Origin of the sequence: Algibacter sp. 2305UL17-15 (assembly GCF_040720935.1) — a bacterium.
Taxonomy (GTDB): Bacteria; Bacteroidota; Bacteroidia; order Flavobacteriales; family Flavobacteriaceae; genus Jejuia.
This window is the reverse complement of sequence record NZ_JBFDAE010000021.1, coordinates 1-57,671: the sequence shown is the minus strand read 5'-3', so window position 1 is coordinate 57,671 and position 57,671 is coordinate 1. Positions and strand designations below refer to the sequence as shown.

General features: G+C 34.9%; 46 protein-coding genes and 1 pseudogene (1 of these 47 running past the window's edge). 21 read left to right on the top strand and 26 right to left on the bottom strand.

What is annotated here, in order from left to right; all coding sequences use genetic code 11:
• The 3 genes in view from ABXQ82_RS17355 to ABXQ82_RS17345 are tightly spaced (at most 45 nt apart) and all read right to left on the bottom strand, a layout consistent with a single transcriptional unit that may run on beyond the window.
• Window positions 1-653, bottom strand: partial view of a glycosidase gene (locus ABXQ82_RS17355; RefSeq protein WP_367062802.1) — the 5' portion only. It extends 535 nt beyond the left edge of the window; the window shows 653 of its 1,188 coding nt (coding positions 1-653); its start codon is at window positions 651-653; its stop codon lies beyond the left edge, outside the window.
• Between the two features lie 3 nt (window positions 654-656).
• Window positions 657-2,489, bottom strand: coding sequence for a sodium:solute symporter family protein (locus ABXQ82_RS17350; RefSeq protein ID WP_367062800.1), 1,833 nt, complete (start codon window positions 2,487-2,489; stop codon window positions 657-659).
• Between the two features lie 45 nt (window positions 2,490-2,534).
• Window positions 2,535-3,665 (bottom strand): glycosyl hydrolase, encoded by a 1,131-nt coding sequence (locus ABXQ82_RS17345; protein WP_367062798.1) that lies wholly within the window; start codon window positions 3,663-3,665, stop codon window positions 2,535-2,537.
• A 147-nt stretch (window positions 3,666-3,812) separates the two neighbouring features.
• Here ABXQ82_RS17345 and ABXQ82_RS17340 point away from each other — a divergent pair, with 147 nt between their 5' ends.
• From ABXQ82_RS17340 to ABXQ82_RS17315, 6 genes are all read left to right on the top strand, one after another.
• Window positions 3,813-4,691 carry an AraC family transcriptional regulator gene (locus ABXQ82_RS17340; RefSeq protein WP_367062796.1) on the top strand — a complete coding sequence of 293 codons (879 nt, stop codon included), beginning with the start codon at window positions 3,813-3,815 and terminating at the stop codon, window positions 4,689-4,691.
• Window positions 4,692-4,996: 305 nt separating this feature from the next.
• Window positions 4,997-8,101 carry a TonB-dependent receptor gene (locus ABXQ82_RS17335; protein WP_367062794.1) on the top strand — a complete coding sequence of 1,035 codons (3,105 nt, stop codon included), beginning with the start codon at window positions 4,997-4,999 and terminating at the stop codon, window positions 8,099-8,101.
• Window positions 8,102-8,128: 27 nt separating this feature from the next.
• The gene (locus ABXQ82_RS17330; protein ID WP_367062792.1) at window positions 8,129-9,700 is read left to right on the top strand and encodes a RagB/SusD family nutrient uptake outer membrane protein; all 1,572 of its coding nucleotides are present in this window, start codon (window positions 8,129-8,131) and stop codon (window positions 9,698-9,700) included.
• A gap of 8 nt (window positions 9,701-9,708) precedes the next feature.
• Window positions 9,709-10,794, top strand: a complete 1,086-nt coding sequence (locus ABXQ82_RS17325; RefSeq protein WP_367062790.1) for a hypothetical protein — start codon at window positions 9,709-9,711, stop codon at window positions 10,792-10,794.
• Window positions 10,795-10,844: 50 nt separating this feature from the next.
• Window positions 10,845-13,130, top strand: coding sequence for a fasciclin domain-containing protein (locus tag ABXQ82_RS17320; RefSeq protein ID WP_367062788.1), 2,286 nt, complete (start codon window positions 10,845-10,847; stop codon window positions 13,128-13,130).
• Window positions 13,131-13,298: 168 nt separating this feature from the next.
• Window positions 13,299-15,425, top strand: a complete 2,127-nt coding sequence (locus ABXQ82_RS17315) for a glycoside hydrolase family 9 protein (RefSeq protein ID WP_367062786.1) — start codon at window positions 13,299-13,301, stop codon at window positions 15,423-15,425.
• A gap of 118 nt (window positions 15,426-15,543) precedes the next feature.
• Here ABXQ82_RS17315 and ABXQ82_RS17310 read toward each other — a convergent pair whose 3' ends face one another.
• From ABXQ82_RS17310 to ABXQ82_RS17285, 6 genes are all read right to left on the bottom strand, one after another.
• On the bottom strand, window positions 15,544-16,707 hold the full coding sequence (locus ABXQ82_RS17310) for a DUF6786 family protein (RefSeq protein ID WP_367062784.1): 1,164 nt from the start codon (window positions 16,705-16,707) through the stop codon (window positions 15,544-15,546).
• 132 nt (window positions 16,708-16,839) lie between these two features.
• A complete protein-coding gene (locus tag ABXQ82_RS17305; protein WP_367062782.1) occupies window positions 16,840-17,676 on the bottom strand; it encodes a DUF2807 domain-containing protein in 837 nt (278 codons plus the stop codon).
• An 819-nt stretch (window positions 17,677-18,495) separates the two neighbouring features.
• The gene (locus tag ABXQ82_RS17300; RefSeq protein WP_367062780.1) at window positions 18,496-19,224 is read right to left on the bottom strand and encodes a head GIN domain-containing protein; all 729 of its coding nucleotides are present in this window, start codon (window positions 19,222-19,224) and stop codon (window positions 18,496-18,498) included.
• Window positions 19,225-19,353: 129 nt separating this feature from the next.
• Window positions 19,354-21,147: a PspC domain-containing protein gene (locus ABXQ82_RS17295; RefSeq protein WP_367062778.1), complete on the bottom strand. Its 1,794-nt coding sequence runs from the start codon at window positions 21,145-21,147 to the stop codon at window positions 19,354-19,356.
• Window positions 21,144-21,485 (bottom strand): PadR family transcriptional regulator, encoded by a 342-nt coding sequence (locus ABXQ82_RS17290; RefSeq protein ID WP_367062776.1) that lies wholly within the window; start codon window positions 21,483-21,485, stop codon window positions 21,144-21,146. Before ABXQ82_RS17290 ends, ABXQ82_RS17295 begins: the two co-directional genes overlap by 4 nt.
• A gap of 270 nt (window positions 21,486-21,755) precedes the next feature.
• Window positions 21,756-22,202, bottom strand: coding sequence for a DUF4870 domain-containing protein (locus tag ABXQ82_RS17285; protein ID WP_367062774.1), 447 nt, complete (start codon window positions 22,200-22,202; stop codon window positions 21,756-21,758).
• A gap of 143 nt (window positions 22,203-22,345) precedes the next feature.
• Here ABXQ82_RS17285 and ABXQ82_RS17280 point away from each other — a divergent pair, with 143 nt between their 5' ends.
• From ABXQ82_RS17280 to ABXQ82_RS17260, 5 genes are all read left to right on the top strand, one after another.
• Window positions 22,346-22,801 carry a DUF4442 domain-containing protein gene (locus ABXQ82_RS17280; RefSeq protein ID WP_367062772.1) on the top strand — a complete coding sequence of 152 codons (456 nt, stop codon included), beginning with the start codon at window positions 22,346-22,348 and terminating at the stop codon, window positions 22,799-22,801.
• Window positions 22,802-23,214: 413 nt separating this feature from the next.
• Window positions 23,215-24,015: a TIGR00266 family protein gene (locus ABXQ82_RS17275; RefSeq protein WP_367062770.1), complete on the top strand. Its 801-nt coding sequence runs from the start codon at window positions 23,215-23,217 to the stop codon at window positions 24,013-24,015.
• A gap of 100 nt (window positions 24,016-24,115) precedes the next feature.
• The gene (locus tag ABXQ82_RS17270) at window positions 24,116-25,696 is read left to right on the top strand and encodes a hypothetical protein (protein ID WP_367062768.1); all 1,581 of its coding nucleotides are present in this window, start codon (window positions 24,116-24,118) and stop codon (window positions 25,694-25,696) included.
• A 186-nt stretch (window positions 25,697-25,882) separates the two neighbouring features.
• Window positions 25,883-28,540, top strand: a complete 2,658-nt coding sequence (locus tag ABXQ82_RS17265) for a T9SS type A sorting domain-containing protein (RefSeq protein WP_367062766.1) — start codon at window positions 25,883-25,885, stop codon at window positions 28,538-28,540.
• A 220-nt stretch (window positions 28,541-28,760) separates the two neighbouring features.
• Window positions 28,761-28,958 (top strand): hypothetical protein, encoded by a 198-nt coding sequence (locus ABXQ82_RS17260; RefSeq protein WP_367062764.1) that lies wholly within the window; start codon window positions 28,761-28,763, stop codon window positions 28,956-28,958.
• Window positions 28,959-28,989: 31 nt separating this feature from the next.
• Here ABXQ82_RS17260 and ABXQ82_RS17255 read toward each other — a convergent pair whose 3' ends face one another.
• The 6 genes from ABXQ82_RS17255 to ABXQ82_RS17230 form a co-directional block, all read right to left on the bottom strand.
• Window positions 28,990-29,928, bottom strand: coding sequence for a LysR substrate-binding domain-containing protein (locus tag ABXQ82_RS17255; RefSeq protein WP_367062762.1), 939 nt, complete (start codon window positions 29,926-29,928; stop codon window positions 28,990-28,992).
• A 280-nt stretch (window positions 29,929-30,208) separates the two neighbouring features.
• Window positions 30,209-31,540, bottom strand: a complete 1,332-nt coding sequence (locus ABXQ82_RS17250; RefSeq protein ID WP_367062760.1) for a DUF58 domain-containing protein — start codon at window positions 31,538-31,540, stop codon at window positions 30,209-30,211.
• A 167-nt stretch (window positions 31,541-31,707) separates the two neighbouring features.
• Window positions 31,708-32,784 (bottom strand): MoxR family ATPase, encoded by a 1,077-nt coding sequence (locus ABXQ82_RS17245; protein WP_367062758.1) that lies wholly within the window; start codon window positions 32,782-32,784, stop codon window positions 31,708-31,710.
• Window positions 32,785-32,786: 2 nt separating this feature from the next.
• Complete coding sequence (locus ABXQ82_RS17240) at window positions 32,787-33,989, bottom strand: DUF4350 domain-containing protein (RefSeq protein WP_367062756.1); 1,203 nt, start codon at window positions 33,987-33,989, stop codon at window positions 32,787-32,789.
• Window positions 33,990-34,679, bottom strand: a complete 690-nt coding sequence (locus ABXQ82_RS17235; protein WP_367062754.1) for a hypothetical protein — start codon at window positions 34,677-34,679, stop codon at window positions 33,990-33,992.
• Window positions 34,680-34,715: 36 nt separating this feature from the next.
• On the bottom strand, window positions 34,716-35,699 hold the full coding sequence (locus ABXQ82_RS17230; protein ID WP_367062752.1) for a stage II sporulation protein M: 984 nt from the start codon (window positions 35,697-35,699) through the stop codon (window positions 34,716-34,718).
• Window positions 35,700-35,723: 24 nt separating this feature from the next.
• Here ABXQ82_RS17230 and ABXQ82_RS17225 point away from each other — a divergent pair, with 24 nt between their 5' ends.
• The gene (locus tag ABXQ82_RS17225; protein ID WP_367062750.1) at window positions 35,724-36,443 is read left to right on the top strand and encodes an RDD family protein; all 720 of its coding nucleotides are present in this window, start codon (window positions 35,724-35,726) and stop codon (window positions 36,441-36,443) included.
• Between the two features lie 111 nt (window positions 36,444-36,554).
• Window positions 36,555-37,166, top strand: coding sequence for a trimeric intracellular cation channel family protein (locus ABXQ82_RS17220; RefSeq protein ID WP_367062824.1), 612 nt, complete (start codon window positions 36,555-36,557; stop codon window positions 37,164-37,166).
• A gap of 186 nt (window positions 37,167-37,352) precedes the next feature.
• Here ABXQ82_RS17220 and ABXQ82_RS17215 read toward each other — a convergent pair whose 3' ends face one another.
• Window positions 37,353-38,063 carry a peptidylprolyl isomerase gene (locus tag ABXQ82_RS17215; RefSeq protein WP_367062747.1) on the bottom strand — a complete coding sequence of 237 codons (711 nt, stop codon included), beginning with the start codon at window positions 38,061-38,063 and terminating at the stop codon, window positions 37,353-37,355.
• 5 nt (window positions 38,064-38,068) lie between these two features.
• On the opposite strand from ABXQ82_RS17215, the gene ABXQ82_RS17210 reads away from it, so the two are divergent.
• The 3 genes from ABXQ82_RS17210 (at window position 38,069) to ABXQ82_RS17200 (ending at window position 40,666) form a co-directional block, all read left to right on the top strand.
• Window positions 38,069-38,710, top strand: a complete 642-nt coding sequence (locus tag ABXQ82_RS17210) for a CoA pyrophosphatase (RefSeq protein ID WP_367062744.1) — start codon at window positions 38,069-38,071, stop codon at window positions 38,708-38,710.
• Window positions 38,711-38,757: 47 nt separating this feature from the next.
• Window positions 38,758-39,564 (top strand): lysophospholipid acyltransferase family protein, encoded by an 807-nt coding sequence (locus ABXQ82_RS17205; RefSeq protein ID WP_367062741.1) that lies wholly within the window; start codon window positions 38,758-38,760, stop codon window positions 39,562-39,564.
• Window positions 39,565-39,805: 241 nt separating this feature from the next.
• Complete coding sequence (locus ABXQ82_RS17200; RefSeq protein WP_367062738.1) at window positions 39,806-40,666, top strand: mechanosensitive ion channel domain-containing protein; 861 nt, start codon at window positions 39,806-39,808, stop codon at window positions 40,664-40,666.
• Between the two features lie 38 nt (window positions 40,667-40,704).
• On the opposite strand, the gene ABXQ82_RS17195 is transcribed toward ABXQ82_RS17200, so the two are convergent.
• Window positions 40,705-41,853: a fibrinogen-like YCDxxxxGGGW domain-containing protein gene (locus ABXQ82_RS17195; RefSeq protein WP_367062735.1), complete on the bottom strand. Its 1,149-nt coding sequence runs from the start codon at window positions 41,851-41,853 to the stop codon at window positions 40,705-40,707.
• 406 nt (window positions 41,854-42,259) lie between these two features.
• Here ABXQ82_RS17195 and ABXQ82_RS17190 point away from each other — a divergent pair, with 406 nt between their 5' ends.
• Window positions 42,260-44,437 carry an amino acid permease gene (locus ABXQ82_RS17190; RefSeq protein ID WP_367062732.1) on the top strand — a complete coding sequence of 726 codons (2,178 nt, stop codon included), beginning with the start codon at window positions 42,260-42,262 and terminating at the stop codon, window positions 44,435-44,437.
• A 377-nt stretch (window positions 44,438-44,814) separates the two neighbouring features.
• Here the strand turns inward: ABXQ82_RS17190 and ABXQ82_RS17185 are convergent, their stop codons facing one another.
• Complete coding sequence (locus ABXQ82_RS17185; RefSeq protein WP_367062729.1) at window positions 44,815-45,054, bottom strand: hypothetical protein; 240 nt, start codon at window positions 45,052-45,054, stop codon at window positions 44,815-44,817.
• A 99-nt stretch (window positions 45,055-45,153) separates the two neighbouring features.
• On the opposite strand from ABXQ82_RS17185, the gene ABXQ82_RS17180 reads away from it, so the two are divergent.
• Window positions 45,154-47,457, top strand: a complete 2,304-nt coding sequence (locus tag ABXQ82_RS17180; RefSeq protein ID WP_367062726.1) for a DNA topoisomerase 3 — start codon at window positions 45,154-45,156, stop codon at window positions 47,455-47,457.
• Window positions 47,444-48,034, top strand: coding sequence for a pseudouridine synthase (locus ABXQ82_RS17175; RefSeq protein WP_367062723.1), 591 nt, complete (start codon window positions 47,444-47,446; stop codon window positions 48,032-48,034). Before ABXQ82_RS17180 ends, ABXQ82_RS17175 begins: the two co-directional genes overlap by 14 nt.
• Window positions 48,035-48,115: 81 nt before the next feature.
• On the opposite strand, the gene ABXQ82_RS17170 is transcribed toward ABXQ82_RS17175, so the two are convergent.
• The 3 genes from ABXQ82_RS17170 to ABXQ82_RS17160 form a co-directional block, all read right to left on the bottom strand.
• Window positions 48,116-48,757: a hypothetical protein gene (locus ABXQ82_RS17170; protein WP_367062720.1), complete on the bottom strand. Its 642-nt coding sequence runs from the start codon at window positions 48,755-48,757 to the stop codon at window positions 48,116-48,118.
• A gap of 4 nt (window positions 48,758-48,761) precedes the next feature.
• Window positions 48,762-49,256, bottom strand: a complete 495-nt coding sequence (locus ABXQ82_RS17165; RefSeq protein WP_367062717.1) for a sigma-70 family RNA polymerase sigma factor — start codon at window positions 49,254-49,256, stop codon at window positions 48,762-48,764.
• Window positions 49,257-49,587: 331 nt separating this feature from the next.
• Window positions 49,588-50,286: a DUF998 domain-containing protein gene (locus tag ABXQ82_RS17160; RefSeq protein ID WP_367062714.1), complete on the bottom strand. Its 699-nt coding sequence runs from the start codon at window positions 50,284-50,286 to the stop codon at window positions 49,588-49,590.
• 172 nt (window positions 50,287-50,458) lie between these two features.
• Here ABXQ82_RS17160 and ABXQ82_RS17155 point away from each other — a divergent pair, with 172 nt between their 5' ends.
• Window positions 50,459-52,612: a TonB-dependent receptor gene (locus ABXQ82_RS17155; protein WP_367062711.1), complete on the top strand. Its 2,154-nt coding sequence runs from the start codon at window positions 50,459-50,461 to the stop codon at window positions 52,610-52,612.
• Window positions 52,613-52,710: 98 nt separating this feature from the next.
• On the opposite strand, the gene ABXQ82_RS17150 is transcribed toward ABXQ82_RS17155, so the two are convergent.
• The 4 genes from ABXQ82_RS17150 to ABXQ82_RS17135 all read right to left on the bottom strand — a co-directional run bounded on the left by ABXQ82_RS17150 (window position 52,711) and on the right by ABXQ82_RS17135 (window position 55,096).
• A complete protein-coding gene (locus tag ABXQ82_RS17150) occupies window positions 52,711-53,148 on the bottom strand; it encodes a DUF5675 family protein (protein ID WP_367062708.1) in 438 nt (145 codons plus the stop codon).
• A 523-nt stretch (window positions 53,149-53,671) separates the two neighbouring features.
• Window positions 53,672-54,136, bottom strand: coding sequence for a PEGA domain-containing protein (locus ABXQ82_RS17145; RefSeq protein WP_367062705.1), 465 nt, complete (start codon window positions 54,134-54,136; stop codon window positions 53,672-53,674).
• Window positions 54,137-54,154: 18 nt separating this feature from the next.
• Window positions 54,155-54,547 (bottom strand): hypothetical protein, encoded by a 393-nt coding sequence (locus tag ABXQ82_RS17140; protein ID WP_367062702.1) that lies wholly within the window; start codon window positions 54,545-54,547, stop codon window positions 54,155-54,157.
• Window positions 54,548-54,952: 405 nt separating this feature from the next.
• On the bottom strand, window positions 54,953-55,096 hold the full coding sequence (locus ABXQ82_RS17135; RefSeq protein ID WP_367062699.1) for a hypothetical protein: 144 nt from the start codon (window positions 55,094-55,096) through the stop codon (window positions 54,953-54,955).
• Window positions 55,097-55,505: 409 nt separating this feature from the next.
• Here ABXQ82_RS17135 and ABXQ82_RS17130 point away from each other — a divergent pair.
• Window positions 55,506-55,628, top strand: a pseudogene (locus tag ABXQ82_RS17130) (IS110 family transposase); the annotation flags it as partial.
• 48 nt (window positions 55,629-55,676) lie between these two features.
• Here ABXQ82_RS17130 and ABXQ82_RS17125 read toward each other — a convergent pair.
• The gene (locus ABXQ82_RS17125; protein WP_367062696.1) at window positions 55,677-57,455 is read right to left on the bottom strand and encodes a T9SS type A sorting domain-containing protein; all 1,779 of its coding nucleotides are present in this window, start codon (window positions 57,453-57,455) and stop codon (window positions 55,677-55,679) included.
• Between the last annotated feature and the right edge of the window lie 216 nt (window positions 57,456-57,671).

The window sequence follows — 57,671 nt, the reverse complement described above, 5'->3', positions numbered from 1 at the left end:
TGTTGCGGACGCGTATAAATTGCATACTTTCCATTGACAAATTCAGGATGGATAACTACATTACGTTGTTGGCTAGAATCTGAAATTAAATTGGGTAAACGTTCCCAGTTCAATAAATCCTTGGTTCTCACTATTCCAGCATTAGCTAAAGCCGTACTTGTATCGGAAGCTGGAACATCAGGGTCTTTGCGTTCTGAGCAAAATATGCCATAAATCCAACCGTCTTCATGTTGGGTTAAGCGCATATCGTAAACATTGGTTTCATCTTCATTTGGAGGTAAGGGAATCACACATGGTTTGTCCCAAAATTTGAAGTTGTCAATACCATTATCACTTTCCGCTATGGCGAAAAATGATTTTCTATCGTTGCCTTCAACTCTAACACATAATACATATTTATCTTGCCATTTAATAGCTCCCGAATTTAAGGTCGCATTAAATCCAATGCGTTCCAATCCATTTGGATTTGTGTCTGGATTTAAATCGTATCTCCAATGTAGTGGAACATGTTCTGGGGTAATTATGGGGTTTTCATGTCTCAAATAAATCCCATTGGAATTAGCGTGGGGCGTATTGGTTCTCGCTATTAACTCTTTATGTTCTCTTATGGTTTTATCTAAATGATATGGCTTTAATTTTGCTTCTTTGCTCATTTTTTAATCTATTTGTTCGTTCAACTTATTCCACCAAAATCTTTTTAAAAGATACAGGCAAACTAAAACTACAGCTAATGATATAAGTGCGGGTATATCTTGTCTGAAAACAATATACATGGGTAGTATTACCAATGCTGTTTGGGCAATAATACCAACTGTTACATTAAACATATCTATACCAAAATCCGAGTTTTTCTTTAAATGGGGTTCTTCTAACAGCAATTTATCGTGAATAGGTTTCCAAAAGCCCCAAGGTCTTACATTTTTATAGAATGATTTCAACACGTCTTCTTCGGTGGGAGGGCCAGAATACGTTCCTACAATAGAGCCTATTAATGAGACAATCAATAAAATAGGAAATAAATACAATCCTAGTACATCTGGAAATATTTCTGGTATAATGGCTGCTGCTGCCATACCAGATACCATGCCCCAAAAGAAGCCTTCACCATTAAATCGCCACCAATGCCATTTTAAAATATTTGCCGACACGTAACTGCCGTAAAGTACAGAAACTATCCATTGTAACACCGAATTGACATCTTTGGCAAAAAGCCCTAGAATGATGCTCACTACCACAACAAGAAGACCCGTTGCGTAATTCATGTTTTTTATTTGTTTAGCCGAAGCACTCGGGTTTTTGTACTTTAAATAGATATCGTTTACCAAATAGGCTTGTGCCGCATTTAAGGTGCCGGCAAAAGTGGACATAAAAGCTGCAATTAACCCTGCCAATAGTAAACCTAAAAGACCCACAGGTGCAAATTGTTTGATGGCTGTTGGTAATATCAATTCAAAATCTATGTTTCCCGCTGCATTCATTAAATCTAACTTCTCGTAATAAATTAAAGCCAAAGCCGCAAACCCAGCAATCATTAGATAACGTATGGGCATTAAGACAACTGATACAAAACCGCTCATTTTAGAGGCTTCAACCGAAGATTTAGTCGATAATATTTTTTGCATATCGTAAGTAGGAGCAGGTCCTGCAACACTTACCAATAGCCCTTTAAAAACCATCATCATAAAAAATATGGTAAATAAACCAAAACCGTCTTCTTTGATTTTATTATTGACTTCTGGAATGATTTCAGTCCAATCTAAATTTAATTCCCATCCAAAAAACGGACTTTTCCATCCGTCAGGAACCTCTAACACATTTTCTCCAATGGCGGTAAACCCTAAATAGCCAATTACTAATGCGGCAATCGTCATAATAGCAAACTGAACCACATCGGCCCAAACAATACCGGACATACCTCCAAGCAAGGAATAAAAGACAGTAAACAGCGTGAAGACAATCCCATAAAAATGAGGTATAAATTCTGGGGTTATATGAAAGGGAATATAATTACTTACGATTTCCCAAGGGATAAAAATTTCTACAAATTTCCCTAAGCCAATAAAACCATAGGCTAGATAGCCTAAGCACAATACTAACGCAAAAACAACCACAACAACATGTGATAATTTTGCACCTTTTTTAAAGCCAAAGCGCGTACCAATCCATTCAGCACCTGTTGTAGCATTGGAGCGCCTGAGCCATTTGGAGAGATAGACCATCAAAAATATTTGGTTGAATATAGGCCAAAGCCAAGGAATCCAAGCACTTTTAATACCATAAACAAACATAAGGGTAACCAACCAGATGGTACCCGAAATATCAAACATACCAGAGGCGTTAGAAAGTCCCAACATATACCAAGGAATGGAGTTGCCTCCCAATAAATAATCGTCCTTACTTCTTTGCGCTTTTTTTTTGGCCAACAAACCAATAACTACAACAGTTACAAGGTATAAGGCAATGATTACTATATCTATGGTGTTTAACATCTAAGGTATTTAAGGTTGGTTATAAATCGTGTCTATAAATTAAAATTAGTAATCTAAATTTTTGATGTCCTTTAAAAACAGGGTTTTAGGGAAACCAGCAAATTCTTTGAAATCCTGTGCGTTTTCGTGTTTTTTATGTGGAATATAATAATGACCCAAATTGGCATTTCTCCAAAATAAGACCCAGGAGATACCAGAATCTTTTATGTTGGGATATAATATGTCTGTGAACCAGTTTTTCGTTGGAATTTTTTCCAGACCTGTTTCGGTAAAAGCATATAGTTTGTTTTTGCTATTGGCTATCTTTTTTACTAAAGTTAAATCGTTAACAACCGATTTTATATAGTCATCCGCGTCTTCAAAATCATAGATGTCAACTCCTAAAATATCCACATAATTATCGCCTGGGTAATATTTCATATAATCATCATCAGGTCCCAATTTGTTAGGGGAGTACACGTATAACAGATTGTGTAATTTATGTTTATCTCTTAGCAAACGCACCGTTTCACGCCATAATCTAATATAATCAATTGAATTACAATTAGGTTCTCCCCACCAGAACCAAAATCCGTTCATTTCATGAAAAGGCCTGAAAATTATAGGAATGGGTTTGCCCTTATATTCTAAAGATTTCATATAATCTGCTGCACGCTCAACCCATAATTCATACTTTTCCCTAATACTAGGGTTTGTAAAAATAGCATTTACTGAAGATGTCATATCCCAAGAATCGCCTCCTGTAGTAAGGTTGTCAATATGCCAACTTAGGGTAATAATACCACCTTTTTTATAGGCATCTATAATCTGGTCCCGCATATCTGTAAAAGGAATGCTGTCTATATTGAGTGTGGCCTGGAGTTCAATCTTGCTAATATCATAACCATAAACGGCAGGATAATCGCCAACAACCTCAAACACATCACTTTCAATGGTGTTCAAAGCATCTGATTTGTTCCAACCTATACCGTAAGAAGTAGGGTCTTGATGGCCTATTGCAAAACCTTTTTTTGTAATATAAGTGAGTTTTTTATGAAGAATTCTTGTGTTCTTGTCTAACTTAGAGTCCACTAGAAGTGGTTTTGTGTATTCGCGGTTGTATATTGATTTACATGAAAAAACCATCATAAAGATACATGCAATACTGCTCTTAAATATGGTTTTTTTGAATTTCATACTGATTTTTTGATGTTTTTGTATTATAGAAAGTATAAAATATTGTAGATTTATTGAATCTAAATTTTACAGTTACAAACCTAATTTCATATTTCGCATTTTACTAGTATTATTTTATCAAATAAACAAACTATTAACCCATAAAGCATGAATTTACTAAAAAATATACATAGAGAGATTACTCCATTGTCTCCAGAAGATAGTTTTTTGGTGTTTGATAGGGTGAAGAAGGAATTTGATTTTCCGGTGCATTTTCATCCTGAATATGAGTTGAATTTTATTGGCAATGGAAAGGGTGTCAGAAGGATTGTTGGTGATAGCATTGAAGATATTGAAGAGTTGGAACTGGTTTTGGTGGGTCCAAATCTTCACCACGGCTGGCAGACACATAACTGTAAAAGCAAAAACATACATGAAATTACACTTCAGTTTCATGAAGATTTATTTAATGAGGGGCTTTTGAACAAGAAGATCATGAAGTCTATTAAGGATATGTTCCATAGGTCAGCGCATGGTGTTTTGTTTTCAAAAAAAACGGCATTGGAGGCTCATGACCGTATCAAGCAGCTTTCTAAGCTTGATGGTATGGATTATTTTTTGGAGTTTATTTCCATGTTACACGATTTGGCAAATTCAAGAAACCAGAGATTGCTGTCGACTTATACCACGAACAGGGATAGCTTTGACAATAGTGATAAAATAAAGGTGATTTATGAATTTGTTCAAGAGCATTATGACCAAAAAATAATGTTGGCGGACGCTTCTGAACTGATAAATATGAGTCCCGTGTCCTTTAATAGGTTTATGAAAAAAAGAACAGGGAAGACCTTTGTGGATTATGTCAATGATGTGCGCATAGGTTTTGCTGCCATCAAGCTTATTGAGAACGACGCTAGTATTTCCGAGGTGGCTTTCAATTGCGGTTTCAATAATATTGCTAATTTCAACCGGGTCTTTAAAAAGCTCAAAAACACCACGCCAAGTCAGTATAAAAAAGAATTCTCGGGTATTAAAAGGATTTTGTAGGAGTCATTGTTAATATGTAATATCTTCAATTGTATTAATCTTTCGTGGTGATTAAAGAAAATAACCGATCAGGTGGATCGAATTTATCTGATCGACATCTTCTCGTCTGCTAATTTGTGGTCGGTGTCAAATAATTTCTGCTATTTTATATAATTTTATTGGTATTTGACAAAATAATATTAACGACATGTTAGCATTTGTTCTAATTTTGAATTTCATAATAAACATCTCTTTCGTTTATCATTTTTATAATATATCATGGGGTTTATTATGAATTAAATAATTACCAACTAACACTAAATAATATGCAAAAATTTATGATGGGAACTACGATTTGCAAACCAAAACGATTTGGCTTTATAGCCTTATTCCTTCTGGTAAGTCAAATTTGTTTTGCTCAAATTACTGTAAGTGGGATTGTAAAAGATTCTAACAATTTACCTCTACCCGGTGTTAACGTTCTTGTAAAAGGAACAGCTAATGGGGCGGTAACCGATTTTGATGGGGTTTACAGTATTTCTGTAGCAAACTCAGGAACATTGGTCTTTAGCTACGTAGGTTTTTTAAACCAAGAAGTTAAGGTTAATGGAAGAAGTACAATTGATATCACAATGGAAGATGATATTGCAACTTTAAGTGAAGTTGTTGTTATAGGTTATGGGTCTCAATTAAAAGAGGATATTTCTGGAGCAGTCGCAACAGTTGCGGTTTCCGATTTAAAAACCATTCCCCAGGTAAGTGTAGATCAAATGATGCAAGGGCGTGCCTCTGGTGTTAGTGTTACCACAAACTCTGGTCAGCCTGGAGCAGCGGTATCGGTAAGAATCCGTGGAGTAAACACACTTTCTGGTTCTAGTGAGCCATTGTATATTATTGATGGCGTGCCTGTACCTGGCGAATCTGAAGAAGGAGGGACTAGTCCCCTAAACTCGATCAACCAAAACGATATAGAAAGCATAAACATTTTAAAAGATGCTTCGGCAACTGCAATTTATGGTTCAAGAGGATCTAATGGTGTTGTAATTATTACTACCAAAAGGGGAAAGCAAGGCAAAGGAACTGTAACTTTCAATTCTTTTATAGCAATTCAACAACCTACAAATAAAATAGACGTTTTGTCATTACCAGATTATGCAAGACTCCAAAATTCTATAAACGAGATATACGGTATTGACCCTATCGTGGAATTTACACATCCAAATTTATTAGGTCAAGGCACTAACTGGCAACAAGAGATATTTGATAATGCGCCTATGGAAAGTTACCAAGTTTCATTTCAAGGTGGTAACGATGGTATTAATTATTTTGTATCTGCGGGTCATTTAGAGCAAGAAGGTACCGTTATTGGTTCTGGATTTAACCGTTCTACGGTAAGAGCAAATATTAATGCAAAATTGAGCGATAAAATTAAAGTAGGCATAAATGTTACTGCAAGTAGAACAAACGAAAAAGTAACTTTAAATGGAAGAAGTGATGGAATTATTGGTTTATCACTTTTAAACAGTCCGTCGATTTCAGTATTTAATCCTGACGGAAGTTTTGCAGGACCAAGTTTAAGCGATGATTTTAGAACCGAAAATCCAATTGCAAAAGCATTAAGCTTAAAAAACAATTTAAGAAGAAACAGAATACTAGGAAATATTTTTGCTGAATTTAAAATCGCAAAAAACCTAACGCATAGAACAGAGTTTGGTGGCGATTTTGGAACAAGTATCAATAGCCAGTTTACACCACGTTATCAGTACGGAGAAATTGAAGTAGAAAACAACACCCTAAGCGTTGCCAATAATTATAATGATTTTTGGGTCATTAAAAACTTTTTAACCTACAATAATCGATTTGGTGATAAGCATGATCTTACCGTAATGATTGGTGCAGAATCGCAAGAATCCAGTTATGGTGGTATAACTTCTACAGATGGTAATTTTGTAGGTAACGATTTTCCGGTTTTGGGAACAGGTGATGCTGATGATAACAATACTCAGTTTAAAGGAAGTAACGCTTTGGAATCTTACTTCGGAAGAGTTATCTATTCATTCGATAATAAATATAGTGTTACTGCATCCATGAGAGCTGATGGTTCTTCAAAATTTGCAGCAGGTAACAAATGGGGGTACTTCCCTTCAATATCTGGGGCATGGAAACTTTCTAAGGAATCTTTCATGGACGGATTTGACGGTATTCAAAACATAAAACTTTATGGTGGTTATGGGGAAGTTGGTAATCAAAACATACCAAATTTCGCATACGGTTCTAGGTTGAACCCTGCTAATACAGGATTGGGTACAGGTTTTCTAGTGACCAATTTTGCTAATCCAGATTTAATTTGGGAATCTTCAACACAAACCAATATCGGATTGGATTTTTCTCTTTTTAATAATAACTTAACGGCTTCGATTGAAGTTTATAACAAAGTTTCAAAAGATTTCCTATACCAATTTGCTTCAACAAACCTTATTACAGGAGGTATGGCTCCTGGTGCTATAGAAGCACCTTGGGTTAACTTGGGAGAAATGGTAAACAAGGGAATTGATGTGACCTTAAACTATGGAACAGATGCTAGTAAGAATTTTTCGTGGAATACCTCATTAACTGTATCTCACTATAAAAATGAAGTAACCGATTTAGGAAATGTGCCAAGAATTAACGGTGCTATGAACATAAATTATGACGGACAACAAAACATAACGATTACAAGAGCAGGTGATCCGTTAGGGTTGTTTTACGGACTTGAAGTTGAAGGCATTTTTAGATCAGTTGACGACTTTAAAGATGCTCCAGTTCAATTCGGAAGGCCTTTTGAAGATGCGCTTTTTAACTCAACTTGGTTAGGCGATATCAAGTTTAAAGACCAGAATGATGATGGCGTTATTGATGGCAATGATGCAACCGTTATTGGAAATCCGCATCCAGATTTCACATTTGGTTTCCAAAACTCATTCAAATATAAAAGTTTTGATGCTTCAGTTTTCCTTCAAGGCTCTTATGGTAATGATGTTTTTAATGGCATAGGTAGATTGTTGACCGCAGGAAATAGAACGTTTACGAATCAAGCACCTTCTGTTTTGGATTTTTGGTCTGTTGAAAATCCTGATGGAACTGCTCCAAGATTAGCGAGAAATGATACGCGTAATATTGAAATTTCAGATAGATATATTGAGGATGGTTCTTATTTAAGAATCCAAAACGTAACTCTAGGTTATACACTTAATTCTAAAGTATCAGAAAAAGTAGGTATAAGTACCCTTAGAGTTTATGGAAGTATTCAAAACCTTTTCACATTTACAAACTATTCAGGATACGATCCAGAGATAGGATCATTTAATCAAAATACGCTTTTAACAGGTATCGATGCAGGACGTTATCCATCACCAAGAACCTTTACCATGGGTTTTAACGTTGAATTTTAATCGTAGCTAACTTAAAGAAAAAACACAATGAAAAACTATTCACTAAAAACAAAATTTACGTTAATCCTAGTACTGATATTAGGGTTTACGTCGTGCAGCGAAGATTTTTTAGATCGTCCGCCAGAAGATTCATTTAATGTGGCCGATTTTTTCCAAACTCAAGATCAGGTAGAAACTTCTACAAATGCATTATACTCCATACCTTGGTTTGACTTTAATGCGAATACCATATGGACAATTGGCGAATTAAGTTCTGGAAATGCCAGAACTTGGGATCCTAGAAATGCAGATTTTACAAATTTCTCTGTCAATGGTAACAATGCACAAATAGGACGAATTTGGGAATCACTTTATGCGGTGGTAGGTCAATCAAACTATATTATTAATACGTTGCCAACAGCTGTTAATCCAGATATTCCTCAGGCAATTGTAAACAATGCTGTGGGAGAAGCCAGATTTTCAAGAGCAACAGCCTATTTTTATTTGGTTAGGATTTTTGGGTCAGTTCCAATTATCGAGAACAATACCGATTTTGTATTGGAACCTGTTGTGGCTAGACATCTTGTGGCTGACATCTATAAATTCATAAAATTAGACCTAGAGTTTGCTGTTGAAAACTGTTACAGCAAAATTAGAGGCGGTAATTACGATGCAAATGCAAGGATATCTAGTGGTACGGCAAAAGCAATGCTTTCTAAAATACATCTTTACGAAGAAAATTTCCCAATGGCATATCAATTGGCAGATGAAGTTATAAATTCTGGAGAATTTAAATTATATGGTGGCGATGGAGCAGATGGCGATCCTTCTGGTAGTTATTATGATTTGTTTTTGCCTGAAAATGATAATAATCCTGAATCTATTTTTGCTTTACAATGGACAAATTCTAGTCGATATGCCGAAGGAAACGGGATTCAATCCTTGTTTGCGCCCTCAGGATTCACAGGTGGAGCAGATGGGTATTCAGCAATAGGGATTTCACCTGATTTATTGGATGCTTACGAAGATGGAGATCTTCGCTTTTATGCAACCATAATGGAAAGAGGTGCTGAATATCCAGATCTTAATGGAGGCTATATTGTACCAGATGGTATTGACTTTCAAGGTACGCGACACGGACTAAAAAAATATGTAGTAGGTTCAGATGATGCTACTGCTAGGGATGATGGAAGCGGGACAACAACAACCTCAAACAATACTTATATTTTAAGATATGGAGAGTTATTGTTAATCCATGCAGAGGCAGCACTTAAAGGTGGTGGTCCTGTGTCGAGAGGCGCAGAATCTCTTAACAAAATAAGACGTAGAGCTGGATTGGACGAAATTGCTGCACCAACGGCAGAAGATGTATTTAAGGAACGACGCATTGAATTGGCATTTGAATTCGAATTTTGGTACGACATCGTAAGACAAGGGCCTAGTTTTGCCATAGATTATTTGAGCAACACAGACAGAGGAACTTTTAATAGTGATACCGGAGAATTACAATCAGAATTCTATCAAGCATCTCTAGAAGATTTAACGTTTCCTTATCCAACAGTAGAGACACAAAACAATCCAGCTTTATTAGAAGCTCCGGTACCTTATAATTTTAATTAAAAAAGACTATGAAAAAACAACTTAATTTAATGAGCAACTATCGCTATTTATGCGGTGTGTTTATAATGGTATTATTTTCATTTTCATCATGTGAAAGTGAATTTAATGAGCCAAGAGACAACTTTAACAGCGTTCCTCCAGTTATTAAGAGTGTAAGTGAGGCTAAGGAAGATAAAGCTGTAACTCAAGGCGTTTTAGATAATGTATATATTATTAGAGGTGAAAATTTAGCCTCTTTAGTAGCCGTTTATTTTAACGGGTTTAAGGCACCTTTTAATCCTGCGCTTTTGCAAGATAATGTGGCATTTGTACAAATACCTGAAGATGCCCCTGTATTAGGACAAAACAATAAGATGACTGTTGAAAATCTTTTTGGTAGTGTTGACTATGATTTTTCGCTTTTAACGATAACCGATTTTACTGAAGGTACAGCTAACGGAAAAAAAGTAGTGAACTTAATGGGTGGCGATTTCTCCGAAACATCATCAGTTACTTTTGTGAGTGGTTCAGAAGAAAATGGAAACCTGGTAGAACTTCCTGCAACTTTTACGATAATATCTGAAAGTGAAGTGCAAGCTGAAGTTCCTGCAGGAATAGAACAGGCTTTTATTTTTCTCGCTACATCTAGAGGTGCTATTGCCAAATCAGAATCTTACGGATTTAACTACTCCATTTATATTGATGCCTTAAATGCCGATTGGGTAACTTCAGAATGGGGAGGTACGCATGAGTTAGCTTCAAATGAAGTGGCTTTAGGAGATTTTTCAATAAAAAGTTTAAGAGAAGGATGGTCTGGTTTAACATTTTTGCCTGAAAATGCAACTATAGAAGTTAAAGATTATAAATCTATAACAGTTTCAATTTATGGCACAGGAGCACCTGGCGATAGTGTGAATTTAGCATTAAACGATTTTAATGCACAAGTAACTTTAACTCTTGTGCCTGGGGAATGGACAAAATTTGTGATTCCGTTTACCGATTTTTATCCTAACGGAGGACTGCCAGAAACTATTACTAGAATGGATTTTCAAGAATCTTCTGGAACTGGTATGGCGCAATATATATTCTATGTAGATGATTTTGGGTTTCTGTAAACCTAGAACATTAACTATTAAGATTTAACGAATATTAAAAACATCTATTAATGAAATCATCTAAAATTTTATGCAACCTATTGTTGATAGCTACATTCGCTTTTACATCATGTAACAATGATGATAATGTACTAGACAAACAATTAAGTTTGAATCCGAAAAATATATCTGAAATAGTTTCAGAGACCGCAGAATTATCAACATTGGCAACTGCCCTAGAAACTGCTAGCTTAACAGAAACCTTAAAAAGCACAACCACATATACTGTTTTTGCGCCTAATAATACGGCTTTTAGTAGTGTGGATATATCTTCCTTATCAGCTGAGGAATTATCAAATGTGTTATTAAACCATGTGTTAAGTACAACAACACCCGATTTTGCTTCTACCTTGTCTTCAGGATATTTAAGAACACTTGCTAAAGGTCCTGACGGGATTAATTTAAGTGTTTATACCGAAGCCTCGGAAGATATAACCATTAACGGTATGGGCATGTTAATTGATAGTGCTTCAGATATGGGTGCTACAAATGGTATTGTACATGTTGTAGATAATGTATTACTGCCTCCAACTTTAGTCGATCATGTTTTGGCAAATCCAGAGTATTCAAGTTTAGCAGCGGCTCTAACAAAAGCAGATTTAGTTGATACACTAAACGGTACCGATCTTTTTACTGTTCTTGCGCCAAATAATGCAGCATTCGAAAAATTTATGATGGATGTAGAAGCCGCTTTTGGGTGGACAACTTTAGATGATATTCCGGTGGATACCTTAACTGAAGTATTGCAATATCATGTTGTTTCCGGTGCTAATTTAGTTTCGGCAGATGCACTTGGCACTACACAAACTACAGTTCAAGGTGAAGGTTTTTCAATAGGCGATGATGGGTCTATTGATGATACCAGTTACACCGATGCCGCAATAAATTTAACGGATATACAGGCTATAAATGGTGTTATCCATGGTGTAGATAAGGTGTTGTTGCCTAATACGGTTTTCCAGTCTATTTTGGATAAAACATTAAATATTGTAGAAAGAAGTAATGATAAAGAGTTTACAACATTTACTGCTGCCATTGAAAAAGCAGGGTTGACCTCTCAAGTATCCACAGATCAATTAACGGCATTTGCGCCTAGTAATGGTGCATTTACCACATTCTTTTTAACCATCAACAACTTTGATAGTTTAGATGATTTTGATACGCCTGAGGAAATAGAATTATTACAGCGATTAGTAGAATATCATTTGTCTTCAGGTACTTTATTAGCTAGTGGTTTAACGCCTGGAATGAGCATTGAAACATTACAAGGCGATAGTTTTACATTTGATGATGGCGCAATGAGCTTTGTGCCTTCCCATGAAAACGCGCCTGCAGCGGCCATAGTTAATTCTAATATCGGTGCGCTTAATGGTGTCATTCACGAAATAGATAATGTATTGGTGTCTGATGATGATGCTGTAGCTTTAGGATATCCGTTACCTCCATCTGGAGCAGCGGTATATGGTTATGAAATTTATGACGATGCTTTAAATACAGACTTTTGGATTGGCGGTTGGACAACTCCAGACTTTGCAAATACAGAGCAAGTTAAATCTGGCGTATATTCCATACGTGTAGATTACGCTGGTGATGATGGCTTCCAAATTGGAGGTTCAGGGGCGGATTTAACACAGTTTTCTACAGTAAATGCTGCTTTCTATTCTGAAAACGGTACATCTGTAACATTCATTTTAAATGAGCAATGGGGTAGCGGACAAACCGTTAATATCCCAGCAGGAGAATGGACAAACGTTACCATTCCGATAGCAAATATTGCAAATGGTACAACAGTTTTAGACCAATTCGTAATTAGAGACGCAAGCTTAACGGCCAATACACTTTATATGGACGAAATTGGACTTGATGTGACTTATGAGTCGCCAATACCAACGTTTGCTTACGAAGTATATACCGAAAACAACCTAAATGCTGGCTGGATAGGCGGTTGGACAGCACCCGTTTTTGATAGTACATCCAACCCTAGTACGGGTCTGTTCTCTATTGAAAATGTAATGGCAGCAGATTCAGGCTTCCAATTGGGAGGTACAAATATTGATTTATCAGGGTATGCCGTAGTTAAGTTCTCTATTTATTGTGATGATGCCACAACGTTTAAATTGGTACTTAACGAGCAATGGGATGGCTATATTATCAATCCAACGGCAGGAGAATGGAACCATTATACAGTGCCATTGGCAGATGTACTTTATGGTACAACTACTTTTACACAACTTGTAATACAGGAGATTGGCGGAAACAATGTGGTTGCCTTTTTTGACGATATTGGCTTTGATTAGTCTAAGACACTATTTTTATTGAGTTAGTTTATTAAATAGTTAGTTTTATTCCCTGTACAATTTTTGTACAGGGAATTTTTTTTATAAAAACAGGAAGTTCATCGAAAAGCCCTTAAATAACTGTTAATCATTAATTTAATTTCATACTTTTAGTTAAACCCAAAAAAAATGAAGACCTACTTTCCATACATTATAATTTTATTTTCTTTAAAAACTCTGGCCCAAACAGTTTCAAAATATATTGTTGTAGATCAATTTGGATACCGAACAGCATCCGAAAAAATAGCTGTAATTCGAGATCCTTTAACAGGTTTTGATGCTTCAGAATCATTTTTTCCGAGTAACACTTATGCGCTTGTTGACGCGACTAGTAATACACAAGTATTTACTGCTAACCTAACTTCGTTTAAATCCGGAACGGAAGATACGTCTTCAGGAGACAGAACTTGGTGGTTTGATTTTTCATCTTATGAAGTCTCTGGAACGTATTATGTTTTAGACATCAATCAAAATTTAAAATCGTTTGATTTCGTCATCAATGATAATGTTTACGAAGACGTTTTAAAACATGCCGTCCGCACCTTTTTTTACCAAAGGGCAGGGTTTGCTAAAGATGCCCAATATGCTGGCGCAAAATGGGCAGATGGTGCGAGTCATTTAGACGCATTACAGGACACACAATGCAGAAAATTTGATACGCCAAATGATGCGTCTTCGGAAAGAGATCTAAGTGGCGGTTGGTATGATGCAGGTGATTACAATAAATATACACCTTGGACATGTGCATACATTATAGATATGATAAGCGCTTATAACCAAAACCCCAATGCGTGGGGCGATGATTATAATTTACCCTATTCTGGAAACGGAACTCCTGATATTATAGATGAAATCAAGTGGGGATTAGACCATTTATTAAAACTTCAAGAACCTGATGGTTCATTAATAAGTGTGGTAAGTTTGTCTGGTGCGTCTCCACCATCATCAGCAACTGGTCAAAGTTTATATGGAGGTGTAAATACAACTTCAACTTTAGCAGCAGCAACTGCTTATGCTTATGGTTCAAAATTGTTTGCTGAACTTGGAAACACTTCATACGGTAATACGCTTCAACAAAGTGCTTTAGATGCATGGACTTGGGCAGAGGCTAATCCTAACGTAATTTGGGAAAATAATAGTGTTGCATATAATTCTGTCGGTATTGGAGCAGGGCAACAGGAAACAGATGCTTATGGTCGTTTTGCCCATAAAATGCGAGCCGCTATTCATTTATTTGGTCTTACTGGAGATGCTGTTTATAAAATAGTTATAGACAATAATTATCAAGATATCCACTTGATGCTCTGGAATTTTGCCTATCCGTTTGAACAAGAAAATCAAGAAGCGTTATTGTATTATGCTTCGCTTCCCAATGCGACTTCATCTGTAGCGTCAGATATTAAAAGTACTTATGCTACAGCGATGAATTCCACCAATAATTTTACTGCGTTTAATAATGAAGAAGATCCATATATGGCACATTTAGATGCTTATGTTTGGGGAAGTAACGGCACAAAAAACAGAAAAGGATTGATGTTTACAGATTATGTGAACTATACTATTAATCCAGCGAATAATGCTGATGCCTTAAGAGCTGCTGAACGATATATTCATTATATACACGGGGTTAATCCATTAAATCTATGTTACTTATCAAACATGTATGATTATGGTGCCGAGAATTCTGTTGATGAGTTTTACCACGCTTGGTTTGCTGATGGTACCGATTGGGATAATGTGCTAAACGACCTTTATGGACCTGCTCCAGGGTACTTGGTTGGTGGGCCAAACCCAAATTATAATTGGGATGTATGCTGCCCTTCAGGATGTAGTGGATTTGTGTGTGATATAACTCAAAGGGATAGAATAATGAATCAGCCAAAACAAAAATCCTACGACCAATTTAATACAAGTTGGCCAATGAATTCATGGGAGGTCACAGAAAACAGTTGTGGTTATCAAATGGCATATATTAAATTATTATCTCAATTCGTTGACGTAACGGGTTCTTTATCTGTTGCTGAATTTAACAGAAATTCAATTGAATACTATCCTAATCCATTCAAAAATGAAATCAATTTTAAAGCAGATGCACCTTTTAATTTTGAAGTTTACACTATAACTGGTCAAATTTTAACTTCTGGAAGTTCGGAGGGAGAACTTGTTCTTGGAAAAAGCCTCACTAATCCAGGTATTTATTTTGTTGAAATAACTTCAAAAGAAAAACATCAAACGATAAAAATTGTCAAGCAATAGAATTATTTTAATTCAGCTTTAAGAACAACCATCGAGCGTCCTACGCTGAACATTTTAAAGTATTCAGAATCAATTATATATTTGCTTTCATTATTGTGAAATCCAAGTATTTCTTAATTCAGAATTTCGGAATGTTACTCAAATCTACACCCAATACTTTTTTGCTGATCCTATTTAAATCATCGAACGAGCCTTCAAAATGATAGGTGGTATGTTTGTGGTATAGTGTTTCATCTGTATCCAGTTCTTTAGCACTGGAAGACGATTCAAATTCATAAAAAGGCCAATTTCTGTCTAAAGCTTCATTCACTTCGCCATTAAAAATATTGGTAACATCACCATCATATGGAGACCTGTTTTCGGGTAAGGAATTGACATAGAGCGCATCATTTTCGAAAGTAAATTTTATAATATTTAACTGGTTGTTTTTTTGTGAATAGCTTCCCATCATATTTTTGGATAACTGAGATTTCACACCAATTTTATTTAATCCCATAGCATCAGCTTTGTAAAATGCAATAGTGTCTTTAATCAATAATCTATCAGAAGTAACAGGAGTGAAGTAACCTGTAAGCGCGTCGGTATTTTTTCTTAAAGGAATAATAACGCGATTATCTGGACTTGTTAACATACAGCCCAAATCCCAAATACAGAGAAGACCATTTTCTTTTTTCCAAGGTTCTCCTAAATTTTTTATAGTTGTTTCAGCAGAAAACCCAACATAGGCCATGTTGTCATGCAATGTAATCCCCAAATCACTTTCTATTTGCGGTTGTGTTAAAAGCGAAAGTTTTCGTTTTGCATTGATATTAAAAATAGTTCCGTAAGTATTTCTAATGTTCATATCAGAACCATAAACGATTGAAAGCGAATCTTGTTCAATAAGTTCAAATTTTCTCGAATTTAATTCAGGAGAAATTTTCATGTTCTCAACATCTCTTTCTACGCCTTTGTCAAAGAAAATTGAATATTCGCCAAACTCTGGTCCAAACCACATTCTGCTCTCGCCTCCTAGTTTAGACATCGTTGTTTCATAAGTGTTATCATCAAATAGTTTCCAATTTATATAACCATAAGATTTACCATCTAAACCATTTGCGGTACTTGTAAAAACTTTGCCTTGATAAGCTCCCGAAACGGCAATAGCTGAATTTTTATATTGCAAAATCTGTAAATCTTCGATTACTGAGAGTCTTTTGACAACTGACTGAAAATTTTCTGATTGCATATCTTTTTCAGTAGATTCTTTACAATTTACAAGTAGAATAAGGATTAGGGTCAAGACTGTGTAGAACTTTAGTTTCATTGAAGAGGAATAGGTAGTTAACTCAATAAATATACAATTTCAATTTACGAAAATTAAACAAAAACAACTTTCACAGTTTATATTATGGCCCTTTTTGATTTATTAGAATTACTTGACCTTCTTCTGTAGCTTGGTAGTATCCGTCATTGAATTAATCGTTATTTGCGGATTTTCATATAAATAAACAGCACTAGTTCCAGTAGCATCGATAGTAATGGTTTTCACAACCTCCAAATAGGCATCACTAGAAATATTACAGGTAACCTCACAGTTATTTATGGTAAAGTTTTTGCCCTCAAATTGAGCATTGTTGTCTAGTTCTAATGTTGCCGTATCACAATTACCTTCAATTTCAGCATTGCTTCTTTCGTCTAATGCACCTTCAAATTTAGGAGCATTAATCAAAGCTTCAAGCTTACTGCTGCCTCGCATGCTAACCGTACAGGTATCGGCAGTAATATTGAGTTTTACTTTAGATTTATCAGCACCTTCAAAATTAAAATAATCTGCTTTTATGGTCAGGGCTGCTTTTGACGATCCGCTGGTTTTTAATGTGGCGTAATATAAATCCAAAGGTGTTAGTCCTTTTATTTCAGCATCATCTGTCGTCTGAATGTGCTGTAAAAAATCATTATAATTCACTTTAATATTCAACCTTTTCTTTGAAGTGATTTTTTTAAGTTTATTGAAATATAATACACTATCCCTTACCATAAAGTCTATCACTTCATGTAAATTCTCATCCGTTTCAATTTCTACGGAAGGTATTTTGTTGTATATAATATCTATTTCAAAATCTTCATCTAAAGCAATAGTGTGAAACGCATCGATTTCAGTATTTACAATTGAAACTAATCTATTTCCCTTAATCTTTTCAGGGTTTTGGGCATTGCTATATTTGGTTATAAATAGACCAAAAAGCAAAATTATAAGTAACTTTTTCATTTTAATATGGATTAATTTATAACGAGGCTGGCTATAATTTTGACACACTTAGTGGGTTATAAGTCACTTAAACACGTCAAATATTTTCAAACAAATATAAACAAAAACCATCCCAAACTTTTAAGTTTTGAGATGGTGGTAATGTGAGTTTGAATAGTAAGCAGTCACGGTCACAATAGTACGCAGTCGCAGTCACAGTTTTCAGTCACAGTCGCAGTCGCAGTCGCAGTCACAGTCACAGTCACAGTCTCAGTCGTAGTTTTAGTCGAATTTTTAATACTATAATTTTAATCCGTGCAAATCTGTGAAATCCGTGTATTAAAAAAAAGATAGACTTTTCATTTCTTTGGTATCTTAAGAAGCCTATATTCTCTGCGTACCTCTGTGGAAACTCTGCGAGACTCTGTGAAATGTTTTGCTTTAATTATTTTTACTCTTTCTTTGAAATTTTAGTTTTGATTCTAAGTCGCTGTTTTTAGTTGTGTCAATTTTAATCCGTGCAAATCTGTGAAATCCGTGTCTTAAAAAACAATGGACTTTTCATTTCTTTGGTATCTTAAGAAGCCTATATTCTCTGCGTACCTCTGTGGAAACTCTGCGAAACTCTGTGAAATGTTTTGCTTTAATTATTTTTACTCTTTCTTTGAAATTTTAGTTTTGATTCTAAGTCGCTGTTTTTAGTTGTGTCAATTTTAATCCGTGCAAATCTGTGAAATCCGTGTCTTAAACAATGGACTTTTCATTTCTTTGGTATCTTAAGAAGCCTATATTCTCTGCGTACCTCTGTGGAAACTCTGCGAAACTCTGTGAAATTTTGGCTTAATGACTCCTTATACTCCCACCAGAGCTTTTATCCTCATCTACTTTTTCTGGATTGCCGTAGTACTTGATACCGCCACCACTAGTTGCTTTAGCTATTAATTCCTTAGAGGTATTTACCGTTATATTAGCACCACTTGTTGCTTTTACTTCGGAAGATTCCGCAATTAAATCCCCAGCTTTGATGTTACTACCGCTGGTTGCTTTAGCAGATAAATATTGCGCTTTTCCAGATACTTTTAGGCTGCTACCGCTTGTGGATTCACATTTTAAATCAATGGCATCAATAGCTACTTTCATATTACTTCCGCTAGTTGATTTTAAATCTAACTTTTCTGCGGAAATTGTATTTGTTGAACGTACGCTACTACCACTTGTTGATGTAATTCCAGTAATGGATTTAAAGCTAACGTTTATTTTTTTGGAAGCAGCTCTCCCAATGTTTTCTTTAGTATGGATTTTTAAAGTTCCGTCTATAACTTCTACTATAATAAGTTCTTGAAGGTTTTCGTCGGCTTCTACAGTAATACGTTCGTTATTGCTTTGTGTTAAGTAAACGCTCAGTCCTTCAGTTGCTTTAATATTTGAAAAAGGTGCGTTAACGGTTCTTGTTTCTTCCACTACATTTCTGTTGCCTTTAACGCCAGAATTCCAATTCATATCGAAATTACAGGAAAAAAGCATTAAACTTAAAATGGATGCGATAATGATTTTGATTAGTGTTGTCATGATTGTTCGTTTTTTGATTGATACTGAAACAAGTTCAGCACTTATGATTAATAGTTGTTCAAATGTATTTTAAAACCCTGTTGATTAATAACTTGTACTTCTGAATTGTCGTTTTTTAATGATGAATCGTTAACTATCTGATTTTATGTTGATGCCATTGGAATTAATATCAACTTTTACATCCTCGGCTTCTACCTTTACACCGTCCCTGTTTATTTTTACGCTGTTTTCATCATCTTTAATTTCAATTCCTTCTTCGTTTATTTTAACACCATCGGTATCAACGTTTACTTCAAATTCATCTTCCTCACAATCCAGACACTCCAAACCATCTTCGGTAACTTTAAAATAACGATTGGTCTTTCCAGAGGAGGTATTAGTGCCGCTAAAAGTTCTATAATGTAAATAGTGTTTCGTGTTTTTATTGAAATTTATTACTGTGTTTTCAGGGAGGTAGAGGATAACATCAACATCCTGATCGCTAAACTTGTTTTCGGGATCTGTGGTCAAATAAGCATCTAAAAGCAAGGTGCTGTTTTTAAGCTCAAATTCATAATTAATGTTTTTTGCACGTTCAATAGCCGTTTCATAATTTCTGCCATCTGCACTTTTTTCAATGGAAATTCTTGCAATAGAATCTGACGTGGATTTTACAATAATATCTATATCTGGAGAGTATATAATCTTATGACCATTTTCATCATGGGCAATTTTAAAATCGTGTTTTCTGTTGTGGAAATTAGAACTAAAATTATCGTTGCTCACCATTTTGATATACAAGGTGTCTGTTGCAACAATAGGCAATTCAGTTTTTACAATATAGCTTTCATCAAAAGCATGCTCACTAGCTTGTCTAATGCCAATAACCACTAAAGCAATAATAGAAATAAGCCATAAACCTAATAAAGAGAACTTTGCAATATTTCCAATAGATTTTAAATTGTTGATCAAAATTTTCAGTCCTAAATAGAATAGGAAAAAGAAGGGAATCCCAACAGCGAAAAATGTTAAAATTGATACGAGCCAAATAGGTGTGCCGCTTGAGTTAAAAACATCAAACATGTCTGCTCCGGGAATATGTATGATGTCTATTGCGCCTAATGATAATAGGCTTATAGCCAATGCTATTAAAGTTACAGCACCAATAAAAATCAGTAAAACACCAATGAATTTGGCGAACACCTTAAAGAAGAACATGATAATATCCCCAAGCGTATCAAAAAAACTTCTAGAAGTAGATTTTATAGAATTCGCCCCCTTTTTTACATCTACTTTTTTTGCGGCATTCGAAACAGAATCTGTAACGTTTTTTGCAACATCACCAACAGTTTCGGTTACAGAATCAAAACCATCCTTGATTTTTTTTTCGATGTTACTAATGTTCACGGGCTCTCCCGTCATCATTATTTTTTCGGCAGTAGTTGTGGCTTCAGGGACTAAAATCCAAAGTAAAATATAAAGTAAAATGCCAGTACCAGCACCTGCGACCAGCAGTATCCAAGCCAATCGAATCCAAATCACATCAACCCCAAAGTAATGTGATAATCCAGACGAAACCCCTCCAATATAGGAGTTATCCGTATCTCTATACAATTTTTTGGAAGTCGAAGATTTTCGCGAGTAAGAAGTAGGCTGAGGTTCGTCCTCAAAAATCTCCTCATCTACCAAGTAATCCTCGGGCTGCCCCATTATGGTAATTACTTCGTCCACTTCTTTAATTCTAATGACTTGCTTATCGTTTTGTACGCGCTCGTTAAAAAGTTCGGCAATTCGTGCTTCAATATCAGCGATAATTTCAGAGCGACCTTGAGAGTCTGTAAATGAACGTTTTATAGCCTCAAGATAGCGTTGCAATTTTAAGTACGCATCTTCATCTATATGAAAAAATATACCTGCTAAATTTATGTTGACTGTTTTATTCATTTTTTTGTTGTTTTTTGGCTTGTTACTAAGGTTACTGCGTTGTGTAATTCGCTCCAAGTAGTGTCTAATTCCTTTAAGAACAGTTTCCCCGTTTCGGTTAAACCGTAGTATTTTCTTGGAGGCCCAGAGGTTGATTCTTCCCATCTGTAATTTAAAAGTCCAGCATTTTTAAGTCGTGTTAATAGCGGGTAAATCGTCCCTTCAACCACGAGCAACTTCGCGTCTTTTAGCGTACTCAAAATTTCTGCAACATACGCATCATCGTCCTTTAAGACCGAGAGTATGCAGAATTCCAATACGCCTTTACGCATTTGTGCTTTTGTGTTTTCTATTTTCATTTGTTGATTTAAATTTTTTTAGAAGTCAAATGTAATTCGCATTAAACTCTAAATTAAACATTGTTTTTTTTGAGTTGCTCATTTCATAGTGTCATTCGTTTAATGTTGTGAAACTGTTCGTTTTCATGTGATGATTATTGATGAAATTTTTATTCTAAATTATTATTTGGGCGCCTGCCCGTTATTTAATATACTTTCATAATCTTTTTTCTTTTTTAAGCTATCAGTTTCCCCTCTAAAAAGAGGGGAGTCAGGGGTGTGTTATAAACGCTATTTTAAAAAATTAATGGTAAACGGATATTTATACAATTGACCATCCCTCGCCTTTAAACTCGCCACAACAATTAGCGCCAACTCTATAATAAAAGCAATAACAGCTAGAACTCCCAAACTACCACCAATGTAAAGTAGAGGAGAAGGCTTGTCGAGCGAGATATGAAAATCATGCAATCCATTAAAATCTATAAAATCAAAACTCCCTATTAGTTTGAAAATAAAAAAGGGAACAGCCAACGTGCCTAAAATAACAGCATAAAGCAACATGCTTATCTGGAAATTTAAAGCTTGTTTCCCGTGTTGGTCCACAAATTCCGATTTATCCTTATTGGCAGTCCATAATATCAACGGCCCGATAAAATTACCCAAGGGAATAAAAAACCGACTAAAGGTTGATAAATGAATAAAAGTTGCGATGTTTTTTTGATGGTTATCTAACATGATATTAAAACATATAATAGTTTCTTATGCAAATATATGTCTAAAAGAAGGTACTTTGTTACGCATAGTACTAAAAATTAACATAATTTTAACATTTATGACTATGAAATTATTTCATAACTTAGTGAAAAATATAATAGTTTATGTTGATGACTCCCAGTAAAATAAATGCATTTAATATGTTTAAAATACCCTCGGCTTATTTATGTGGGGTAAGGGCAAAATATATAGATCATGAAAAATGCATAGTAACAGTAAAACATAGATGGATCAATCAAAACCCTTTTAAATCGATGTATTGGGTGGTTCAGGGAATGGCAGCGGAATTATCTACAGGGGCTTTGGTTATGGCAAAAATCCAAGAAAGTAACCTGCGTATTTCTATGCTTGTAGCGTCAAATAATAGTACGTTTATTAAAAAAGCTACGGGTAAAATAACGTTTGTGTGCAAAGATGGAAGTCTTATAGATGAAGCTATAAAAAAAGCTATTGAAACTGGAGAAGGTCAAACGTTCTGGATGCAATCCACAGGTACGAATGAAGAAGGTATAGAAGTTTCAACTTTTAATTTTGAATGGAGTGTGAAGGTAAAAGGTTAGAAGACCGAAGACAGAAGACCGAAGGAGTGTATGGGATTAAAAAAATGTACTATCTAGTCGCAGTTGGCAGTATGCAGTAGGCAGTCTCAGCCGCGGTAAACAGTAATTCACGTCAAACTTTGCGCCTTAGCGCCCCTGCCTGCCGGCCTTTAGATTTGTAAAGTTATCTTTAATTAAGAAAAGTTAGACGTAAACAGTCACAGTAAACATTAAGTCACGTCATTCTTAGTGCCTTCACGACTTGGCGAGAAATTTTTTTTTGTTTCTGAGAAAACTCCGCGAAACTCAGCGAAATAAGTTTTTTTTGGAATTTAGTGTTTGAAAATTGGAATTTCGTTTTTAATTTGTAACAAAACTCAAAGTAAGCCAACTTATAAACAGTTAAACCTTTAAACAAATAAACTTTTTTTAAAATGACAGCACACGAAATAGACTACCGTATTTACGGCGAAGAAATGCAATACGTAGAAATAGAACTCGACCCACAAGAAGGCGTTGTAGCCGAAGCAGGAAGCTTTATGATGATGGACGATGGTATAAAAATGGAAACCATTTTTGGAGACGGCTCCGGAAAAGATTCTGGCTTTCTGGGTAAAATTTTAGGCGCGGGAAAGCGCATCCTTACCGGAGAAAGTTTATTTATGACAGCTTTTTACAATACCCTAACGGGAAAACGCAACGTATCATTCGCTTCCCCATATCCAGGGAAAATTATCCCCATAGATTTAACCCGTTTTGGCGGTAAATTCATCTGCCAAAAAGATGCATTCCTTTGTGCAGCAAAAGGTGTAAGCGTTGGTATTGAGTTCTCTAAAAAATTAGGTCGCGGACTTTTTGGAGGCGAAGGCTTCATCATGCAAAAACTGGAAGGTGACGGCATGGCATTTGTGCATGCAGGAGGCACCATGGCTATGAAAGAACTAAAAGCGGGCGAAACCTTAAAAGTAGATACAGGTTGCATCGTAGGTTTTGATCACACCGTAGATTACGACATCGAGTTTGTAGGCGGTATTAAAAACACGGTGTTTGGCGGAGAAGGTCTATTCTTTGCGAAACTTCAAGGCCCCGGAACGGTTTATATTCAATCTTTACCATTTAGCAGATTGGCAGGTCGTGTATTGGCATCAGCACCCAGAGGTGGCGGAAAGGACAAAGGAGAAGGTAGTATTCTCGGTGGTTTAGGCGATTTATTGGATGGGGATAATAGATTTTAAAATTTAAATACCAAAAAGAAAGAAAAGGTTATGTTTAAAACATGACCTTTTTTTACTTTTGCATTCAACCAATTAACAAATGTTAATAACCTAGCTGCTTTTGAATCTAAAATCATTACATAAGTTTCTATTATTAATTACGCTATCTTTTTGCATACAGGCTATTTCTCAAAATGGTCATCAAGGAAAGTATTTAAAATACATAGATTCCGCAAGCAATACCATAGACGAAAACCCCAAAATTGCAGTACGCTATTTAGATTCAATTCCCGAACCTTTAAGTGAAAATGTCAAGGGACATCTTGCCTGTTATTATGAATTAAGAGTTTTAATAAATAATGACAATAATGAAGAGTCTAAACAGTTTCAAAATACAGTATTAGCATTAAAATATGCTGAGTTAGAAAAGAATTATGACTTGGCAGGATGGGCTTCTTTAGAACTTTTTTATAGTTCTTATATCGTAAAAAAAGACACTGGCTCCTATAAATATTTAGATAAAGCCAAAACGTTTTATAAGCTTAGTAATAATAAGAAGGGCTTTGCAGAAGTGACCCAAATGGAAGCGTTAGATGCCCAAAAAAATCACGATTATAAAAGGAGTAACGAAATAATTCTAAATCATTTAGACGATTATAAACGCATTGAAGATGATGTTTATTATCATATGTATGCTTTGTTTCTATTAACTGAGAATCATATATATTTAGATAGTTTGCAAACTGCACATAAACATTTTAAAGCTTTAAAGGCCTTAAAAGATTTTTCTAATAAGACGCCCTTGAATCATGTCAATCATCTAGCAACTATTTATGGGGAATTGGGGAGATTTCACTTTGAAAAAAAAGCAATCGATTCTACGTTCTTTTATTTATCTAAATCTGAAGGCGTTAAAAGCGCCATGAACGATAATGACAAAAGAAACTTCTACAACCTGTATATTGACTATTTTAAGTATAAGAAAGATTATGAGTCTAAAAATAAATATATAGATTCTTTAAGAATTTTTGAGGAACAGGTCTTAAAAAAGACAATGGATGCAAGTTTGCTTATTGGTAATAAGCTGATGGAATCTGAATCTGAATTAAGTCTTGCACGAAACCAAAAAAGAAAAAACAAATTATGGATAATTGTGCTATTTATTGTTTTAATAGTGGTGTCAACGTTCTATATCTTAAAGTATCGACGCTCAAAAAAAACAGCTAGTGATTTTGAAAAAAGCAATGAGGAATACTCTTATTTAAAATCAAGTCATGAAAAGCTAAAGGTGAAGGTACACGGTTTGGAAGACTATATAAGCGATATAAAAAAGGAAATTAAAACTATTTCATCCAATGGTGAAAGTCCCGAACAACGCAAAAAAATAAAAGAATTATATAAAAATTTACATTTGAACGCATCCGTACTTTTAGATAAAAATGAAGACCATCTGAAATTGGTAAACGAACTGAATATTGATTTTTTTACAAGAATTAAAAATAAATACCCGCAATTAAATGACTCCGAAATTTTAATATGTTACTATATGTTTGCTGGTTTTAAAAGCAAGGAAATGGCCGTATTTTTAAAAACGACTACACGCGCTATTGAAGGAAGACGCTACCGTATTAGAAAGAAATTATATCTTCAAGACAACCAATTGACCTTACAGGAATTTCTTGATCAAGAATTTAATAGTTAAAAAAAATTCTCTTTAAAAGTTAAAATCACATATAATCTTAAGTATGTGTAGTAGGTGTGTGGTTAATTATTATTAGTGTATTAAATGGTTTGAGATATTTGTGTTAACAAATGTTAATGTCTTACAGAATCTACATACTGTAGAACATAAGATCAATTTATTTAAATCAATTAATTCACTATGAAAATGAGAAAACGCTACGCAATCGTATTAACCGCATTCTTTTCAATTTTATCCTTTGGACAAAACGATAAAAGTTGGACTAAAATGGGAACAAGTAAAAATGAAACCTACTATGATGTTCAAGCAAAATTTGACAAATACTGGGAAAGTAAAACACCAGAAAAGGGACAGGGTTATAAAATCTTTAAACGTTGGGAAAACCAAATAGCTGATAAGGTGTATCCATCAGGAGATATGACATTACCATCCCATACGTATCCAAACTTTCTTGAATGGCAAAAAAAATATAACGAAAAATTATCCAAAAATGCCAATAGTAAAATGAAAACAACCTTGGCCACATCAAACTGGGTAACTTTAAACCAAGGGTCAGTAGCATCAGGGTATGATGCTGGTTCAGGGCGCATAAATTTTGTCACCTTTGATCCTCAAAACCCATCTACTACAATGTATGTAGGTGCTCCAGATGGCGGCCTATGGAAAACAACCAACGGTGGAACGTCTTGGACTACAAACTCAGATTATTTACCCATAATAGGGTGTTCTGGTTTAGTGATACATCCTACAAATAGTGATATCATGTACTTAGCTACGGGCGACAGAGAAAGTGATAGAAGAAGTATTGGGGTATTAAAAACTACTGATGGTGGTGCAAATTGGAATACTACAGGATTGGTATGGTCTGCTACCGACAATTATAAAATATCAAAAATTGTTATGGATCCAAATAACCCACTAATTATGATGGTAAGTACCGATGGTGGTGTATTTAGAACAATTGATGGATGGACTACCGTACAAACTCAAACTATTTATAATAGTTTAAGCGATATTAAATATAAGCCTTCAAGCTCATCAATTGTTTATGCTGCTGGGAAGGAAATCTATAATTCAACTGATGGTGGGGCAACTTGGACTACGAATAGTTCATTGGATTTACCAAGCCCTAGTACCGTTGAGAGAATTGAATTAGCTGTTACTTCAGCAGATTCAGATTATGTATATGCCATTATTGGAAAAAGTAGCGACCAAGGTTTTGAGGGGTTTTATCGTTCAACCGATAGTGGGCTAACTTTTACTGAGCAATCAACAGCAACTACGCCAAATATATTACATACTAGTGCGGCTCCAACGTCAGCTTCTGTGGGTGGTCAAGCATTTCATGATCTTGCCATAGCTGTTTCGCCTGTAAATAAGGATAAAATAACTATTGGTGGGATAAATCAATGGCAATCTACAGATGGTGGAGTCAACTGGACACGTATTACTTATTGGTTAGGCGCTAATCCAGCTTATCCAGGAGAGAATAGTGAACCAGAGCCATATATTCATGCAGATATTCAATATATTGCTTATTTGCCAGGGAGCAGTACCACATTTTTTTCCACCTGTGATGGAGGTATCTCTAAAACCACCGATGATGGTGCAACTTGGACCGATATTACAGGAAATATCTCCGTAGGTCAACAAACAAATATTGCATTATCTACAGTTAGTGAAGATTTTTTCTTTGCTGGATTACAAGATATAGGCTCTTTAAAATCTAAGACAGCTGCTTGGTCGGTATTAAGCGGCGGTGATGGTGAGGATGGTTTTATTCATAGAACCGACGATATGAAAATTGTGTCCTCTACTACCAATGGAGCGTTCTTTTATACGGCCGATGGAGGTGCAACATACCCTCTAGATATTCCATGGTCTCCAGCATTACCGTCTGGAGAATGGTTTAGCCCAATTCATCAAGACCCAGTAGATGTTAATAAAGTTTATGTTGGAGGACGCCCAGATTTATATGTTACTACAGATTTGTTTGCTGGAAATCTTACGGTTACTCATAGTAAAACAGGAGCAACTCCTCCAAGTCCTGCTGCAAAAAATATTTTAAGATTTGAAGTAGCACCTAGCGATAACACCTATATCTATGTAATTAAGGATAATATAATCTCAAAATCTACAAATTCTGGATCTACTTGGACCGATATTACAAGTGGGTTGCCAGTTGCTTCGGCTAAATTAAAAAACTTAGCGGTTTCAAATACGGATGAAGATAAAGTTTGGGTGGTGTTTTCAGGATATGCTGCTGGGGAAAAAGTATATAAGACTTCTGATGGAGGTGCTAGTTGGACAAATGTATCTGCGGGACTTCCTAATATCCCAATGAACACCATTGTTTATAGAAAGAATAATGCAAACGATGAAGTTTATATAGGTGCAGATTTAGGGGTGTATGCCATAGACAATTCAACGGCTTCTGCGGTGCCGTTTTTAACTAATTTGCCAAATTGCGCTGTTCAAGATTTAGAGATATTTTATCCAACACCTACTACGGGAAAACTGAGAGCGGCAACATATGGTAGAGGAAGTTGGCAAACAGACTTAAGTTCTCAAACACTTTCAAAACATGAAGTATCTGTTTCAGATGCTAAAGCCCCAGTTTTATACCCTAACCCGGTGTCTAATGGTGTTTTAAATGTAAAACTAGTTGATACTGATACTATTTATGAATACTATTTATATAATTTACTGGGTGAACGTGTACTTAAAGGTACTTTAGATGTTTCAAATTCTGTTATCTCTTTAAAAGACAAATCAGCTGGGACATATATTCTAAGAATGATTGGTCAAGATAAAATGTACACTCAAAAAGTGATTGTTAAATAAGAAGATTAATAGCAATAAATACGTGAAGAGCCTCAATTATGTTGAGGCTCTTGTTATTATGGATACTTAAAACCTGTTTTTCTGCTTGTTCATTTTATGTTAAAGTCCTGCTAAAATTCAAATTGAATGTAATTTTTGATTAATTTTATGGTTAATAACAAATACATTAATTACCCAAAAAATTTACTATTTATTTAAATCTAAAACCTTAACAAAAACCATGGCAAGAGCAATGCTAGAGTACACCAAAACTGTGCTTAATAAAGTTAGTTTTGACACATCGTTGTTTTGCAAAGAAGTACAAAAGGCATTACAAAGATTATTGCCTTACGAGATTGAAGAGCTTAAAATTTTTATTCATTCTCTTGTGCGGCAAAACCCAGAATTAAATCAATGTTTAATTTATTTAAAAGCATAAACTAAAGCGACCAACAGGTCGCTTTTTTAATTTACTGTGGTAACGGACTAATGATTTTCACATCCTGAAATTTGATAGCACCTCTAATAATTCCCGAAATTACCGTTTGCATCGCTTCAATAATCTGCATTTTTAATTCGCTCTTATGATAGATGATGCTTACCTCTCTAGCGGGAGACGGTTCTTCAAAATAACGTAAATTTTCTTTAGCTTTATTATTCAAATCCAATGTATGTAAATACGGCAGCAATGTCATTCCTAAACCTTCATTAGATAATTTTATCAAAGTTTCGATGCTTCCGCTTTCTAATTGAAAGGCATCATTTTCGTGGTTTTTAAATGCCTTACATAAGTTTAAAACACCATCTCTAAAACAATGGCCATCTTCTAAAAGCAGCATATCTTCAATGGCTAATTCATCTGCTTTAATTTTTTCTTTGGTGTGTAGCTTGTGCCCTTTTGGAATGTAGCCCACAAAAGGTTCAAAATAAAGCACACGCTCTTTTATGGTTTCATTTTGAAGGGGTGTAGCAGCAATGGCAGCGTCTAAATGGCCTTCGTTAATACGATAAATAATTTCTTCCGTTGTCAGCTCTTCAATTTTTAATTTAATTTTTGGATGTTTTTTTATGAAAGTCTTTAAAAACATAGGGAGCAATGTTGGCATTACTGTTGGGATAATCCCTAATTTAAATTCCCCACCAATAAATCCTTTTTGTTGATCTACAATATCTTGAATTCTATTGGATTCATTAACGATGTTCTTTGCTTGTGTCACTATTTTTCTCCCCACATCTGTTAACTCAATAGGCTTTTTACTCCTATCAAAAATTAAGATATCAAGTTGATCTTCCAGCTTTTGAATTTGCATACTCAGCGTAGGCTGAGTCACAAAACACTTTTCTGCAGCTTTAGTGAAATTTTGGTGTTCTGCAACCGCTAAAACATAGTATAATTGGGTAATGGTCATAAGTGAAATATTCAGGGTGTAAAAATATAAAAACTATCAATAAAATTTATGGATATTGCTGTTTATTATAAGTTTTTCTTTTTAGACAAGAGGTTGAAAAATGACGAAAGACATAAGGCTAAAAATGACATAAGACGTAAGACAAAAAAAAGACAAAAAGACATAAGACGTAAGACAAAAAAAAGACAAAAAGACATAAGACGTATGACAAAAAAAGACGGAAGTTTTTGGGAGGGCGGAAGTTACTGTATACTGAGACTGAGACTGCGACTGAAAACTATCAAAGCAACCCTCTGGCCTTTATCTCCAAATACTTATTTATAGTATCTACGGTTAAATGCTCTGGTGTAGTGAGAATGGAGTAGATACCGAATTTTTTAAGTTCGTTTACAATTAATCGTTTTTCGAAATCGAATTTTTCGGCAATAACCTTATCGTAAACCTGCTGCACGGTTTCAGCTTTGTTGTTTATGAGTTTGTCAAGTTCTGTGTTTTTAAAGAAAATAACGACCAATAAATGACTTTTGGCAATGGCTTTTAGATAAGGCAATTGTCGGTTTAATGCATCTAAAGTTCCAAAATTGGTGTACATTAATAGTAAGCTTCTATGTGTGATGTGTCTTTTAATGTTGGCGTAAAGTCTGCCAAAATCGCTTTCGTAATAATCAGTATTTACGTTATATAAGGCTTCTAAAATTAGTCGCATTTGTCCACTTCGTCGTTCGGCAACCACGATATCCTCAATTTTTTTAGAAAACGTTAGCATACCAGCTTTATCCTGTTTTTTCAATACCACATTACTGATCACCAAAGTTGCATTAATGGCATAATCCAACAGGCTTAAACCGTTAAATGGCATTTTCATAATCCGACCCTTGTCAATTATAGAATATACAGGTTGCGACTTTTCATCTTGAAACTGATTGACCATTAACTGGTTTTTCTTTGCCGTGGCTTTCCAGTTTATGGTGCGTAAATCATCGCCTAAAACATAATCCTTGATTTGCTCAAACTCCATGGTATGTCCTAAACGGCGTACTTTTTTTAGGCCATATTCCATAGCGTTTTTGTTGATGTTTAAAAGTTCAAATTTTTTAAGTTGTTTAAAACTAGGGTAGGTGGGCACCATCACATCTGCATCGAACGTAAATCGTTTTGAAACCAGTTTTAAAGCTGAGGACGCATAAATATTTAAACTTCCGAAGTGGTATTCACCACGTTCTTTTGGTGTTAAATTGTAGAGAATTGCTCTTGTTTGCCGTGGATTAACAGATTCCTTTATTTTAAAATCTCGAATTTGAAATTGCTCTGGAACTTCATCAATAATTTCTAAATGACTTATAAAAGGATAGTTGTTTTTAATATTGATTTCAATTTGATTTTTATCTCCATTTGAAAATTTTTCAGGCACAATTCGGCTGGCTTCAATTTTTTGTTTTCCAATAAATATGATTAGAATATCTAGAAAGAAGAGCAGAACCAAAACCAAAATGGACAATTGGGCAATATTAAATAACAACGGAATAAAATAACTTAACGCAAATAATATCACAATGCCGATACCTGCGTAGAAAAAGCGGGGTTGTATGTAGAATGGTTTAAGGAATTTCAATGTTTGTTTAGGGGTTTAGGGGTTTAGGAGTTACGCTGAGATTCGCTGAGAAAACGCAGAGATTCACAGAGAATTTTTTAAAACTCATTTTTTCTTTGTGTATCTCTGTGAAACCTCTGTGCATCTCTGTGATATTTTTTTACTGTGACTGCGACTGAAAACTCATTTTACCTCGGTATCTCAACAGTCTCAATAATCTGCTGAATAATCTGTTTACTCGTTACACCTTCCATTTCGCGTTCTGGCGTTACAATCACTCTGTGATGCAATACAGGAGTTACGGCACGTTTAATATCTTCTGGGGTTACAAAATCCCGACCACTCATAGCTGCAAAAGCTTTACTAGCTTTTAATACTGAAATTGAAGCTCTTGGAGATGCACCTAAATATAAAAAGCGATTGCTTCTTGTCGCCACAATCAATTCAGCGATGTATTTTAACAAATGCTTTTCAACAATCACCTGACTTACCAAAACTTGATAGTTTTCAATTTGTTTGGCCGTTAAAAACGACGTGATTTTTTCCATTTTAGTTGTAGCCTTCAATTCATGTTCGCGAGATAATATTTCTATTTCTTCTTCAAGATTCGGATAATCAACATCGATTTTGAATAAAAAACGGTCTAATTGCGCTTCTGGCAAACGGTATGTGCCTTCTTGCTCAATAGGGTTTTGCGTTGCCAAAACCATAAATGGTGCATCGAGTTTGTACTTATGTCCATCGATAGTGATTTGCTGTTCTTCCATCACTTCAAATAAAGCTGCTTGTGTTTTTGCAGGCGATCTATTTATTTCATCTATTAAAATCATATTTGAGAAAATAGGCCCTTTTTTAAATTCAAATTCTGAATTTTTCAAGTTGAAAACAGAAGTTCCTAAAATATCACTTGGCATCAAGTCTGGCGTGAATTGAATTCTGCTAAACTCCACACTCAACGATTTTGCCAACAATTTTGCAGTTACCGTTTTTGCAACCCCTGGAACACCTTCAATAAGCGAATGGCCTTTTGCTAGGAGAGAGGCAATCAACATGTCAACCATATCTTTTTGTCCTACAATAACTTTGCCGACTTCAGCTTTTATTTGAGCCACACATTGCTGTAATTCAGATAAATCCAGTCTGTTTTTAAATTCCAGATCTTTCGATTCATCTTTCAAAAGGCTATCATCAATAGATGTTACTACATCTTGTTCTGGTTTTGGCAAAAACTCTTGGTGGTCTTGTTCTTGGTTCTGTTCGTCCATAATTAATTTTTATAAAAAGCTTCTATATGTCTGTTTAGTTTGATGAGGTTTTCCTCAAAAAACTCATTTTTGGTGCGCAACCAGGTTATATAATTTATTAATTGTTTTACATCTTCCTTTTTACGGCCTGCCTTTCCTGCTAATTTCGCTATAAAATCGTCATTAAGAGTAGAAGTGTCCAAATTAAAATCGGTTCTAATTTTTTCTAAAAAATACGTTATTTTTTTATCAATAATGTTTTTATAATCTTCGGTTTCGATATATAAATTCGATATGGTTTTTACAAAAGCCAAGGTTGTATTCTGCAAAGGTTTTATAATTCTAATAACCCGTTGTCGTCGTTTTGCATTAAAAACCATAAACAGGAGCGTGAAAATTAAAGCGGTGTACCATGCCCATCTAAAGGATAATTGCTCCAAAAACCAACTGAGATTAGATTTTTCTTCGGCATCGCCATAAGCCGATTGCTTTTTTACATAAGAATCAAAATAGACATCATCGTCTGGTAAATATGAGAACACACCTTCTACATAGCGATAGCGGTCTTCCTTTAAGATATTATAATTTGTAAACGCTTTAGGTTCGGTATGCAATAGAATTTTTCCTTTTCCGAAAGGCGCTTCAATAAAATTAACTCGTTTTTTATCTGTTTTAGAATATCCTAAAATGCTGTAATTAATACTGTCGAAACTGGAGAAATAATAATCGCCTTCATTTTTATCGATGGTACTTTCATTAAAACTTTTATTTTCAAAAGAAAGATTTGAAATACTGTCTTTTTTCGGATTGTATTCAAAATCAATGTCAATACCTAATGTGTCATGAATTGCCTGTGCATAGTAATAATCAGAAATAAAAAGCGTGTTCCCTTTGTTTACAAAATTCAAAAGTTTTTCTACGGAAAAGTCTGTTAGATAATTTGAATTTCCGATGATGACATAGTTGCCTTTTGCCTCATGGTCGCCATAACCAAATTCAGAATTTGCGGTTAAATAACTGGACGGTTGATGGTAAACGGTTCTTAATTTAAAGCCTTCAAAAAGATTGGGCAATTCCTTGTAAAGCACACTCACACCATAAGGTTTGTTGCTTTTTTCGTTAAAAGATTCTTCCCAATCTATGGTTTTGGTGCGTTTAATACTGATAGACAAGGCTGCAATAATGATGAGCACAACGATAACAATAATAGGTAAAGTTTTCTTCATTTATTTTACCTGATTTAAAAGCGTTGTAAAATTGTCTTTCGCTTTGGAATATTGCGATTCGTCTAAGTCGAATTTACCATACCAAATATAGTTGTAAAGATAGGATACATATGAAAATGACTTACTAAACGGTTTTTCATTGAGTTCATTTAAATACTCTGCATTGGTTTTATCATCTTCAAATTTTATATGGTTTTTTATGCTTAATGTTTTTAAAACCAGAAGATAATAATAGCGAATGGCCAATCTGTAATCATTCTCGTTTTCGGCTTGTATTATAAGTGCGTGAATATCGGCATGTTCAATATTTTCAGCGGTAATATCATCAAAACGTTGGATGCTTTTATTTTTGTTTGACGTGAAAAAACCTGTAACACCTTCGTTTAATAAAATATATGCTAAATATCCAACGGCTAGAATTAATATGAGATAAAATAACCATCCGAAAGCACCTAGGTCTATAATGGTTTCTTCAGAATCGTTTTTTTCTTTAGTTTTTACTTTTCCTTTGTTGTAGTCTTCATATTTACCAGAGCCAGAACGTGTTTTGCCCACTACTTTTTTGCCTTCATAATTATATTTTTCACTTGAATAACGTTCCTTAAAATCAGAATCGAAAACACGGTTCACTTCATAATCTTGAAGTACGGTAACTCCAAAAACAGTTTGATGATAGCTTATTATAACCATCAGAAAAAACAATATATGTAATGATTTCTTTTTCACTTAAACTGAAGGAAGCGTTGGGGTTTGGATGATTTGTTTCTGGATTTTATAAGGATAAATAAGATAGTAATAACTGATGATACTTAGCGTAATCAAAATAATACCAACCGATAACCAATTGGGCATTATATTAGAATATCTGGTAATAAAGCCTTCTAAAAACCCTGCGAAAAACGTAAACGGAAATGTGCTAATCAATATTTTAATCCCTGTTTTAGCCCCTAACTTAAACGATGTGTATCTAGAATGCGTGGCGGGAAATAAAATACTGGCACCAAGAATTAATCCTGCGGCACATTCAATCACAATGGCGAAAATTTCCATGGCACCATGAATCCAAATGCCGCGAACACTTTCCCAAAACACCCCTTTTTCGTAAAAAAAGTATTGAAAAGAGCCTAGCATGATACAGTTTTGAAACATTACCCAAAGAGTTCCAATTCCCCCAAATATTCCCATTAAAAAAGCTAATGCTCCAACTTTCATATTGTGTATTGAAATTTTCACGAAACTCCCCCAATTACTTCCATCACCATAAATAGCCATTGGATTTCCAGATTCAATATTATCTATAGTTTGATTTACATATTCATCTCCTAAAATAGAACGTAAAAATTCAGCATTATTTGCTGCAGAAATTGCACCAATAAACGTAAATGCAAAAAATATGATAAATGCGACGTAAATAAATTTACGGTATTGATAACAAATTAAAGGGACTTCGGTTTTCCAAAATCCAATAATTCTATTGGTGTCCTGTCTTTTAGTTTTATAAATTTTTTGAAACGCTTTGGCAGCAAGCTGATTTAAATAGATAATCACCTTACTTTTAGGGTAGTAGGTTTGCGCATAAGCCAAATCATTTATCAAATGCGTGTACTGAGAAGCGAGTTCGTCGGGGTCCTTAAAATCATTATTCAAAATAGCTGTCTCTAAACTCAACCATTTTTCTTTATTTTGCTTAATAAATGCAACTTCTCTCATATTCGAGATAAATTAAAATATAAAATGTCAGAGTTACAAATTAACACGACGCAAAATGTAAAAATAAATTTTACTGCCGCAGGAGTTGGAGAACGATTGGTTGCATTTATTATTGACGCAATAATAATAATTGTTTACATATCTATCATGGGAGCATTTATAGAAGTGTTTGGAGAAATGGAATATTGGGAACAAAAAGGGCTGGAGGTAATAGCTTATTTTCCTGCAACTATTTATACATTGGCTCTTGAATCTTTTTTGAATGGACAGACTATTGGAAAAAGGATACTTAAAATTAAAGTTGTTAAGTTAGATGGGTTCCAAACGACATTATCTGATTATGTGGTGCGCTGGTTTTTTCGAATAGCCGATGTTTTTATGCTAGGTCTTGGCTTTTTCGTGATCATATTTAGTAAAAAGCAACAACGCCTTGGAGATATGGCAGCAGGAACTGGAGTTGTAAGTTTGAAGGATAAAGTAAATATCAATCATACCATTCTGGAACAATTAAAAACCGATTACAAACCTACCTACCCGAATGTGATAAAATTATCTGATAATGATGCGAGAATTATTAAAGATACGTTCATAAGAGCCAGAGCAGGAAAAGATTATTCTACTTTAATAAAGCTAAGGGATAAGCTTATTGAAGTTGTTGGCATTAAGGAAGTTAAGCAAAGTAGTGATATAGAGTTTATAGATGTGATTTTAAAAGATTATAATTATTACACTCAAGATATGTAAGCAGAGAACCACTTTTTCCTTTTCGGAAAAAGTGTGTGAATCGCTTATCCCGAGCTCGTCTCGGGATCTGAAAACTCAAAAATTAATCTCAAAAAAACCACACCAATGTCAATGTTCTATATCATAAATATTTTAGGAATTATTTCATTTGCTATTTCAGGCGTTTTAATAGCGTTTCATAAGAAAATGGATGTATTCGGTATCCTGATAATTGCATTTGTGACCTCTGTTGGTGGCGGAACATTAGGAGATGTATTACTGGGGAACACACCGGTCGGTTGGATGGAAGATATCATATTTAGCTATATCATTTTAGGATCTACGGTTTTTGCTATCATTTTCAGAAGTAAGATAAACTATTTAAGAACCTCGTTGTTTTTGTTTGATACCATCGGGATAGGTTTATACACCGTAGTTGGCATCCAAAAAGGATTGAATGCAGAATTACACCCAGTAATCTGTATTGCCCTAGGCACAATTACCGCAAGTTTTGGTGGTGTAATCCGTGATATTTTGTGTAATGAAATCCCTGTGATTTTTAGAAAAGAGGTGTATGCCACGGCTTGTATTTTGGGCGGTATTACTTATTTTGTGTTAATTCTATTTCCGATAAATAACGATGTTGTTTTTATCATTTCAGGTTCAGTAGTAATAGTGGTAAGGCTATTGGCGGTAAAATTTAAGATTGCATTGCCTAATATTTATTCAAGTGAAAAAGAGTGATTTTTTGTTCTGAGACAGAAGACAGAAGCGGAGCAATGATAGTTGTGAGTTTAGAGTTCAGAGTTATGAGTTATGAGTTATGAGTTCAGAGTTATGAGTTATGGGGTTTGGACTTCATATTCCTGAATTGATGATTCTCTTTGCGCCTTTGCGAGAAACTTAAACAAGATACTTTAAGCATCAATCTCATTCAAGAATCTCCACATTTTTAATGTAAATATTTTGCAAAGGCCAATCGGCTTCATCGGTTTTAACAGCAGCAATTTTATCAACCACATCCATGCCTCTAATTACTTTGCCAAACACCGTAAAATCGCCATCTAAAAAATGGGACCCACCATGTTGCTGTACTATAAAAAACTCATACGGGGAAGCTAGTTTATGCGGATTGTCAATATCACTACTAGGCATTGAGATAACCCCACGATCGTGTTTAAAACCCCTATTGGCATCTACGGGTAATAAATAGCGTCCTATTCTATGTCGTTTTAGCCCAGTTTCCCTGTCGTCGCCACTACCGCCTTGAATGATGAAATTGTCAATCACACGGTAAAACTGAGTGCCATTATAATATTTTCGCTTCGTTAAATAAATAAAATTAGCACGATGAAATTTAGTTTCATTAAATAATAAAATATCAAAACTGCCAAAATCAGTAGTTATTCTAACTGTGTTTTCTTTGTTCTCTTTTTCATATACCAAAAAAAACTCCATCGCATTTTTGGTGTCCAATACAGGAAACTTAGGGGGCTTAACAGCTTTTGTTTCTTTCTTTTTGTTCAATTCCTTTTCAGCTATCGAATCATTGCCAATTTTAGAATTAGATGTTTTTCGAGATTCCTTATCTTCACAATTCAGAAAAAAAAGAAATAAGCTTAAAAAAAATACAGCACGCATAGACTATGGGATTTGATGAATTTGTGGAATTACTTTCAAAAATAGAAAATATACCGCTTCCAGCCGAAGTATCTCATTTTAAAATGATGCCCCCTTTTAGGCAAGAGTTACTTAAACAACAGGAAAAAGCCATTAAAAACGCAAAAAGAGCAGGGGTTTTGGCATTATTTTATCCGAATGAATCAAACGAAACCTGTCTTGTTTTAATATTAAGAAATACATACAATGGTGTACATTCCGCCCAAGTATCCCTTCCTGGGGGCAAGTTAGAACCACAAGATAAAAACCTTGAGGAAACAGCGGTTAGGGAAACTTTTGAAGAAGTAGGGGTGCCCATAAAAGATATTGAAATAATTAAAAAAATAACGCAAGTTTATATTCCTCCAAGTAATTTTTATGTGCAACCTTTTATGGGGATTTCAATAAAAACGCCTAATTTTTTAAAACAAGACGATGAAGTAGAGCAGCTCATTGAAGTAAAACTGAAGGATTTATTAAATGATAAAAATCTCATTAATAAGAAAGTAGCAACTTCTTATAGTGCTGCAATAGAGGTGCCTGCATTTAAATTAAATGAATTTACAGTTTGGGGAGCAACAGCAATGATGTTAAGTGAAATTAAAGATGTAATTTGTAAATTGAGATGACTTACAGATTTACTACATTTGTAATACCAACCTAAATAGAGAAATATATGGGATTGTTTAAAAGAAACCCTTTTGGACACATACTTTTTGTGAAAAAATGGCTAATTAGAATCTTTGGAGCACTTACGCACAGACGTTTTAGGGGGTTTAATGAATTGCAAATAGATGGTTCTGAAATTATTAAAGATTTACCAGATACCAACGTGCTTTTTATATCCAATCATCAAACGTATTTTGCCGATGTGGTATCTATGTTTCATGTGTTTAATGCGAGTTTAAGTGGGCGTACAGATTCTATTAAAAATATAGGATACCTCTGGAATCCTAAATTGAATATTTATTACGTAGCCGCCAAAGAGACCATGAAAGCTGGTTTGTTACCAAAAATATTGGCTTATATGGGTTCTATTAGTATCGAGCGTACATGGCGCTCGGAAGGTCAAAATGTAAACCGACAAGTTAAAATGAGCGATATTTCAAGTATTGGAAAGGCTTTAGAAGACGGTTGGGTTATTACATTTCCGCAAGGAACTACCACGCCTTTTAAGCCCATTAGAAAAGGAACAGCGCATATTATAAAACGCTATAAACCTGTTGTGGTCCCTATTGTTATAGATGGTTTTCGGCGCTCTTTTGATAAAAAAGGATTGCGAATTAAAAAGAAAAATATCTTACAATCTATGGAAATTAAAGCGCCTCTGGAGATTGATTATGATAATGAAACCACAGAAGAAATTGTAAAAAGAATTGAATATGCCATAGAGCAACATCCATCATTCTTAAAAGTAATTCCCGAAAAAGAACTAAAAGCTCAGGCTGAATTGGACGAGCTGCGTAAGTGGAAAAAAAAATAAATTAAATATGTTTTTTGGGTGCCTGCCTGCTAGAAGGTTGGCCTTTTTATAACAGACGCTATTTTAGGTCTGTCTGTCGGCAGATAGGGAGGTTACAACGCGACAATCTGCAACATCATGGTTCTGGGCAAACGGTATTTTAAAAGTTTTTAAAAAAAAGATGAGCCTGTCCTGAGCGCAGTCGAAGCGCTGCAAATCCTATTTCATACCCATTAAAGTTATTTAGCAGTAAAAGAACATCATGGAAACATTAAGCGAATTTTTGGAACTTGAGCTTATCAGTATAGGCGAAAACACGATACGGGTTTATACCTTAGTGACTGTTTTGGTAATTATTCTCGTTACCAAATTAATATTATGGCTAATAAAGAAAGCACTTTTTCGTAAACGTAAGTTTAGAAATCTTAATAGAGGGAGTGTATTTGCCCTGTTTCAAATCATTAGATATGTAATATGGGTTATTACAATTGCGCTTGTTTTAGAAGCCATTGGTATTAAAGTTACTGTATTAATAGCTGGTTCTGCAGCTTTACTTGTTGGCATAGGTTTAGGGTTGCAGCAAACATTTAACGATATTATATCTGGAATAATTTTACTTTCAGAACAAACTATAAAAATAGATGATGTTTTGGACATCGATGGTGATATCGTTAAAATTCAAACCATTGGATTGCGGACATCAAAAGCCTTAAACACAGACGATGTCTCTATTATAATTCCAAATTCATTAATCACCACCAATAAAGTTATAAACTGGAGCCACCAAACCATGAAGACACGCTTTAGAATTGATGTTGGTGTTGCTTATGGAAGTGATATAGATTTAGTTATAAGAATTTTGGAAGAAAGTGCATTTGAACATTCTGATGTGTTTAATCGTGAATCGACCGAAGCGCGATTAGTGAATTTTGGAAATTCATCATTAGATTTTCAGGTGTTATTTTTTAGTCAGAATATATTTCGAATAAGTAAAGTGAAAAGTGATATCCGTAGAAATATCAGTCGAAAATTTGATGAAAACAATATCGCTATACCCTTCCCTCAAATGGACTTACATGTAAAGTCAAATGCTACTGAAACAAAGGGGAAAGATGTGAAATAACAGGCACTCTTTCGATTTGTATTTTACGATAAGTGTAATTATCTAACAAATAGCCTTACTTGTGTAACTACGGAGCTAGGTCCAGGAACACCGCCACCGCCAAAGGGACCAATACTTCCAATCGAATACCACCAATTTCCGTGATTTACAGAGCCATCCAAATAGGTGCTTGCTCCAGAAGTTTCCAAACCACCCCAACGACTACCCGCAGCCCCAATGCTTATAGCTGTGTATCCTGGTACGGGCCTAGTTGGGGAGCCGCCACTTCTGGGGTCAAAAGTCTGGCTCCAATGGTTTGTGATGCCCACTCCGGGATAATGTAATCTAAACTCGTAAGGTGCCGCACTTATCAGCTCATCCAATTTGCTTAAAATGGAATATTTATTAGTAGTTATATTGGGCGAAGCAATATTAAATTCATTAGCTTCAACGTCGTTTGCAAAATAACCGCCAACAGTATTATGATTAAACACGAGTGTCCAACCACCACCATCATTAGTCATGTCGCAATAACAATCATAAGCGGGGTTAGCTCCAGCACCATCAGGGTCAATGGTATAGACGCCATCAGTAGTGAATCCAGCATTAAGATATGCTAGGCAATTGGGTAAAGTTGTTGTCACAGTTACATCTGTGGTGCAAGTATCGTCCTTCCCCGCAAAAGTAATGGTAAAAGTATCCGTTTGGGCCAATGTTGGAGTACCTGTTCCCGTTAGCGTAATGGTATTTAAACCAATAGAACCAAAAGCCCCAGACCTGGAAAAGCTATAGCCATTCACAGTATTTGTACTTATGGTATAAGTTTCTATAGCATTAACAAGCACATTTACAGTTATTGTATTACTGAAATTTAAAGCGTTACCAACAGAATAAGCACCATTTACTGTTATAGACCCACAATCTAAAGTGTTAGTGGGAGATTCCCCTAAACAACCAGACCATAAAGCACCTTTATAAAACTGAAAACAATTACTATCGAGGTTGTAAATTAACAAGCCTTCGGCAGGAGCAGTAATATTATCTCTTTGTAACGAAGTCATTCTGGGAGGTAAAAATCCTTGGGTTGTAGATTCAACATCCAAGATAGAGGACGGGTCTGGGTTGGTGGTGCCTATGCCTACTTGAGCGAAACCATAAAAATCAATAAGCAATAGCAAAACGACAAAACGTATGTTTTTTTTAATCATTTGGGAGAGAATGTGAGAGAAATAACAATTTTACGCAACAAATATATACAAAATATGTAAGTACAAAATATTTCGCACCTTAAATCATTGTGATGTAGTGTTAAATGCTATTTAATGTGGTTAACAATTCCCTTTAAAAAAGTCTTTGGGTTTTTTGTTTTCCGTGGCTTCTAGGGTGGTCTTTTATTCGTTAACACAAGGGGCTGCAACCTCTAACGCGAACCCTGCCCGTCCCAAAACATTTAGAAATCAATTGCTAGGACTTGGCTTTATCAGAAAAATTACCGAACTTAGTATTGTGCAGGATGTAAAGCCTTCAACCGATTTTTATATCGGTTAAAGTTGAAGTGGCACAGGCAAAAAACAAGCAACGTGAGTTCGAGAATTGAATTAAAATATTTTAAACATGAGTAAGAAAACATTCGGAACACTTGCTGGAGTTTTCACGCCAACTACCTTAACCATACTTGGTGTCATCATGTATATTCGTCAACCATGGGTTGTAGGTAATGCCGGTATTGTTGGGGCGTTAGCCATTTTATTCATTTCGGTTGCCATTACATTAACAACAGCATTAAGTTTGTCGTCCATTACTACTAATGTTCGTATTGGTGCTGGTGGGGCTTTTAGTATTATCTCAAAATCTTTAGGCCTAGAAATTGGAGGAGCCATTGGCATTCCATTTTATATCGCCCAAGCTCTGGCCGTAGCGATGTATGTTTTTGGATTTAGAGAAGGGTTGGTTTCCATATTGCCTTATTTTAATCCGTTATTGCTAGATGTTCTAATTTTTTCAGTAGTTATGACCATTGCGTTTATTAGCACAAGTTTTGCTTTTAAAATTCAATATGTCATTCTTGGTATTATTGTTTTGTCTCTAATTTCTATCTACGGTGCCCTTTTTGTTAGTGATTTAAATTATGACTTCGAGTTATTTGGTAAGTACCCGGGATCTATAGAAAATAATTTCGGCGGTACATCCTTTTGGGTCGTTTTTGCAGTTTTCTTTCCAGCAGTAACAGGTGTAATGGCTGGTGCTAATATGTCTGGAGATTTGACGAGTCCACGAAAAAGTATTCCTAAAGGCACGATTTCGGCAGTCATTTTAACAACATTTATTTATATCAGTTTAATATTTGTGGCCTCACTTTTGGCAACTCCTGATGAAATGACATCAAACTATAATTTGTTTATAGACAAAGCTCTTTATAGTCCTATTGTGCTTGCTGGTTTATTAGGGGCTACGTTGTCATCGGCTTTAGGCTCTTTTATAGGTGCGCCGCGAATTATGCTAGCATTGGCCGAAAAGGGGATTTTGCCAAAAAGCAAAGAGCTTGCAAAAACATCAAAAAAAGGAGAACCCATAAATTCTATGCTAATAACTGCAATTATTGTGTTTATAGGCATATCACTACGGGATTTAAATACCATTGCTCCCATTCTTACTATGTTTTTTATGATAACCTATGCTATGGTCAATATCGTTGTTCTTGTAGAGCAATCCTTGAGTTTGCCTAGTTATAGACCAACATTAAAAGTGCCGTTAATTGTGCCGGCTATAGGCGCTTTTGGGTCCATTGCTATTATGTTTGTTATTAATGTCATTGTTGCGTTGACCTCGCTCATATTAATTTTTCTGTTTTACTTCTATCTGGTGAATTTAAAATTGAAATCGGAAGCAGGCGATTCCCGAAGTGGTCTTTTTACAGCACTAGCAGAATGGGCTACAAAAAAATCTAGTAACCTGAGCCCTCAAAAAGAAGTAAGGTCATGGCGTCCAGACCTTTTAATCCCTATGACCATGCCGAAGGAAATTAGGAGTTCCTACAAGCTCATTCATTCTATTGTGCACCCCAACGGGTCTATTAAAATACTCTCGTTGCTCCATGAAAATCCAGAAGAACAGAAAAATATCGAAGTATTTTTACAAAATGCTTCCCAGAAATATAAGGAAAGCGGTATTTCTGTGTCCTATGCATTTGTTGAAAACAGGGAGCTCAATACCACTATCAATATTAGTATGCAATCTCTTAATGCTGCTTTTTTTAAGCCCAATGTTATTTTTGTAAGTGTTGATACAGGAAATGCCAATCTCGATTTTTACGGCAAACTAATAGCAGATGTTAAAAAGAACAACTTTGGAATGATTATGTATATTCCTTTTTCTACAGCAAGTTTAGCTATTGAAAAAAACATAAATCTCTGGTTAACAAATGTTCCTGCAAATTGGAAAGAAACTTTTAATATTGGAAACAATGATTTATCAACCCTTCTGTCACTTCTTATTTGTAAGAACTGGAAAGGTGAAATTGACGCCATTATTGTTGATGAAAATCCGAATTCAAAATTTTCTGAAACAGATATTGAGGATATCAAAACGATGGTTAGATTTCCCAATAAAACTACTATTAATGTTAAAGGTGGCAATCTTTTAGAAAACGTTAAAAAATATAGAAATGCCGATGTTAATATATTCAGTGTTGATGCCGATATGACAACTGCGGACATGATTAGTATCGTTTACGAGTCCCGAATATCTGGTATTTTTTGTGTAGATTCTAATTTAGAGAATGTGTTGGTATAGCAAGTTTATGTCAGTTGTAAAACCTTTAGAAATAAACTGGTAGAACTTATATTTATTGGAAAAATTAGCTAATTTCGTTCCTGTCTGCCGACTGGGAAGTAACGTCGGATATAAAACATTGAAACGATTTCATGTCCATGGAATATTGCCATTAATATTCTGAAATCCGTTTTTCGAATCAAAATCCTGGAATAAAACTTGTTTAATGTTATCTAATTAGCTAACCTTTACAGGAACGACTAAAAGTTATATTTCCCGAATTGAAAATAACGCAAGTGACATCCGACTTTCTACTCTGATGAGAATTATTCGAGAAGGATTGGGCGGAAGCTTGAAATTATCTCTGAATGTTTAACTTGGGCGGAAAGTACTAATGGCTACAATGTATATAAAATAGCGCAATTGGTTGCCAACACTAAGGTTTGGGCATTTTTGGAAAGTCGCCAAATTTTTATCCCGACTATTCGGGAGACGGCTTCCAATAAAAAAGACCTGCCTGCCGGCAGGTAAACAGTAAAATTTAATCCCGAAGCTTCGGGACGGCTTGTGTTTAATCCGAAAAGTAACAGCATGTTTTCAGCGCTACTTTTAATATAGCCAACCGTTAAACGAACCATAAATTTCTACATCACAAAACCAGTTAATAACTCCTAACAACTCCCTTTTAAAAAAGCCATTAAAATTTCTAATTTGCGTTTCTATTTTAAGAAACGTAAATGAAAGTCTGTATCGCCGAAAAACCAAGTGTTGCCCGAGAAATAGCTGCTGTGTTAGGAGCGAGCACAAAGCGCGATGGTTATTTTGAAGGGAACGGTTATGCGGTAACTTACACCTTCGGCCATTTATGCACGCTTAAAGAACCTGTGGATTACAAACCCTATTGGAAAAGTTGGGATTTAAATAACTTGCCCATGCTTCCCGAAAAGTTTGAAACCAAAGTATCTTCAAATTCAGGGATTAAAAAGCAATTCAATATTGTAAAAAGTTTATTTGATAAGGCCGAAGTAATCATAAACTGCGGCGATGCAGGGCAGGAGGGAGAACTCATTCAGCGCTGGGTGATGAACCAGGCTAATTACAAAGGCGAAGTTAAACGTTTATGGATTTCGTCCCTAACTACCGAAGCCATAAAAGAAGGTTTTAAAAATTTAAAACCCTCAGCAGATTACGATAATTTATATTACGCAGGCTTTTCTAGAGCTATTGGCGACTGGCTGCTCGGGATAAACGCCACCAGATTATACACCGTAAAACATGGTGGCTATAAGCAAGTATTGTCGGTTGGACGTGTGCAGACACCAACATTGGCAATGGTTGTGAGCAGATTTAAAGAGATTGAAAATTTTAAACCGCAACCGTATTGGGAGCTTCAAACGCTTTATAGGGATACGCTTTTTAGTTATGAAGAAGGACGCTTCTTAAAAAAAGAAGATGGCGAAGCCTTGGCAAATAAAGTTAAGGAAAGCGATTTCGAAATTAAGTCCATTACCAAAAAGAAAGGTAAAGAATATGCGCCTAAATTATTCGATTTAACGGGTTTGCAGGTGTATTGCAATACCAAGTTCGGGTTTACGGCAGATGAGACCTTAAAGATCGTTCAGGCGTTGTATGAACGCAAAGTGGTCACTTATCCAAGAGTTGACACCACATTTCTACCAAATGATGTGTATCCAAAAGTAGCTGGAATTCTGAAAAACCTGACCAACTACGCAAAATTAACACAACCGCTTTTAGGAAAAAAGATTAAAAAATCTTCAAAAGTCTTTAATGATAAAAAAGTTACAGACCACCATGCCATTATTCCAACGGGAATGCAATCCAGCTTACAATACAATCAGCAACAGGTGTATGATATTATTGTAAAACGCTTTATTGCGGTGTTTTATGATGATTGTATCGTTGCAAACACCACGGTTTTGGGACGTGCAGCAAAAGTGTCTTTTAAAACCACGGGAAAAGAGATTTTGGAAAAGGGCTGGCGTATCGTTTTTGAAAATCCTGATAAAAAAGAAAAGGAATCTGGGATTTTACCAACCTTTGTAAAAGGTGAAAAAGGCCCGCATGAACCTTCGTTTTTAGAAAAAGAAACCAAACCGCCAAATCAGTTTACAGAAGCTTCTTTGTTGCGAGCTATGGAAACCGCAGGAAAACAGGTAGATGATGATGAGTTACGGGATTTGATGAAAGAAAATGGTATTGGCAGACCGTCAACCCGCGCCAATATTATCGAAACGCTTTTTAGAAGGAAATATATTAAACGGAATAAAAAACAGGTGTTGCCTACTGAAACAGGAGTTAAACTGATAGGTACCATTAAAAACGATTTATTAAAATCGGCAGAGTTAACAGGTTCTTGGGAAAAGCAATTAAAGGATATTGAAAAAGGGGAATTTAGTGCTGGTGCGTTCATAAAAAACATGAAACGCATGGTCGATGCTTTGGTGTATGAGGTAAGAAGTGAAAAACGTGCCAATATTTCGCATGCCTCAACTGTCAAAAAACGTTCTGCAAAAGTTGAAGCTAAGAAAGCCGCAGGTATTTCTGCTGAAAAATGCCCAAAATGCGAACAAGGTCAAATTATAAAGGGGAAGTCCGCTTATGGCTGTAGTAGCTATAAGTCTGGATGTAATTTTGTAATGCCATTCAGTTTTAATGATAAAAAGATTTCAGAAAAACAATTTATAAGATTGCTTCAAAAAGGTTCTACGGTCAATTTAAAAGGTTTTAAAACAGAAGCTGGTACGGTTGAAGGTTTGCTGCGGTTTGATGAAAATTTCAACCTTAAATTGGAGGCTAAAAATAAACCTGTCAGGTTTCAAAAACCTGACAGGTCTGAAAACGAGCTTATTTGTCCAAAATGTAAAAAAGGAACAGTTTTAAAAGGCAAAACAGCTTATGGTTGTAGTGCTTATAAATCGGGTTGTGATTTTAAAGTTACTTTCGATGTAGTGCTGTCTAAATTGAATAATCAGAAACCAACAAAAGAATTGGTTTATAGTATTTTGAATGGGTCTATCTGAAGTGATACATAAACATTTTATAATCTATAAGCCTTATGGGTTTTTAAGTCAATTTAGGAGCCAGGACTCCAAGCAACAGTCGAAACATTTCTTGGGAGAGCTTCATGATTTTCCTGAAGGCATTATGGCAATTGGACGCCTAGATGAAAAATCGGAAGGCTTATTATTGCTCACCACAGATGGTAAAATGAGCGCCTTCGTCAATAGTGAAAAAGTGGATAAAGAGTATTATGCACTTGTAGATGGCGTTATTTCAGATGAAGCTATACTGCAATTGCAAAAAGGGGTTGAAATTGGTTTTGACGGTAAAAAGTATCAAACCAAACCCTGTAAAGCTTTTGCGTTAGAAAACGAGCCAAATCTTCCAAAGCGTTCCAAGAAAATTAGGGATGAGAGACACGGGCCAACTTCTTGGGTGTCTATAACTTTGAACGAAGGTAAATTTCGTCAGGTTCGGAAAATGACTTCTGCTGTGGGGTTTCCAACACTTCGCTTGGTTCGGGTTCGGGTAGGTGTTATTCGTTTAGGGGATTTGCAGGCTGGTGCTGTTGTTGAGGTGCTTGAACTAAAAGTTTAAGTAGATTTTGTAACAAGCTTTTTAGTAGTGTTTTGTGTTTTTTATTGTTTCTGGTAAATATGGTTTTTGTTGAAGTGAAAGCTAAACTTCAAGCCTCTTGAGTTCAATGTAGTTTCGGTTTAAACGTCTTAATAATAAACCGTAAATCAGCCAATAAAACAGAATTAGAGCTCCTATTGCTATGGCTAAAACAAGAATTATTGCAGCCATAATGCCTGCGTAAACTGCAAATGTGTTTCCGTTTGCCGAGGCTTGTTGGATTTTAGTGATTAGTTCTGGGTCATGGTTTATGGCGTAGTAGGTGCCTAAAATAGCCCCTAAAACAATCATTGCTAGATTGAAGATTACATAGTATTTTACTGTTCTTCTGGTTTTAAGTATGTTCTCCATTAGGGTTTTGGAGTTGTCGGTGGCAGAGATGTTTTTGTAGTTTTTGTAGAATAAGTAAAAGAAATAGAAAATAACGATGTAGCTAACAATGGAAATTGGTATTAATATGGCGTTCAGGTCTAATGCTTCCATTTTTCCTGAAAAAGATGTGCCCTTTAACAAAAAGGATATTCCGAACCAGAAAACAAATTCTAACAAACTAATGATGAATATCCATTTTACAATAGAAGATGACTTTTTTAAAATCATTTTATATAGTTCGTCATAGGAAAGTTTGGGATAGTCTTTATCGTCCTTTTTCCAGTCTTTTTTTAATAAATCTAGTCCATCCATGATATTACGGATTTAAAATGTTTCTCAGTTTGGTTTTTATTCTGTTCATCTTCACTCTGGCATTCACCTCGCTAATCCCAAGTGTTGCGCTTATTTCGCGGTAGTCTTTGTCTTCTAGGTATAGGAAAACAAGGGCTTTCTCAATATCGTTCAATTGGTGTACGGCTTTATAGAGCACTTTTAGTTGTTCTTCTTCTGTGTTGTCATAATCTTCGGATTTAATTTTAAAGGAAACACCCTCAAAATCTTGGGTTTTAACACGTCGTTTTGATTTTCGATAAAGCGTAATTGCGGTATTTAAACCGACCCGATAGGCCCAAGTGCTGAACTTCGCATCGCCACGAAACTTTGGGTACGCTTTCCAAAGTTGAATGGTTATTTCTTGAAATAAATCATTATGGGCATCGTAGGTGTTGGTGTATAATCTGCATACTTTATGTATGATGTTTTGATGCTTTTCTAATAATTCTACAAAGCTATGTTCTAGTGCTGCAGTCAAAAATTTTGATGGTTTAGTTATAGTGTAAGTAGCTTTTGGTCTTGAATTGTTACACGAAATAAAAATTATTTTTTGACTAAATTTTTAATCGGGTAGAGGTGGTTTTTGGAGTATTTGAGCAAAATAGCGACTTAAAATCATGATGTAAAGTAATTGTTTACATATAGTTCATATTTATTCTGATTATTAATTATTTAAATATTAAGTATAGACAAAATCTATAATGCGTTTTTTAGTAATGATATATGATTTAACTTACGATGTAGTGCTAATATATAAAAAAAATAGAGACGTGAAATTTTAAAATAAATAGGCTTCAATCGAAATTATTTTAGTGCTGTTTTTTGTCTTTAAAGAAAAATTGACCTTTGGTTAACCATGAAATTCCGAAAGCCCAAAGTGCAATTAATTCTAAAATAAAAACGGGTTTATATTTTTCTAATCCGGGGTATTTTTCATCTATAAGAAAATACAAAATTATGAGTGCCACACATGCGATCATAACATAGCCTGAAATTAAATATATGCGATCCCTCAGATGGGATTGATGAGAAGCATGTTCCGTTTTATCATTTTTAGCTGGAAATAGTTTTAGGGAAAAATAGATGAGTACCCCAAAAAATATAAGGGCAGCAATAAGGTGGGTTATTCCAATCCAACCGGCATATGCAATACAATCTGTAGAGCAGCTAGAAACATCATCAACACTTGTTGGAAAAAATGCGACACATACCGCGCTGAAACAAGCAATATTTCCTGCGTAAGTATGGTATTTGTCTGGGCCACGATAAGCAAACATAAACATAGCTACTGCACATAAAGTACCTACCAAGATATTTCTCATTTCGGTATGGTAATAATCACTAATAGAATTTTCAATGAAATCGCAACCTGCGTAAAATATACCACCAATACCTAAAACTATGGGCAAAAAGAAGGCTAAACAACCAATTGTCTTTCTTAAAAGATTATAGGATATCAGCATTTCTGAATTTGATTGTTGTGGCTTAAAGTCTTGGTTGGCAACCATAATTGCGGTGTTTTAGTTTTCTAAAGTTAACATTATTTCTGAATTGGAGCCTATTATAAGGGTTTTAAGCGAAATACAATTCGTCTTTAAAAAGGTACAGTTCGGTAATTAGGAATTTTAAAATGGAAGGTTCTGTTGCAAATTTGTAGTAACAAACAGCAAACCAATTAATATGAAAACCATTCTAGCCATCTTAATTTCATTATTTTTCTTCCAATTGAACGCTCAAACTGTTATTAGTGGCTTGGTGGTGAGCTCAAAAAACCAGCCTATTTCTGGAGCTAATATTTATTTAGAAGGCACTTATGATGGTGGCACAACAGATGACACAGGGAAATTTTCATTTTCAACCTCCGAAACTGGAACGCAAACATTGGTGGTTTCCTATTTATCGTATGAGACCTTTACCATGGCTGGAGATGTGTCTTATATGAAAGACATAACCGTTAAGTTGAGAGATGATGTGAATACATTGGATGCTGTTGTATTGTCGGCAGGAACATTTTCTGCGGGAGATAATAGCAAGGTGAATGTTTTAAAGCCTTTGGATGTGGTGACTACGGCAAGTGCTTTGGGCGATTTTGTTGGTGCACTGCAAACATTACCGGGAACAACTACGGTTGCAGAAGACGGACGTTTATTTGTGCGGGGTGGAGATGCCAACGAAACCCAAATTTTTATTGATGGGATACGTGTGTTTACGCCATACACGCCCACAACTAATAACGCACCTACTCGTGGACGTTATTCCCCTTTCTTATTTGATGGTATTACGTTTTCAACTGGTGGGTATTCTGCGGAATTCGGACAAGCTTTATCTAGTGTATTGCTTTTAAACACCATAGACGAACCAGATCAAGAGAAAACGGATATTGGGATTATGACTGTTGGCGCAACTCTTGGAAACACCCAAAAATGGGAGAAGAGTTCTATTAGTGTTAATGCATCTTATATCAATTTAGCACCTTACAATGCCATTTTTTCAAATCGGAATGATTTTATAAAACCTTTTCAAACTGCATCAGGAGAAGCGGTTTTCAGAAGAAAAACAAATTCAGGGTTATTTAAGCTCTATAGTGCTTTCGATACCAGTAATTTTGAATTGATACAGGAGGATATCAATCTTCCAGAAGGTCAGTACGTCAAATTAAACAATAACAATTTGTACTTAAATGGTTCTTATGCAGGTGTTTTAAGTGATACTTGGAACATGCAAACGGGTTTTAGTTATACCCATGCGAAAAACAAGATAAACTTTGGGGAAAGTGCTGTTAGGGATTATGAAAACTCAACACATGTGAAGTTAAAATTCAAAAATCGCATCAGTAACCGTTTCAAACTTTATTTTGGTGCTGAATATCTTGCAACAGATTTCGAGGAAGATTATAAAGATGACACTATTGATAACGTTGCCTACGGATTTGATAATAACATAGCAGCTGCATTTGCCGAAGCCGATATTTTTATCTCGAAAAACGTAGCGTTTAAAACGGGCTTAAGAGCGGAATACAGCGAAATTTTTGAAGATTTCACTTTGGCTCCAAGAGTGTCCATGGCTTATAAGATAGCCTCTAAAAGTCAGTTGTCATTGGCTTATGGTGATTTTTACCAAAACCCGACCAGTAACGTTTTAAAATTTAATCAAGATTTTAAGCCACAAAATACGCAACATTATATTTTGAATTATCAGTATAATGCGGATAGGCAACTATTTAGAGCGGAAGCTTACTATAAATCATATAGCGATTTAGCGAAATACGACACCACATTTCCTAGTTTTGAAAGTGATTTTAATAGCAATGGATCAGGTTTTGCAAAAGGTATCGATTTTTTCTGGAGAGATAGTAAAAGCATAAAGAATGTAGATTATTGGTTGAGCTATTCTTATTTAGACACAAAAAGAGACGATAAGAATTACCCTGTAAAAGCACAGCCTAACTTTGCAAATACGCATAATTTTTCAGCAGTTGGAAAATATTGGATAGACGATTGGAAAAGCCAAGTAGGGTTTAGTTATGCGCATGCTTCCGGTAGAACCTTTACAAACCCTAATAAACCTGGTTTTTTAAATGAAAAAACAAAAGCGTTTAATAGTTTAAGTGTGAATTGGGCGTATTTAATTAGTCCGCAAAAAATACTGTACGCTTCTGTAAATAATGTGTTAGGATTCAAAAACATTAATGGCTACCAATATGCCAATACGCCAGATATGAATGGTAATTTTAACCGTCGCTCCTTACGTCCTGCTTTAGATCAATTCTTTTTTGTTGGATTCTTTTGGACCATTAGTGAGGATAAAAAGAGCAATCAGTTGGATAATTTGTAACCGGTCAGATAGGACATAAACCGTCTATTCTTGTTTTGTATAGTATTATTTTCTTTTTGCCCGTTTAATTTGGGGTTTATATTGCCCAACATTCTAGATCAAGTCTTTCCTACAATTCTAATAGTCGATTTTGTGGCAGGTGACATGGCTTCGTGAAATCTTTTTAATGTGTTGGCACTATTTCGGACATCAGGATTAATATCGTCATTTATATGCATGTGCATATCTCCAACCGCAATACAGCCTTGAATTTGGGTGTAATAATTGGCAACGTGAATTTTTGCTTCACTACGTCCGGGTACGCCCTTTAGCTCCCAAAGTTTTCTATTGAACTTCGATGAATGCTCAAATTCAATATTGTAAAATCCAGATGGCACACAAGATATGTTGCGTTGGTTGTTTTTCCATTCCAATTCTAAAGTTTTACATTCAAATATCAGTTTACTTCCTCCAATGTTGTTGTCTTCAAAAACCATTAAATGACCGAGTATTTCTGGCCCGATATAATTATTTCTGTACAGTACTATTTTTTTCATTGTAATGCTGTTTTGGTTAATTAATTGTTTTCTAGGTACCGGCGTAAATGCGTATGTAATCAAACATCTTGTTAAGATAAAAGAAATTTTTTACAAATTAAAATTATTTTAATCTGATTTCAAGCTGTTTGTAACTATAAACTTTGACGTTATTAAAGGTTGAGGGATGATTTTAGTTGATTCAAAATAATGGCTTTAGTACATGATGCAAAAAGAAACATATAACTTAAGTATTTGTTTGTCAATTAATTTGAAATCTTGCAGTGATTTTAGATTCTTCAGGTTTTAATTCCGAAGTATCAGGACTTAAGGGTCTGGTTTTCAGAAATATAACCGCCGTTTAACAACGGTCAAACTATTTTTGTCATGTGCTAAGCGTTTTGTCCTAAAACAGTTTACACAAAAGTCTAAAATTTGGAAAATACATTCAAAGCGCATTTATCAACATGGTAAACTAGATATGTTAAAAAAATTAAACGGTTTGATGTCGTGAATTTTTAGCAGGTAATATGATGTGCCCACTTTATTCAGACTTTTCTAGTTGTGCTATTTTTTTCCAATTAGGGTCAATTTCCATGCTTATCTTTAAGAATATATTTCCGCTTTCTGTTTTAAGAGTGGTTCCACTTTTTAAATTTCCGTCAATTTCTTCAGGGTTTAGTTTAAACATGGCTCCAGTTATTGGGTCAATTATAAGTCCTATGAGACCTCCAATCAAAACGTTTCCAATATACCAAGCATTGAATTTTTTTTCTAATTTAGTTTCATATGGTTTATAGCCATCGAGTTTTAAGATGAGTTGGTATTCTTGGTTTCTTTTAAGTTTTTTTTCAACTGGTGTTTTTCCGATATCAATTTCGTTGATATAAACTTTGGCCGAACTGGGTTCTGAAGTTATTTCTACAGTTTGTCTTGAGCCCGAAATAATGGTTGCGCAGCTTGAAAGTAATACAATTGAAGAAAGTAGGAGAGTCTTAATAATTTTCATTGGTTTGTTGTTTTAGATTTAGTCAAGCTTTAATTTATATTGGGGCAATGATGAAACATCTCCACTATATTTATAGAGTTCAATTTTTAACCGATAGCAACTGCTCCACAAATCGGGCTTTTTTTTGTCAATTACCTTTACAATATTTGCGCCGTTTTTTCTTGCTTCATTTCTTGCTCGAGTCATTAGGCTGTTAAAACTACAATCTGTGGAAAAACCTGAATCTTGAAACCGTAATTCGCCAATTTTAATAACGTTTTCCGGCAAATCGTGTTTGATGTCCATAAGTGCTACTTTGTCATCAATTGATAATTTAGGTTGTGGATTGGTAAAATTCGAAGAGATTTTTGGACTACAGCTTGTAAATCCGATTACTGTTATAAAAAACAGAATTTTAGTCGTTTGTTTCATTGGTTTGTTTTTCAGTTTGCACGCAATAATTGAATAAATAGCTGGTGAGTTTATTCAATTAAAGATGTATGTAAATTTAGATGGTTTTTCTGTTAAAATCAAGTCGCTTTAAAATATATATATATAAACCAGTAGCCATAGGAAGGTAAAGGCGACGTTATTTTTTATTTTGTAAAATTTTCAGAAGTTTTTCGGTTTTGTCTATTACCCAAAAAGCAGAAACTATAATAGAGTTGTCTGTGATTTTGTAGTAAATACTGTAATTGCCCAATGAGGCGACTCTAAGGCTCATAAAATCTGTAGATTTATAAATTAAAGGTGTATTGGCAATTTGGCTAGTTCTGTCGGCAACTAATCGAATTAATTTTTTTGAATAGGTGGAGGGCTTATTTCTTAACCTAGCATTCAGGACTCTTCACTCATATGCAACATTATGTTCTGATCGTTAATTAATTTAATAACCACAGATTCCGATGCGCTTGAGAAAATGAGTTTATCAAGTGCTTCTAAAAATTCTTTATTTCTAATTGAAAGGATTTTGTCAATCAATCGTTTCTTGTTTTATCAACTGATGCCATTTTTATTTTTCCTGTATTAAGTATTAGTGAGTTTTCACAGTTTGATTTATTTATAATGAAACATTAGTGTCCGATAAAAAAATTTAGAAACCTTCCAACCCCATACTAAATAAGCGATTTTTAAGATGTCGCCCCGATGGGGCTTGATTTTTTAGTTCTTTTCCTTTTGCTACAAAGATTCCATCCCTATGGGATTTTTTTTAGCTCCAGAGGAGCGTAATCTTTATAGGCCGAAGCAAAAAATATTAGAAAGCTCCAAAGGAGCGAAATTTAATCGGACAATAGAGATAATCAAATTGGAATTTATTCATTTTTGGTTCAAAATATTTTAATGTATATTTTTATTTGAGTAGCACAAAGTCGGGAGACTTTGCGGAGCGGGAAAGAGTAAAAAATTAGCATTAATAGCTGTCTGTAATAAGTTGCTAAAACAGGCCTTTGCTATCGCTAAATCAGGATTAATATATGATGGTGAATATAAAAGTACTTTAGTGAAAAATTAATGAATTTTTACTTGTTTTTTACCACAGTACTTTGTTGTGTGTAGTTTTTTAGTTCTTTATAACCTTTTTTGTGGCTATTCCAGAATTCGTTCCAATTTTAAAGAAATATATTCCAGATTTTATTTCGTTCATTGAGATAGAATTATTTGGCTGCTCTATAGATTTAATCTTCTTTCCAATAATATTATAGATTTCGATTTTTTTAATGGTATCGAAATATTCAATCGTTAAATTATCTTTTACAGGATTAGGATAAATTATAATCGAACTTGAAACATCATTTGAATTTATACTCAAAGTAACAGCACAATCAACACTATAAACAGCCATCGTATCTTTTTGCCAATTTGGATTACTTTCTGCACTTGCCACATTGTCAACTTGAATACAAAGCAAATTTGGATTATTTGTTACATCTAAGGTCGTTAGTACTTGATTACTGCTTGGGTTTCTACTAAAATTATTTCCATTTTGAAGATTTAAGGTTTCCAAAAGTCCATTATAGCATAACACACTTTGAATATTGGGATGATTGGATAAATTCAAATCCGCAATTGATGTTGAGTATATTCCAATGGATTCCAAAACCAAGTTATTGCTGATATCGAGATTTGAGATAGGATTATTGCCAACATTCAAATATGTCAACAATGTATTATTACTAACATCTATAGAACTTAAATTATTTGCACCGAGTTCCAATAAAGTTAGATTTACCAAAGTAGAAACATCAATACTGTCTAGTATAAGAAATGTTTGAGTTGATACCGTCAATTCTGTCAAATTTGTGTTTTGACTGACATCAATACTTGAAATTGGATTGTTGATTATACTGATTATTTCTAAGTCAAGATTGTTACTGAAATCAACGTTGGTCAATGGATTTTGAATTGATGTAAAGCTGACCAAGGCGGTAAAATCTTCAATACCTGTTAAATCTGAAATATTCATTGATGAAATATCCAAAGTTGTAACACTTTCTATATTTTGGGTAAGAACACTCCCATCAACAACATCGTCATATCCAAGGTCGACCAAGAGTTGCTCAAAATTAACGTCAATAATAGTAGTCGTTGCAGTAGATTGAATGCTCCAAGATAATTGATAGCTGACACAATTTGATTGTAATCTAATACCGAACTCTTGATTTTGAAAATCAAAGTTATTGTAAGAATACGTTGTTGTAAGTCCATTTTCTGTTACGCTTGAGGGTGAGATATTTACACTTAAATCGTTACTGTTGAATAAAGCAGAAATTGGTGAATCTGCAAATTCATTTCCATCTTTGACTTCAATAGTTAATGTGCCATTTCTTGGCGCTGTAAACTTGTACCAATCCGTATCATCAATATTTGAAGAATTTGTCTGACTGCCATTATTAAACCAACCGTCATAGTTGTTGTTTTCTATAGTGCTTATTGCTTCAGTAAAAGTATTATTCGGCTCACTGTCTGTAGAATATGTAATTGGTATAAACGTATAGTTAAATGTATAGCCATGCTCTGGTATTGCATTTGGGGAAGATTTTGAAATTATCACATCAATCGTTTGATTTGTTTCAACGCAATTGGTTATTGTGGATTCGTCAGAGAACATCGTGTTCAAGCTACCAATAATATAATTTTCAGGTGGTATGCGCAAGGTTGCACTTGCTCCGTTTGGGGTTGAAGTTAACGTTATTTCAAATACGCCATTATCTGGTGCAGTAATTTGATATAAGTCCTCATTGTCAGATGTTGTAACTTGTCCTGTAAATGTTCCCGAACTTTGTGAAAAAGCGATGTGTGTTAAAAATAAAAAGTTGATTAATAGTAATTGTTTTCTCATAACTTGTTAAGATTAAAATTGTTGGTAAAATTAAGTTGTGAGAAAAGTTCAATCAATACCCAATAATAGGTAATTTGCCTATCGGTTTGTGAAAATGTCTTGTCCTGAAATATGGCTACAGGTTAAAATTGATTTACACTGTTTTTAAATATACCATATTAGGTGTTTTATAGTCTAAAGATAAATGTAATCTTATTTCGTTGTATAGATTAATTG

Coding starts and splice junctions, on each gene's coding strand:
- ABXQ82_RS17345 (WP_367062798.1), bottom strand. CDS start 3,665: ATGAAATTCAAAAAAACCATATTTAAGAGCAGTATTGCATGTATCTTT.
- ABXQ82_RS17210 (WP_367062744.1), top strand. CDS start 38,069: ATGGGATTTGATGAATTTGTGGAATTACTTTCAAAAATAGAAAATATA.
- ABXQ82_RS17240 (WP_367062756.1), bottom strand. CDS start 33,989: ATGAAGAAAACTTTACCTATTATTGTTATCGTTGTGCTCATCATTATT.
- ABXQ82_RS17255 (WP_367062762.1), bottom strand. CDS start 29,928: ATGACCATTACCCAATTATACTATGTTTTAGCGGTTGCAGAACACCAA.
- ABXQ82_RS17155 (WP_367062711.1), top strand. CDS start 50,459: ATGAAAACCATTCTAGCCATCTTAATTTCATTATTTTTCTTCCAATTG.
- ABXQ82_RS17235 (WP_367062754.1), bottom strand. CDS start 34,679: ATGGTTATAATAAGCTATCATCAAACTGTTTTTGGAGTTACCGTACTT.
- ABXQ82_RS17335 (WP_367062794.1), top strand. CDS start 4,997: ATGCAAAAATTTATGATGGGAACTACGATTTGCAAACCAAAACGATTT.
- ABXQ82_RS17265 (WP_367062766.1), top strand. CDS start 25,883: ATGAGAAAACGCTACGCAATCGTATTAACCGCATTCTTTTCAATTTTA.
- ABXQ82_RS17140 (WP_367062702.1), bottom strand. CDS start 54,547: ATGAAACAAACGACTAAAATTCTGTTTTTTATAACAGTAATCGGATTT.
- ABXQ82_RS17190 (WP_367062732.1), top strand. CDS start 42,260: ATGAGTAAGAAAACATTCGGAACACTTGCTGGAGTTTTCACGCCAACT.
- ABXQ82_RS17275 (WP_367062770.1), top strand. CDS start 23,215: ATGACAGCACACGAAATAGACTACCGTATTTACGGCGAAGAAATGCAA.
- ABXQ82_RS17325 (WP_367062790.1), top strand. CDS start 9,709: ATGAAAAAACAACTTAATTTAATGAGCAACTATCGCTATTTATGCGGT.
- ABXQ82_RS17125 (WP_367062696.1), bottom strand. CDS start 57,455: ATGAGAAAACAATTACTATTAATCAACTTTTTATTTTTAACACACATC.
- ABXQ82_RS17180 (WP_367062726.1), top strand. CDS start 45,154: ATGAAAGTCTGTATCGCCGAAAAACCAAGTGTTGCCCGAGAAATAGCT.
- ABXQ82_RS17295 (WP_367062778.1), bottom strand. CDS start 21,147: ATGAATAAAACAGTCAACATAAATTTAGCAGGTATATTTTTTCATATA.
- ABXQ82_RS17150 (WP_367062708.1), bottom strand. CDS start 53,148: ATGAAAAAAATAGTACTGTACAGAAATAATTATATCGGGCCAGAAATA.
- ABXQ82_RS17200 (WP_367062738.1), top strand. CDS start 39,806: ATGGAAACATTAAGCGAATTTTTGGAACTTGAGCTTATCAGTATAGGC.
- ABXQ82_RS17330 (WP_367062792.1), top strand. CDS start 8,129: ATGAAAAACTATTCACTAAAAACAAAATTTACGTTAATCCTAGTACTG.
- ABXQ82_RS17185 (WP_367062729.1), bottom strand. CDS start 45,054: ATGGTTCGTTTAACGGTTGGCTATATTAAAAGTAGCGCTGAAAACATG.
- ABXQ82_RS17225 (WP_367062750.1), top strand. CDS start 35,724: ATGTCAGAGTTACAAATTAACACGACGCAAAATGTAAAAATAAATTTT.
- ABXQ82_RS17315 (WP_367062786.1), top strand. CDS start 13,299: ATGAAGACCTACTTTCCATACATTATAATTTTATTTTCTTTAAAAACT.
- ABXQ82_RS17260 (WP_367062764.1), top strand. CDS start 28,761: ATGGCAAGAGCAATGCTAGAGTACACCAAAACTGTGCTTAATAAAGTT.
- ABXQ82_RS17305 (WP_367062782.1), bottom strand. CDS start 17,676: ATGAAAAAGTTACTTATAATTTTGCTTTTTGGTCTATTTATAACCAAA.
- ABXQ82_RS17195 (WP_367062735.1), bottom strand. CDS start 41,853: ATGATTAAAAAAAACATACGTTTTGTCGTTTTGCTATTGCTTATTGAT.
- ABXQ82_RS17290 (WP_367062776.1), bottom strand. CDS start 21,485: ATGAAAATAGAAAACACAAAAGCACAAATGCGTAAAGGCGTATTGGAA.
- ABXQ82_RS17245 (WP_367062758.1), bottom strand. CDS start 32,784: ATGGACGAACAGAACCAAGAACAAGACCACCAAGAGTTTTTGCCAAAA.
- ABXQ82_RS17175 (WP_367062723.1), top strand. CDS start 47,444: ATGGGTCTATCTGAAGTGATACATAAACATTTTATAATCTATAAGCCT.
- ABXQ82_RS17340 (WP_367062796.1), top strand. CDS start 3,813: ATGAATTTACTAAAAAATATACATAGAGAGATTACTCCATTGTCTCCA.
- ABXQ82_RS17280 (WP_367062772.1), top strand. CDS start 22,346: ATGTTGATGACTCCCAGTAAAATAAATGCATTTAATATGTTTAAAATA.
- ABXQ82_RS17285 (WP_367062774.1), bottom strand. CDS start 22,202: ATGTTAGATAACCATCAAAAAAACATCGCAACTTTTATTCATTTATCA.
- ABXQ82_RS17215 (WP_367062747.1), bottom strand. CDS start 38,063: ATGCGTGCTGTATTTTTTTTAAGCTTATTTCTTTTTTTTCTGAATTGT.
- ABXQ82_RS17320 (WP_367062788.1), top strand. CDS start 10,845: ATGAAATCATCTAAAATTTTATGCAACCTATTGTTGATAGCTACATTC.
- ABXQ82_RS17230 (WP_367062752.1), bottom strand. CDS start 35,699: ATGAGAGAAGTTGCATTTATTAAGCAAAATAAAGAAAAATGGTTGAGT.
- ABXQ82_RS17350 (WP_367062800.1), bottom strand. CDS start 2,489: ATGTTAAACACCATAGATATAGTAATCATTGCCTTATACCTTGTAACT.
- ABXQ82_RS17300 (WP_367062780.1), bottom strand. CDS start 19,224: ATGACAACACTAATCAAAATCATTATCGCATCCATTTTAAGTTTAATG.
- ABXQ82_RS17160 (WP_367062714.1), bottom strand. CDS start 50,286: ATGGTTGCCAACCAAGACTTTAAGCCACAACAATCAAATTCAGAAATG.
- ABXQ82_RS17205 (WP_367062741.1), top strand. CDS start 38,758: ATGGGATTGTTTAAAAGAAACCCTTTTGGACACATACTTTTTGTGAAA.
- ABXQ82_RS17220 (WP_367062824.1), top strand. CDS start 36,555: ATGTTCTATATCATAAATATTTTAGGAATTATTTCATTTGCTATTTCA.
- ABXQ82_RS17170 (WP_367062720.1), bottom strand. CDS start 48,757: ATGGATGGACTAGATTTATTAAAAAAAGACTGGAAAAAGGACGATAAA.
- ABXQ82_RS17145 (WP_367062705.1), bottom strand. CDS start 54,136: ATGAAAATTATTAAGACTCTCCTACTTTCTTCAATTGTATTACTTTCA.